General features: G+C 55.9%; 57 protein-coding genes, 1 tRNA gene and 3 pseudogenes (1 of these 61 only partly in view). 24 read left to right on the forward strand and 37 right to left on the reverse strand.

What is annotated here, in order from left to right; all coding sequences use genetic code 11:
• The first annotated feature begins 1,130 nt into the window (after positions 1-1,130).
• A complete protein-coding gene (locus ACVLVH_RS11530) occupies positions 1,131-2,720 on the forward strand; it encodes an autotransporter outer membrane beta-barrel domain-containing protein (RefSeq protein ID WP_498949434.1) in 1,590 nt (529 codons plus the stop codon).
• A 125-nt stretch (positions 2,721-2,845) separates the two neighbouring features.
• Here ACVLVH_RS11530 and ACVLVH_RS11535 read toward each other — a convergent pair whose 3' ends face one another.
• Complete coding sequence (locus ACVLVH_RS11535) at positions 2,846-4,591, reverse strand: putative phage tail protein (RefSeq protein ID WP_277974903.1); 1,746 nt, start codon at positions 4,589-4,591, stop codon at positions 2,846-2,848.
• A gap of 39 nt (positions 4,592-4,630) precedes the next feature.
• Here ACVLVH_RS11535 and ACVLVH_RS11540 point away from each other — a divergent pair, with 39 nt between their 5' ends.
• On the forward strand, positions 4,631-4,774 hold the full coding sequence (locus ACVLVH_RS11540; protein WP_158527638.1) for a hypothetical protein: 144 nt from the start codon (positions 4,631-4,633) through the stop codon (positions 4,772-4,774).
• A 19-nt stretch (positions 4,775-4,793) separates the two neighbouring features.
• Here ACVLVH_RS11540 and ACVLVH_RS11545 read toward each other — a convergent pair whose 3' ends face one another.
• From ACVLVH_RS11545 to proB, 7 genes are all read right to left on the reverse strand, one after another.
• Positions 4,794-5,087, reverse strand: coding sequence for a hypothetical protein (locus tag ACVLVH_RS11545; RefSeq protein WP_101762509.1), 294 nt, complete (start codon positions 5,085-5,087; stop codon positions 4,794-4,796).
• On the reverse strand, positions 5,084-5,434 hold the full coding sequence (locus tag ACVLVH_RS11550; protein ID WP_101762510.1) for a DUF7940 domain-containing protein: 351 nt from the start codon (positions 5,432-5,434) through the stop codon (positions 5,084-5,086). Before ACVLVH_RS11550 ends, ACVLVH_RS11545 begins: the two co-directional genes overlap by 4 nt.
• A complete protein-coding gene (locus ACVLVH_RS11555; protein ID WP_101762511.1) occupies positions 5,431-5,898 on the reverse strand; it encodes a lysozyme family protein in 468 nt (155 codons plus the stop codon). The genes ACVLVH_RS11550 and ACVLVH_RS11555 overlap by 4 nt, the downstream gene beginning before the upstream one ends.
• A 183-nt stretch (positions 5,899-6,081) precedes the next feature.
• Positions 6,082-6,357, reverse strand: coding sequence for a transcriptional antitermination N peptide (locus ACVLVH_RS11560; RefSeq protein ID WP_110867800.1), 276 nt, complete (start codon positions 6,355-6,357; stop codon positions 6,082-6,084).
• A gap of 415 nt (positions 6,358-6,772) precedes the next feature.
• Complete coding sequence (locus ACVLVH_RS11565; protein ID WP_101762513.1) at positions 6,773-7,504, reverse strand: S24 family peptidase; 732 nt, start codon at positions 7,502-7,504, stop codon at positions 6,773-6,775.
• Between the two features lie 353 nt (positions 7,505-7,857).
• The gene (gene proA / locus ACVLVH_RS11570) at positions 7,858-9,111 is read right to left on the reverse strand and encodes a glutamate-5-semialdehyde dehydrogenase (RefSeq protein ID WP_192415389.1); all 1,254 of its coding nucleotides are present in this window, start codon (positions 9,109-9,111) and stop codon (positions 7,858-7,860) included.
• 10 nt (positions 9,112-9,121) lie between these two features.
• The gene (proB, locus tag ACVLVH_RS11575) at positions 9,122-10,225 is read right to left on the reverse strand and encodes a glutamate 5-kinase (protein WP_101762515.1); all 1,104 of its coding nucleotides are present in this window, start codon (positions 10,223-10,225) and stop codon (positions 9,122-9,124) included.
• A 245-nt stretch (positions 10,226-10,470) separates the two neighbouring features.
• On the opposite strand from proB, the gene ompC reads away from it, so the two are divergent.
• On the forward strand, positions 10,471-11,562 hold the full coding sequence (ompC, locus tag ACVLVH_RS11580; protein ID WP_101762516.1) for a porin OmpC: 1,092 nt from the start codon (positions 10,471-10,473) through the stop codon (positions 11,560-11,562).
• A gap of 81 nt (positions 11,563-11,643) precedes the next feature.
• Here the strand turns inward: ompC and crl are convergent, their stop codons facing one another.
• The 3 genes from crl to gpt form a co-directional block, all read right to left on the reverse strand.
• Positions 11,644-12,045, reverse strand: coding sequence for a sigma factor-binding protein Crl (crl, locus tag ACVLVH_RS11585; RefSeq protein ID WP_008108946.1), 402 nt, complete (start codon positions 12,043-12,045; stop codon positions 11,644-11,646).
• A gap of 102 nt (positions 12,046-12,147) precedes the next feature.
• Positions 12,148-13,395, reverse strand: a complete 1,248-nt coding sequence (gene frsA, locus ACVLVH_RS11590) for an esterase FrsA (protein ID WP_498949421.1) — start codon at positions 13,393-13,395, stop codon at positions 12,148-12,150.
• 121 nt (positions 13,396-13,516) lie between these two features.
• Positions 13,517-13,975 carry a xanthine phosphoribosyltransferase gene (gene gpt, locus ACVLVH_RS11595; RefSeq protein WP_007887137.1) on the reverse strand — a complete coding sequence of 153 codons (459 nt, stop codon included), beginning with the start codon at positions 13,973-13,975 and terminating at the stop codon, positions 13,517-13,519.
• Positions 13,976-14,230: 255 nt separating this feature from the next.
• Here gpt and pepD point away from each other — a divergent pair, with 255 nt between their 5' ends.
• The 4 genes from pepD (at position 14,231) to ACVLVH_RS11615 (ending at position 19,643) form a co-directional block, all read left to right on the forward strand.
• Entirely contained in the window at positions 14,231-15,691 is a 1,461-nt protein-coding gene (gene pepD, locus ACVLVH_RS11600; protein ID WP_498949435.1) for a beta-Ala-His dipeptidase, read from the forward strand.
• A 359-nt stretch (positions 15,692-16,050) separates the two neighbouring features.
• Positions 16,051-17,556 carry a sugar ABC transporter ATP-binding protein gene (locus tag ACVLVH_RS11605; RefSeq protein ID WP_192415393.1) on the forward strand — a complete coding sequence of 502 codons (1,506 nt, stop codon included), beginning with the start codon at positions 16,051-16,053 and terminating at the stop codon, positions 17,554-17,556.
• Positions 17,553-18,551, forward strand: a complete 999-nt coding sequence (locus tag ACVLVH_RS11610; RefSeq protein WP_101762520.1) for an ABC transporter permease — start codon at positions 17,553-17,555, stop codon at positions 18,549-18,551. Before ACVLVH_RS11605 ends, ACVLVH_RS11610 begins: the two co-directional genes overlap by 4 nt.
• A gap of 27 nt (positions 18,552-18,578) precedes the next feature.
• A complete protein-coding gene (locus tag ACVLVH_RS11615; protein ID WP_192415395.1) occupies positions 18,579-19,643 on the forward strand; it encodes a sugar ABC transporter substrate-binding protein in 1,065 nt (354 codons plus the stop codon).
• A 161-nt stretch (positions 19,644-19,804) separates the two neighbouring features.
• Here the strand turns inward: ACVLVH_RS11615 and dinB are convergent, their stop codons facing one another.
• Positions 19,805-20,860, reverse strand: a complete 1,056-nt coding sequence (gene dinB, locus ACVLVH_RS11620) for a DNA polymerase IV (RefSeq protein WP_192415397.1) — start codon at positions 20,858-20,860, stop codon at positions 19,805-19,807.
• 244 nt (positions 20,861-21,104) lie between these two features.
• Between dinB and dpaA the strand changes: the two genes are divergently transcribed.
• Positions 21,105-21,848: a peptidoglycan meso-diaminopimelic acid protein amidase gene (gene dpaA / locus ACVLVH_RS11625; protein ID WP_101762523.1), complete on the forward strand. Its 744-nt coding sequence runs from the start codon at positions 21,105-21,107 to the stop codon at positions 21,846-21,848.
• On the opposite strand, the gene ACVLVH_RS11630 is transcribed toward dpaA, so the two are convergent.
• Positions 21,819-22,586 carry a class II glutamine amidotransferase gene (locus ACVLVH_RS11630; protein WP_008108933.1) on the reverse strand — a complete coding sequence of 256 codons (768 nt, stop codon included), beginning with the start codon at positions 22,584-22,586 and terminating at the stop codon, positions 21,819-21,821. The two genes, dpaA and ACVLVH_RS11630, sit on opposite strands and share 30 nt — an antisense overlap.
• Before the next feature lie 48 nt (positions 22,587-22,634).
• Positions 22,635-23,216, reverse strand: coding sequence for a D-sedoheptulose 7-phosphate isomerase (gene lpcA / locus ACVLVH_RS11635; protein WP_192415399.1), 582 nt, complete (start codon positions 23,214-23,216; stop codon positions 22,635-22,637).
• 243 nt (positions 23,217-23,459) lie between these two features.
• On the opposite strand from lpcA, the gene fadE reads away from it, so the two are divergent.
• Complete coding sequence (gene fadE, locus ACVLVH_RS11640; RefSeq protein WP_192415401.1) at positions 23,460-25,904, forward strand: acyl-CoA dehydrogenase FadE; 2,445 nt, start codon at positions 23,460-23,462, stop codon at positions 25,902-25,904.
• A 35-nt stretch (positions 25,905-25,939) separates the two neighbouring features.
• Here fadE and ACVLVH_RS11645 read toward each other — a convergent pair.
• Both ACVLVH_RS11645 and ACVLVH_RS11650 read right to left on the reverse strand, forming a co-directional pair.
• Positions 25,940-26,113: pseudogene (locus ACVLVH_RS11645) on the reverse strand (hypothetical protein); the annotation flags it as partial.
• Positions 26,065-26,205 carry a hypothetical protein gene (locus ACVLVH_RS11650; RefSeq protein ID WP_192415402.1) on the reverse strand — a complete coding sequence of 47 codons (141 nt, stop codon included), beginning with the start codon at positions 26,203-26,205 and terminating at the stop codon, positions 26,065-26,067. The pseudogene ACVLVH_RS11645 and the gene ACVLVH_RS11650, both read right to left, overlap by 49 nt.
• A gap of 213 nt (positions 26,206-26,418) precedes the next feature.
• Here ACVLVH_RS11650 and ACVLVH_RS11655 point away from each other — a divergent pair, with 213 nt between their 5' ends.
• From ACVLVH_RS11655 to ACVLVH_RS11665, 3 genes are read left to right on the forward strand one after another with little or no spacing between them, the layout of a single operon-like run.
• Positions 26,419-26,940, forward strand: coding sequence for a DUF2778 domain-containing protein (locus tag ACVLVH_RS11655; RefSeq protein WP_192415404.1), 522 nt, complete (start codon positions 26,419-26,421; stop codon positions 26,938-26,940).
• Positions 26,915-27,187: a hypothetical protein gene (locus ACVLVH_RS11660; RefSeq protein WP_277974563.1), complete on the forward strand. Its 273-nt coding sequence runs from the start codon at positions 26,915-26,917 to the stop codon at positions 27,185-27,187. Before ACVLVH_RS11655 ends, ACVLVH_RS11660 begins: the two co-directional genes overlap by 26 nt.
• Entirely contained in the window at positions 27,188-27,679 is a 492-nt protein-coding gene (locus ACVLVH_RS11665) for an Hcp family type VI secretion system effector (protein WP_101762526.1), read from the forward strand.
• Positions 27,680-27,994: 315 nt separating this feature from the next.
• On the opposite strand, the pseudogene ACVLVH_RS11670 reads toward ACVLVH_RS11665, so the two are convergent.
• Together ACVLVH_RS11670 and mtnK are read right to left on the reverse strand one after the other, a co-directional pair.
• Positions 27,995-28,081, reverse strand: a pseudogene (locus tag ACVLVH_RS11670) (hypothetical protein); the annotation flags it as partial.
• An 83-nt stretch (positions 28,082-28,164) separates the two neighbouring features.
• Entirely contained in the window at positions 28,165-29,364 is a 1,200-nt protein-coding gene (gene mtnK, locus ACVLVH_RS11675; protein WP_192415406.1) for an S-methyl-5-thioribose kinase, read from the reverse strand.
• 105 nt (positions 29,365-29,469) lie between these two features.
• Here mtnK and mtnA point away from each other — a divergent pair, with 105 nt between their 5' ends.
• Positions 29,470-30,489, forward strand: coding sequence for an S-methyl-5-thioribose-1-phosphate isomerase (gene mtnA, locus ACVLVH_RS11680; RefSeq protein WP_192415408.1), 1,020 nt, complete (start codon positions 29,470-29,472; stop codon positions 30,487-30,489).
• Between the two features lie 128 nt (positions 30,490-30,617).
• On the opposite strand, the gene ACVLVH_RS11685 is transcribed toward mtnA, so the two are convergent.
• From ACVLVH_RS11685 to ACVLVH_RS11695, 3 genes are read right to left on the reverse strand one after another with little or no spacing between them, the layout of a single operon-like run.
• Positions 30,618-31,160 carry a 1,2-dihydroxy-3-keto-5-methylthiopentene dioxygenase gene (locus ACVLVH_RS11685; protein ID WP_101762530.1) on the reverse strand — a complete coding sequence of 181 codons (543 nt, stop codon included), beginning with the start codon at positions 31,158-31,160 and terminating at the stop codon, positions 30,618-30,620.
• 1 nt (position 31,161) lies between these two features.
• Positions 31,162-31,845 (reverse strand): acireductone synthase, encoded by a 684-nt coding sequence (mtnC, locus tag ACVLVH_RS11690; protein WP_192415410.1) that lies wholly within the window; start codon positions 31,843-31,845, stop codon positions 31,162-31,164.
• Entirely contained in the window at positions 31,842-32,456 is a 615-nt protein-coding gene (locus tag ACVLVH_RS11695; protein ID WP_101762532.1) for a methylthioribulose 1-phosphate dehydratase, read from the reverse strand. The genes mtnC and ACVLVH_RS11695 overlap by 4 nt, the downstream gene beginning before the upstream one ends.
• 131 nt (positions 32,457-32,587) lie before the next feature.
• Here ACVLVH_RS11695 and ACVLVH_RS11700 point away from each other — a divergent pair, with 131 nt between their 5' ends.
• The 4 genes from ACVLVH_RS11700 to ACVLVH_RS11715 all read left to right on the forward strand — a co-directional run bounded on the left by ACVLVH_RS11700 (position 32,588) and on the right by ACVLVH_RS11715 (position 35,363).
• Entirely contained in the window at positions 32,588-33,748 is a 1,161-nt protein-coding gene (locus tag ACVLVH_RS11700) for a pyridoxal phosphate-dependent aminotransferase (RefSeq protein ID WP_498949424.1), read from the forward strand.
• A complete protein-coding gene (locus ACVLVH_RS11705) occupies positions 33,736-34,506 on the forward strand; it encodes an amidohydrolase (RefSeq protein WP_110867813.1) in 771 nt (256 codons plus the stop codon). Before ACVLVH_RS11700 ends, ACVLVH_RS11705 begins: the two co-directional genes overlap by 13 nt.
• A 132-nt stretch (positions 34,507-34,638) precedes the next feature.
• Complete coding sequence (locus tag ACVLVH_RS11710; protein WP_312464612.1) at positions 34,639-34,950, forward strand: type II toxin-antitoxin system HigB family toxin; 312 nt, start codon at positions 34,639-34,641, stop codon at positions 34,948-34,950.
• Positions 34,947-35,363: a helix-turn-helix domain-containing protein gene (locus tag ACVLVH_RS11715; protein WP_137386846.1), complete on the forward strand. Its 417-nt coding sequence runs from the start codon at positions 34,947-34,949 to the stop codon at positions 35,361-35,363. Before ACVLVH_RS11710 ends, ACVLVH_RS11715 begins: the two co-directional genes overlap by 4 nt.
• A 43-nt stretch (positions 35,364-35,406) precedes the next feature.
• Here ACVLVH_RS11715 and katG read toward each other — a convergent pair whose 3' ends face one another.
• The 10 genes from katG to hpxU all read right to left on the reverse strand — a co-directional run bounded on the left by katG (position 35,407) and on the right by hpxU (position 44,950).
• The gene (gene katG / locus ACVLVH_RS11720; RefSeq protein ID WP_110867814.1) at positions 35,407-37,605 is read right to left on the reverse strand and encodes a catalase/peroxidase HPI; all 2,199 of its coding nucleotides are present in this window, start codon (positions 37,603-37,605) and stop codon (positions 35,407-35,409) included.
• Positions 37,606-37,747: 142 nt separating this feature from the next.
• Positions 37,748-38,083, reverse strand: coding sequence for a hydroxyisourate hydrolase (gene uraH, locus ACVLVH_RS11725; RefSeq protein WP_101762537.1), 336 nt, complete (start codon positions 38,081-38,083; stop codon positions 37,748-37,750).
• Positions 38,080-38,574 (reverse strand): 2-oxo-4-hydroxy-4-carboxy-5-ureidoimidazoline decarboxylase, encoded by a 495-nt coding sequence (uraD, locus tag ACVLVH_RS11730; protein ID WP_192415414.1) that lies wholly within the window; start codon positions 38,572-38,574, stop codon positions 38,080-38,082. The genes uraH and uraD overlap by 4 nt, the downstream gene beginning before the upstream one ends.
• Before the next feature lie 2 nt (positions 38,575-38,576).
• A complete protein-coding gene (gene hpxK / locus ACVLVH_RS11735; RefSeq protein ID WP_101762539.1) occupies positions 38,577-39,842 on the reverse strand; it encodes an allantoate amidohydrolase in 1,266 nt (421 codons plus the stop codon).
• Positions 39,839-41,074, reverse strand: a complete 1,236-nt coding sequence (locus ACVLVH_RS11740; protein ID WP_210081283.1) for a pyridoxal-phosphate-dependent aminotransferase family protein — start codon at positions 41,072-41,074, stop codon at positions 39,839-39,841. Before ACVLVH_RS11740 ends, hpxK begins: the two co-directional genes overlap by 4 nt.
• Positions 41,075-41,095: 21 nt before the next feature.
• On the reverse strand, positions 41,096-41,827 hold the full coding sequence (locus ACVLVH_RS11745) for an amino acid ABC transporter ATP-binding protein (protein ID WP_101762541.1): 732 nt from the start codon (positions 41,825-41,827) through the stop codon (positions 41,096-41,098).
• On the reverse strand, positions 41,808-42,464 hold the full coding sequence (locus ACVLVH_RS11750; RefSeq protein ID WP_097097590.1) for an amino acid ABC transporter permease: 657 nt from the start codon (positions 42,462-42,464) through the stop codon (positions 41,808-41,810). Before ACVLVH_RS11750 ends, ACVLVH_RS11745 begins: the two co-directional genes overlap by 20 nt.
• Positions 42,464-43,129: an amino acid ABC transporter permease gene (locus ACVLVH_RS11755; protein WP_498949425.1), complete on the reverse strand. Its 666-nt coding sequence runs from the start codon at positions 43,127-43,129 to the stop codon at positions 42,464-42,466. Before ACVLVH_RS11755 ends, ACVLVH_RS11750 begins: the two co-directional genes overlap by 1 nt.
• Positions 43,130-43,132: 3 nt before the next feature.
• The gene (locus tag ACVLVH_RS11760) at positions 43,133-43,918 is read right to left on the reverse strand and encodes a transporter substrate-binding domain-containing protein (RefSeq protein WP_097094836.1); all 786 of its coding nucleotides are present in this window, start codon (positions 43,916-43,918) and stop codon (positions 43,133-43,135) included.
• A gap of 192 nt (positions 43,919-44,110) precedes the next feature.
• Positions 44,111-44,950 carry a MurR/RpiR family transcriptional regulator HpxU gene (hpxU, locus tag ACVLVH_RS11765; RefSeq protein ID WP_192415437.1) on the reverse strand — a complete coding sequence of 280 codons (840 nt, stop codon included), beginning with the start codon at positions 44,948-44,950 and terminating at the stop codon, positions 44,111-44,113.
• 121 nt (positions 44,951-45,071) lie between these two features.
• Between hpxU and ACVLVH_RS11770 the strand changes: the two genes are divergently transcribed.
• From ACVLVH_RS11770 to hpxZ, 4 genes are read left to right on the forward strand one after another with little or no spacing between them, the layout of a single operon-like run.
• Positions 45,072-46,658: a gamma-glutamyltransferase family protein gene (locus ACVLVH_RS11770; protein ID WP_192236765.1), complete on the forward strand. Its 1,587-nt coding sequence runs from the start codon at positions 45,072-45,074 to the stop codon at positions 46,656-46,658.
• A 12-nt stretch (positions 46,659-46,670) separates the two neighbouring features.
• Entirely contained in the window at positions 46,671-46,856 is a 186-nt protein-coding gene (gene hpxX, locus ACVLVH_RS11775; protein ID WP_061723592.1) for an oxalurate catabolism protein HpxX, read from the forward strand.
• Positions 46,853-48,247, forward strand: a complete 1,395-nt coding sequence (locus ACVLVH_RS11780) for an AtzE family amidohydrolase (RefSeq protein ID WP_498949428.1) — start codon at positions 46,853-46,855, stop codon at positions 48,245-48,247. The genes hpxX and ACVLVH_RS11780 overlap by 4 nt, the downstream gene beginning before the upstream one ends.
• A 2-nt stretch (positions 48,248-48,249) precedes the next feature.
• Positions 48,250-48,633 (forward strand): oxalurate catabolism protein HpxZ, encoded by a 384-nt coding sequence (gene hpxZ, locus ACVLVH_RS11785; protein ID WP_101762546.1) that lies wholly within the window; start codon positions 48,250-48,252, stop codon positions 48,631-48,633.
• Between the two features lie 157 nt (positions 48,634-48,790).
• On the opposite strand, the gene puuE is transcribed toward hpxZ, so the two are convergent.
• From puuE to ACVLVH_RS11800, 3 genes are read right to left on the reverse strand one after another with little or no spacing between them, the layout of a single operon-like run.
• Positions 48,791-49,750: an allantoinase PuuE gene (gene puuE / locus ACVLVH_RS11790; RefSeq protein ID WP_192415424.1), complete on the reverse strand. Its 960-nt coding sequence runs from the start codon at positions 49,748-49,750 to the stop codon at positions 48,791-48,793.
• A gap of 29 nt (positions 49,751-49,779) precedes the next feature.
• Entirely contained in the window at positions 49,780-50,511 is a 732-nt protein-coding gene (gene hpxA, locus ACVLVH_RS11795; protein WP_110867823.1) for an allantoin racemase, read from the reverse strand.
• Entirely contained in the window at positions 50,508-51,230 is a 723-nt protein-coding gene (locus ACVLVH_RS11800) for a GntR family transcriptional regulator (protein WP_101762549.1), read from the reverse strand. The genes hpxA and ACVLVH_RS11800 overlap by 4 nt, the downstream gene beginning before the upstream one ends.
• A 145-nt stretch (positions 51,231-51,375) precedes the next feature.
• Here ACVLVH_RS11800 and ACVLVH_RS11805 point away from each other — a divergent pair, with 145 nt between their 5' ends.
• Complete coding sequence (locus tag ACVLVH_RS11805) at positions 51,376-52,869, forward strand: NCS1 family nucleobase:cation symporter-1 (protein ID WP_192236769.1); 1,494 nt, start codon at positions 51,376-51,378, stop codon at positions 52,867-52,869.
• Positions 52,870-53,063: 194 nt separating this feature from the next.
• Here ACVLVH_RS11805 and ACVLVH_RS11810 read toward each other — a convergent pair.
• Together ACVLVH_RS11810 and dnaQ are read right to left on the reverse strand one after the other, a co-directional pair.
• Positions 53,064-53,140, reverse strand: a tRNA-Asp gene (locus tag ACVLVH_RS11810).
• 134 nt (positions 53,141-53,274) lie between these two features.
• Entirely contained in the window at positions 53,275-54,006 is a 732-nt protein-coding gene (dnaQ, locus tag ACVLVH_RS11815) for a DNA polymerase III subunit epsilon (RefSeq protein ID WP_498949431.1), read from the reverse strand.
• Between dnaQ and rnhA the strand changes: the two are divergent.
• A pseudogene (gene rnhA, locus ACVLVH_RS11820) lies at positions 53,960-54,527 on the forward strand (ribonuclease HI). The gene dnaQ and the pseudogene rnhA overlap by 47 nt on opposite strands.
• On the opposite strand, the gene ACVLVH_RS11825 reads toward rnhA, so the two are convergent.
• Entirely contained in the window at positions 54,512-55,246 is a 735-nt protein-coding gene (locus tag ACVLVH_RS11825) for a class I SAM-dependent methyltransferase (protein WP_192415425.1), read from the reverse strand. The pseudogene rnhA and the gene ACVLVH_RS11825 sit on opposite strands and share 16 nt — an antisense overlap.
• 40 nt (positions 55,247-55,286) lie before the next feature.
• Here ACVLVH_RS11825 and gloB point away from each other — a divergent pair, with 40 nt between their 5' ends.
• On the forward strand, positions 55,287-55,902 hold the 5' portion of the coding sequence (gene gloB / locus ACVLVH_RS11830; RefSeq protein ID WP_192415427.1) for a hydroxyacylglutathione hydrolase. It continues 140 nt past the right edge of the window; the window shows 616 of its 756 coding nt (coding positions 1-616); its start codon is at positions 55,287-55,289; its stop codon lies off the right edge, out of view.

Below are 55,902 nucleotides of genomic sequence, written 5' to 3' on the forward strand. Positions count from 1 at the left end.
GTGGCAGCATCACTACGACAGGAAAAAACAGTACCGGCATATTTGCCAAGCTTGGCGGAATAGTCAATGCCGATGGCGTCAGCGTAGCATCCACCACCAAGGGGGTTCACGCCTTTGGTTTAAATAGTGTGGCAAATATCGCAAATAGCCATGTCACCGTAACGGCTAATGGCGCATATGGATTACTGGCTGAAAATGGCGGAAAAACCACAAGTCATAATAGCCATTATGTCGCGACCGGTGATAATGCCTTCGGTGCGTGGGTAAATATCGGTTCGGAACTGAATATCTTTGGTGGGAGCATCACTACGACAGGGAAAAAAAGTACCGGCATGCTTGCTAAAAACGGCGGTATTATTTCGCTTAAAGATGTTCAGGTGAAATCGGTAGGACACGGCATTTATGCCAATGAATCTACGATTAATGCTGAAAATATTCAGATTGATGCGTCAGGGTACGGTGCATGGGCAAAAGGTAAAAACGCAATATTATCTATTAACGACAGCTTTATTAAATCCAATGCGAGTGATGGTGGAGCAGTAACTGCTACAAGTAAAAGATCTTTAGCCAAAGTCAGTAACAGTACTTTAATATCTGCTGGTAATAAAACAGCGGCATTATATGCAGATTACTCTGGTCATATTGATGCAGAGAATATAAATGTTGAGATAACGCATGGCGGTCAAGGCACTTATTCTTGGTATGATAGCTCGATAAATGTCAGACATTCAAAATTCAATAGTTTTAGTGGTGGCCATGCATTTGACATATCTGGTGGTTCTGTCTTAACAGCGGATAATGTATGGGTAGAAATGGATAATAGTCTAAACCCAGGCACTTTAACTGCTGCGATATATACTTCAAATCCAAATGTGTTGTATACAGCTCCAATTGCAAACATCAGCAACTCATATTTATACGTTAAAGGAAATAATGCTGTAGGGATCAGATCTAATTTCACCGATAGCACTATCAATCTAAACAATACTGTTCTTGAAGTTGAAAACGGGGCTGCAATACTTGCTTATAATTCTGCACTACTTACTGTCAATCTTGATAATAGCAAATTGATCGGTAGCACGCTGCTGGAATCAGGTAAAGCTCCTGAGGGGCAGGAAGCCGGAGCGGACGTGCGCGGCATTACGGTTAACGCCAGCAATCATTCTCAACTGCAGGGCGATGCCAATATTGATCGCAGCAAAACGCAGGCCAGCAGCGTCAGCCTGGATTCCGGTTCGCGCTGGCAGGGTGCCGCGCATGATTTACAGGATCTGAGCTTAGCGGGCAGCAGCCAGTGGAATATGACCGGCAGCTCCACCGTCGACAACCTGACGGCCAAAGACAGCACTATCACCTTCGATCACGGTGCTGGCGATTTCCACACCTTAACCGTTAAGGGCGACTATCACGCTGACAACGCCAAACTGGTGATGAACCTTGCGCTGGCGGGTGACGATACGGCTAGCGATAAACTGCATATCGCCGGCAACGCCAGCGGCACCACCAAAGTTCAGGTGCACAATGCGGGCGGTAAAGGTGCTGCCACGCTGGAAGGCATTGAGTTGATTCGCGTTGAGGGCACGCAAAACGGTGAGTTCCTGCAGGATGGTCGCATTGTCGGCGGCGCGTGGGATTATGCGCTGGTGCAGGATAAAAACGGTAAGTGGCGCCTGGTTAGCGACCCGATTCCCGTTGATCCAACGCCTGTCGATCCCATTAAAGACGAGGGCGGCGATACGGGCACCGTCATTGCACCGGAGGTGCCGCAACCGAAACGTACCCCGCGTGCCCGTCCGGAAGTCGGCAGCTATATTGCTAACCTTGCGGCGGCCAGCAACCTGTTTACCCTGAGCGCAGCCGATCGTCCGGGCGTGACAGAATACCGTGATGCGCTGACCGGCAAAGTGGAAAAAACCACGCTGTGGCTGCGCAACGAAGGCGCGCACGGGCGCTTCAGTGACAGCACCGCGCAGCTGAAAAGCACCACCAACAGCTACATGACGCAGCTGGGTGGCGACATCGCACAATGGAGTTTGAATGGCAGAGACCGTTTCAGCCTCGGCGTGATGGCGGGTTACGGCAATGCCAAAAGCAATACGCTGTCGAAAACCACCGGCTACAGCGCCAAAGGCCAGGTTAACGGCTACAGCGGCGGTATCTATGCCGGCTGGCAGCAGAATAGCCAGACGCGCAGCGGCGCCTTTGTCGACAGCTGGCTGGCCTACAACACCTTCAGTAACAGCGTGAAAGGCGAAGGTCTCGGTCAGGAAAGCTACAAGTCGAAGGGGATGACCGCGTCACTGGAAGGCGGCTACAGCTTCGCCTTCGGCGAGCAGCAGCAGTATCGCCTGCAGCCGAAAGCGCAGGCGGTGTGGATGGGCGTAAAAACCGGCGATTACACCGAGCAGAACGGCACCCGCGTCAGCGCCACCGGCAACCATAACGTGCAAACCCGCACCGGCGTTCGGGCAACCATGTACACCGCCACCGCGCAGCCTTACGCTGAAGTGAACTGGCTGCATAATACGCAGCGCTTCGGCAGTAAACTGGATGGCGTGAAGATTGAGCAGGCGGGTGCGCGTAACATCGGCGAAGTGAAACTGGGTCTGGAAGTGAATCCGAGTCAGCACGTCGGCATCTGGGGCGGTATCGCGCAACAGGTTGGCGGCAAAGGCTTCAGCGATTCCAGCGCCTCTCTGGGCGTCAAAGTCAGTTTTTGATAGCGCAATCGGCCTCTTTTGATCAGAGCATCGCTGGAAACAGCGGTGCTTTTTTTATGGCCAGTGCGCTTTCCCCACAAACAAAAAAAGGCGAGGCCGAAGCCTCGCCAAACAGGTGCTGGACCTCAATCGTAATAAGGAAGTTTACGATCGACACCGTTAATGTTGACCAGCACAAAGCCCGTAGGCGCGGTTTTGTTGGTCGGCGTACCGGCCGCCGTCGCGACGGTCAGCACCCCTTTCTCGTTCGCGCCAATACCGGCCAAACCGTTATGCAGCCCGAAACGCGCCGCCGGTTTGAAACCGCCCAGTTTGGTGGTATCGGTCACGACCGAGAAGTCCTGCTGGAACAGCGAGCAGGAACCGGTATCGAAACGCGTAGGGCCGGTGCATTTCAGGTTCATCATGGTGTCACCGCTGTTGGCGCGCAGTTTTATCCACACCGCCGCATAGGTGGTGCCGACGCGGCTGTAGCGGATATCCAGCACCGCAGGTTGTCCCATGTGATAGGCATCAGCCCACACCGTTTCCAGACGCTGCAGATTGACCCAGGTTTTGCCGGTCGCCGCCACGTTGACCGGTGAACCGGCAGTGCCCGTTGGCTGAGTGGCATCCGCTTTACCAATAAACTCCATTACCCACTGCTGGTTAGCGTTCGGGAAGAACAGCTGCCCAACGCGATACCAGTTATCGGTATCGGTGTTATTAGTAATTTTGTAGCCGCTGAAGTAGCCCGCGCGCAGCGATCCGGTCATAAAGGTGCCGTAGTTCTCGTCACGACGATAGCCATACTCAAAGGTGGATAACCAACGTCCGGCCACCGCATCCAGGCTGAGTTTTGCGCCGGATTGCAGATTGAGCTGACGAATCACCACGCGCGCATTGTTGAGATTCAACGGCGTACCGCAATCCTCAATGTTCAGCGTATCCACCGTCCAGCCGCCGTCGGAAAGATCGCCCGGATTACGCGTGTGCTCAATCCACACGTTGCGAATAATCCCCTGCGTTACGCGCGGCATGTAAAGCGTGGCGTCGCCATAACCGGTCTGAAAGTTACAGTTACACAGCTCAATCGCCGTGGAGTGATCCCACGCGCCTTTGGGCGAGTTTGACCAGCCGACATCAAACACGCGTCCGTAGGTATACAGGGTGTAAATCTGGTCGAATTTACTGTCGAGGGTATCCAGCACTTTGATCACCGTACCGCCGTTATTCTGCGCGCGGAAACAGTAGATATTGACGGTGGTGCCTTCGATACAGGTGTTTTCGAAGAACGGCTGCACGTTGCTGCACATATCGGCAGTGATGGTGCTTTTGTTGGTGGTGATATCGGCGGATGCCTGGCCGTTCCACGCAATACCGCGGATTGAGGTACGACGCGCCTTCACCTTAAACACCGTGTTGGCGCTTTTGTCGGAAATGATGGTGGTGCGCGGCAGCGAACCCAGCTCGACATCATCCCCCTGCAAGCCGAAGAAGGCGCGCTCGGTACCGCTGATGTCGATGGGGCTAATCAGGAATCGACCGCCAGGAAAACGCACCGGTAATGCGGTGATGTTGCCTGAGTAGCTTTGCGTCCACGCCAGCATACGGTTAAACGCCTCGGTATCGTTGGCGTAACCGTCGCCTTTGGCACCGAAGTGATAAACGTTGATTTCGGTGGGATCGTTAATCACGCGTTTCCAGTAAAAACCGTTACCGATCACCAGCGTACCGCCATCTTCTACCGCCGTGGTGGTGCCGATAAAACCGGTAAAATCACCGCCACCGTGGAAGGTGGAGTCCGCGTTGTAACGACGTAAGAATGCCAAATCGCCGTTTTTGGCCGGTACAGTGGTGCGCAGTTCTGCATAAGAGTTAACTTCGATCATCATAGCCTCCTCGGCTTTTCGGGTAGGGAATGCAAATGCATGAGAGCAACGTTACTGAGCCGGTTGGCCGCAGTGCTGATCCCAAAGATCGTTGTGGTTGTTGATGGCGCGCACGGTGCGAACGTCCATGCGCTCGGCGTCATTGCCGTGGGTGTAAATCGGGGAAAACAGGGTGCAGGCTGAGTCGATGACGACGGGAGATTCAGGGCTGGTGGTACTTCGATTGCTGCAACTTGTCACGAGCAGCAGCGTCATCAAGATTAAGGTTGCTGGCTTCCACACGTTTGGCCTCCTCGCGCAGCAGTTGCTGCTGTTGGTTAACCGCTACCGCTTGCGCCGCGGCTTTATCGGCGCGCTCGACGGCGGCCTGGGATGCTTGCTGCACCTTGCCGATTTTCTTGCCACCGAAGTAGCTGGCAACCAGCGCAGCGATGACGCCCGCCAGCGCGGCAACCCAGTGCCAGCTGGCGCCGAATAATGTCATGAGCAATGTCATACTTTTTCCTCCATCGCATTTTTCTGCTGGTTGAGGCCTTTCTGGCGGATGAATTGGGCAATCACGCCCATCGCCACCATAAAGGCGCCAATCAGCCCCAAATAGTTGTGCGGCAGAATCGCTTTCACGTCGGGCGGCATGCTGTTCCAGGCATCAAGCGCAGCGGTGGGAAATGATTGCACCCACGCGCTGAGCATCGAACCGAGCGACGCCAGCCATACCGACCAGGTTTTGAATAACAGCCGCGCATGTTTCACGAACTCCAGCGTGGTGAAGCGCTGCATCACCAACACCACCACAATCACTGCCAGCACCGCGGTGACAAAAATCAGCAGTTTCAAATTCATAGCAGCCCCCGATAGATGTCGTAGGTGCCGCTGCGCATCACTTCGGCATGGCGCCGTGCGCGACCCGACGTTTGTCTTGCCCACAGGCTGTCGAGCATGGCGTTGGCCGCGCTGTTGAAATCGCCCTGCGTAATGGCGGTGAGCATGCCGCGAAACATCGCCAGCCCATCCACCCCCAGCTGATATCCCATGCTGATCAGCACATCGCTGCGCGCCTCATTGCATTTGGCCAGCGCCTGCTGCACCAGCGCACGCTGATGCATCTGCTGCACCTTGCCCTCGACAATGCACTGCTTCCACACATCGCCGACGGGACGCGGCACCTGGAAGATGTAGTTGCTAAGCGATGCCCCTTTGGGGCCGATGCGAATGCCGCCAGCGACCGTGGGGAAACCCAGCGAGTCGAGGTAAGGCGCTTCGCGATAACCCTCTTCGAAATTCAGGATGGCAATAATCTGGCTCATAGAAATTCCTCTTTGACGGGGCGCAACAGCCTGTAAATGGCTGCGCAAAACGGCAAAAAACATAAATCCTGCTGATCGTTTACGACATTGAGCGCGTTTTCATATAAGCGAAACGCTCAAGAATGGTTAAACAGTGAGCAACAATGGAACGTTCCGTTTAAAACTGGGGAAAGTGATGCAGGGTTAACGCACGGCATACAAATAGACGTGGGGCAGACAGCAGTTATCAAAGCTGGGTTGTGCCTGCTGAACACGAACGGGCGCTAGCACGGCGCTGTCAACGCGCGACAGCGTCTGGCGCTGGCAGATGCGTTCAGCGGTGCGCAAGGTGACGTTTTCGTATTCGATGCCGAGTGCGCTATCGATGCTGCGCTTAAGGCTGAGGGACTGGCGTCGCCGATGGCGGCGCGTGCGTGCATTACCTGAAAATACTGACTTCCCGTACTGGATAATCGCCATAACTCCTCCTGTTAATGAGTCTTTGGCGATGGGGTGGCAGGCACGGCAATTCGGCTGAGGCCGACGCGTTCGTTATTCCTCTGGAAAATACCCGACGTCAACTCGCCCGGCTGCTTTCGCGGCCAGGGTGAAGTAGAGGAGAGTGAAAATCAGAGGGCAACTGACAACGCTGCAAAGTGCGTATCCACCCCATCCCAAAGTTCACTAACTTTGGATGGTATGTATCGCGCTTGTGCAGCGCCTCAATTGTTTAAGAGCGGGCTCATCCGTGAGCAGGTATGTTGTCCATCCATGCTCAAATTATTAACAGGTTCTAATGCATTGGCAAACACCAATGGTTAATTTTTTATTTACCGTCAGTTAAATTAATGATTTCAGCCAAAATATTTTTTTGCCGCAATCTGGCGTTTTGTGATCAGCCCAGGATTTGGTAATCCCGCGCCTGGCTCATGATCACCCGCGCCACCACTTGCAGCGTCCTGGCTTCTTCCAGCGTGAGGTACCAGGTTTCATAGCGCTTGTTATCGGAGATCACCGCGACCTTTTTGTGCTGAAGTTGCAGGCGTTTGAGATAGAGCTGATCGTCAAGCGTGAACAGGTAAATACCATCGCCATCGAAGCGATGCACGCTGATATCGACAAACAGCTGATCGCGCGGCGCAAAAGTGCCGGCCATCGAATCGCTGTTCAGCGCGATGAGGCGAATATTTTCTGCCGGGCGGCCGTTAAACAGCACCCGCGCCTCTTCCAGCCCATATTCAATGGCTTGAATGGTTTCCACCAATTCATCGCGCGAAGAGCCGCTGCGCACACCGTGCTGGCCAATATCCAGACTCTCCACGCGAAACAGATGTTTTGGGTTCACCAGACTGCGCTGCGTCAGCAAGGCGGCCGGTTTTTCCATGCCAAATTGCAGCCACTCCACGCGCACGTCGAGTAACTGGCTGAGCGCCAGTAAATTATTATCATCGGGGATCGATTGCCCGTTAAACCATTTCCACACCCCCGGCGTTGAGATCTTGCATCCCCTCTCTTGCAGAGCAAGCGCAACCTGTTTATTCCGTCCATGTCCGACAATTCCCGCACTTTCGCATGCGGCAATCAGCCTGGCAGTGAATGCTTGTCTCGTACTTTCTTTTTTAACCATCAGTTAATAATCTGCCTTCAGTAAAAGACTGAATGTTATTTTCATTTTTGCTACCAGTTCATTTTATATTACCGGCAGTTTACTACCCAACCGCTTTTATCAATGAAGCTGGACAATCATTATCCCCTTCGGTTAGGGCGAAACCAGTGTTCAGTGCCATATCGCTTGTTCTGACAGGGGTTTTCAGGATTGTTCTGTAGCAATAAGACCAGCATCTAAAGGAAAAAATGGGTGAAAAGCCGCGAGCCCGCCATAGATGACAGAAATAAATCAAAAAGCTCTTGGAATAACTGGATCGAAAACGAAAAAAATGGGCACCGTTTTCGGTGCCCATTGTCATGCAGGAGCGAACATTAGCGACGTAGCGTATCGTCGCCCCACCCTATCCATTTGTAGGTGGTCAGCGCTTCAAGTCCCATTGGACCACGCGCATGCAGCTTCTGCGTACTGACCGCCACTTCGGCACCGAGGCCAAACTGGCCGCCGTCAGTGAAGCGTGTGCTGGCATTAACGTATACCGCCGATGAGTCAACCTGGTTGACGAAGCGATTGGCATTGCCAATGCTGCGCGTCAGAATGCCATCAGAGTGCTGCGTGCCGTGCTCACGGATATGCGCGATGGCTTCATCAATATCCGACACCAGCTTGACGTTCAGATCGTTGGACAACCATTCGTCATCATAATTTTCCGCTTGCACCGCCACCACCTCGGCAGCACCGTTTTGCAGCAGCGCCAGCACATTTTCGTCGGCGTGCAGCGCAATCTTCTCTTGCGCCATACGTTGCAGGAATGCCGGAATGAATGTGTCCGCCTGATCGCGATGGATCAGCAGCGTTTCCAGCGAGTTGCAGGCGCTTGGCCGCTGCTTCTTGGCATTGACGATCACCTCCAGCGCGGCCTCGGTCTCCATGGTTTCATCGAGATAGAGATGGCACACGCCGATGCCGCCGGTAATCACCGGAATGGTGGAGTTTTCACGGCACAGCTTGTGCAAACCTGCTCCGCCGCGTGGGATCAGCATATCGACGTAGCGATCGAGCTTCAGCAGCTGATTCACTAGTTCACGATCCGGGTTTTCAATCGCCTGCACCGCGCCCGCCGGTAAACCGTGCTGGGTCAGCGCATTTTGGATCACGCGCACGGTGGCGGCGTTGGTGCGATAAGTCTCTTTGCCGCCACGCAGAATCGCCGCGTTGCCAGTTTTCAGGCACAGCGATGCCACATCAACAGTGACATTAGGACGCGCTTCATAAATCACGCCAACCACACCCAGCGGCACGCGACGGCGTTCAATGCGCAGGCCGCTATCAAGCTGGCCGCCATCCATCAATTGCCCCACCGGATCGGCCAGGCGACACACCTGACGCACATCATCGGCAATGCCTTTCAGACGCTGCGGGTTGAGCGTCAGTCGATCGAGCAACGCTTCGCTCATGCCATTTTGGCGTGCATCCGCCAAATCCTGCTCGTTTGCCGCCAGGATGTCCGCGCTTTCCGCTTCCAGACGCTCGGCGATGGTGAGCAGCACCTGATTTTTTTGTTTGGTGGAGAGTTCTGCCAGTTTGTACGACGCAGCGCGCGCCGCTTTACCCATCTCTTCTAACATTATCTGCTCCTTAACTGACGATCATATCGTCGCGGTGCACCGCTACCGGGCCATATTCGTAACCGAGAATCTCGCCGATTTCCTGGCTGTGATGACCGGCAATCATGCGCATGGCATCGCTGTTATAGCGCGTGACGCCGTGGGCGATATCGCGCCCTTGCAGGTTGCGAATGCGGATCACTTCACCGCGCGAGAAGTTGCCCTGCACGTCACGAATGCCTTTTGGCAGCAGCGAACTGCCGCGCTCCAGCATCGCGGCCAGCGCACCATCATCGATGGTGATTTCGCCCGCCGGCGGTGCGCCGAAGATCCAGCGCTTGCGGTTTTCCAGTGGCGACTGCTGCGCGTGGAAACGCGTACCGACCGGTTTGCCATACAGCACATCGCTGATCACATCCGGACGACTGCCGGCGGCGATGATCACATCGATCCCCGCGCGACAAGCGACGTCCGCCGCCTGCAGCTTGGTCGCCATGCCGCCGGTTCCCAGGCCCGATACGCTGCCGCCCGCGAGGGTGCGTAACGCATCATCGATCTGGTGCACGTCGCTGATCAACTCCGCTTCCGGATTGGTACGCGGATCGGCGGTGAACAACCCTTGCTGATCGGTCAGCAGCAGCAGTTTATCCGCGCCGCCCAGCATCGCCGCCAGCGCCGACAGATTGTCGTTGTCGCCCACTTTAATTTCAGCGGTGGCCACCGCATCGTTCTCGTTGATCACCGGCACGATGTGGTTGTCGAGCAGCGCGCGCAGCATGTCACGCGCATAAAGGAAACGTTCACGGTCTTCCATATCAGCGCGCGTCAGCAGCATCTGCCCGATGTGAATGCCGTAGATTGAAAACAGTTGTTCCCACAGCTGGATCAAACGGCTCTGCCCCACCGCAGCCAACAGCTGCTTTGAGGCGATGGTAGGCGGCAGTTCGGGGTAACCAAGGTGTTCGCGTCCGGCGGCAATGGCGCCAGAGGTAACGATAACAATGCGATGGCCCGCGGCGTGCAACTGCGCACACTGACGAACCAACTCCACCATGTGCGCCCGATTCAACCGGCGTGAACCGCCGGTGAGGACGCTAGTACCCAACTTGACCACAAGGGTCTGACTGCCACTCATGTTTTTCCTGCCATGTAAGAAAAAAATCTGCGAAGGGACGTTTTATCAGGAGTGAGCAAGGAAGCCAACAACAGCAAGGGGAAAAGCACAAAAATCCCCTGACAATGCGGTAGACCAAAAGTTCGCGATTAACAAGAAAGCCGAAAAACTGTCATAAAACGTTCATCACCAACCGGTAAAAAGTCGGTGTTTTACAAAACCTTTCACGGGTACAACAAATTTTACTCATTGGGATTGATAGCAAAATGAAGAAGAGCACACTGGCATTAGTTGTATCAGCGCTGGCACTGGCTTCCACCGCAAACGCCGCAGAAGTGTATAACAAAGACGGTAATAAACTGGACTTCTACGGCCGTGTTAAAGCTGAACACTACTTCAGCGATAACGCGTCAAGCGACGGTGACAAATCTTACGTGCGTATCGGTTTCAAAGGCCAGACGCAGATTAATGACCTGATGACCGGTTATGGTCAGTGGGAATATCAGTACAACGCGAATAACTCTGAAGGTTCTGATGCCAACGCAGGCAACAAAACCCGTCTGGGCTTTGCTGGTCTGAAATTCGGCCAATACGGTTCATTCGACTACGGTCGTAACTATGGCGTGTTGTATGACGTCGAGGCCTGGACTGACGTATTCCCAGAGTTCGGCGGTGACGGTACCGCGCGTACCGATAACTTCATGACTGCGCGTGCAACTGGCGTAGCCACTTACCGCAACAGCAACTTCTTTGGCCTGGTTGATGGCCTGCGCTTCGCGCTGCAATATCAGGGCAAAAACGACGCCACCAGCGCCAACGCCCGTGGCAGCATCACCGATACTTCTCGTCAGAACGGCGACGGTTACGGTGCGTCACTGGGTTACACCATTGCTGACACCGGTATCAGCCTGATGTCGGCCATCACCTCTTCAGACCGTACTAACCAGCAGCAGCTGCAGGCGCTGGGTAGCGGTGATAAAGCGGAATCATGGGGCGCCGGTATCAAGTATGATGCGAACAGCATCTACCTGGCTTCTATCTACACCGAAACCCGCAACATGACGCCAATCGGCACCCGCGGTTTTGCTAACAAAGCGCAGAACTTTGAAGTGGTAGCGCAGTATCAGTTCGACTTCGGCCTGCGTCCGTCCCTCGGCTATATCCAGACCAAAGGCAAAGACATCGAAGGGATCGGTGACGAGGATCTGGTTAAATACATCGACGTGGGCATGACTTACTACTTCAATAAAAACATGTCGACCTTTGTGGATTACAAAATCAACCAGCTGGATGACAACAACAAGCTGAACCTGAACAACGATGATGTTGTGGCCGTTGGCTTAACTTACCAATTCTGATTGAGCTGTACCCTCGTTGTGTCTATAAAAAAAGAGCCGGCTCATCACCGGCTCTTTCCTTTTTAAACCCTTAAAAGTCTATCAGGCGCTCAGTTTCACTGGCTCTTCTTTAAAGCCTTCCGCCGGGCGCAGATCGAGTTTCTGTTCCAGCAGCATCGCTTTCAGACGCTCATGGAAATTACGCAGCGTGCTTTCCACTTTGGCATTGTTCTCTTTGCCTTTGATGGTCGCAGCGCCCCAATCACCCGCTTTATCAAACAGGCCAAAATGATATTCGTATGTGAAGTGATCTTCATAGGCTTCCAGCGTCATCCACCACCCCCAAAACTCACGCAGCTCAGGTGCAGGCTTGACGTTGACACACGCTGCCAGGCAATCGAAGAAGAAGCGTGTCTCTTCACATTTGCCTTCACGGATATACGGCCCCAATTCGGTGAAGCGCTTAAGCAGGCGACTACGGGGGTGACCACTCGGTAATGTCATCTCTTTTCCCTTAACCCTTTAAATTGCACTTCCAGCTTTCCATTAACATAAAAATGGAAAATCCCGGATATAAGTAGTAGCAGAGTTCAGAGATTTCGCCAGTTAGCCTTTCAACTGTTTTTCCAGCCAGTCACAAATTTGATTGAGCGCTTTGTCAAAACTGGCAAAAACCGGTTTGGCGGGGATCGCCAGCGTCTTGCCCTGCGACGAGGAGTTGGCGATCAACTGCGCGTCTGTTTCCGGACCGAAAATATCATCCGGCCAATAAGCCGCCAGCATCGGCGTTGGCGTGCGGCGGCCGAGTAAGCCTTGCACCTTCAACGAGTAGCGGTTGAGTTCAATACGCAGATTGCTGTCGGAAGTTGAGGACATACCGAGACGGCTCGCCAGCATATCCATGTACATATCCGGCAGCTGTTGCTGCTGTTGCGCATCTACAAACACGCTGTGCACCATGGCTCCCAGCGTCGCTACCGCGCGTACTCGCGGCACTTCCAGATAGGCCAGACGTGTCGCCACGTTGGCTCCGAAGCGGTAGCCCAGCAGCGCCACGCGGGTGTGATCGATCCATGGCACATTGCTCAGTTCACGCAGCACCTGCTGATGCACCTGGCTGGTGTCCTGATTCAGCAGCCATTTGCTGCTGAAGCCTACCGATGGCATATCCAGCGTCAGCATGGCGATGCCGCGCGGCGCGAGATAGTCGTGGAACAGGCGATAGTGATCGCTCTGCAGCGAATCAAGGCCGCCGCACAGCAGCACGGTGGGATACGGCGCTTCAGCCTGCGCCGGCATATGCAGGAACCCCGTCACCGGACTGCCGCCGCTCATCGGGAAGGTCAGGGATTTTAGTTCGCCCGGCAGACGCTGCGTGGCCTCTTCGTAGGCGCGATTGGCCAGCACCTGCGCCTGATCGGCCAGCTCGTCGCCTTTGATGTAAGGGTAAGCCGCGAGGCTGAACAGATTGGCGGCATGCAGCCAATGCTGACCGGCATCGTCATGGTTTTCGCTCTCTAACGCGCGCTGCTGCCAGATCGCCGCCTGCTTCGACCACTCGTAATTCCAGTTGCCGCCGCGATAGCCAATCACGGTATCGAGCAAGGCTTCATTGGTGCGTTCGAACTCGCTCACCGCGATACGCGCCAGCACTTCGCTGATCTCCTGCGGCGACAGACCGCGCCACGTCCACAGCAGCTTGTTCAGCATGCGATACCAGCCGCGCTGCGTATCCCCTTCAAGGGCGTTATGCACCTGCACAGCGGCATGATGCTGGCGATGCACTAATGAGGAGGTTTCCGGGTGTTTAAAACGCGGTTTGAACAGTTCTTCGCTCAGGTTTTTATCAGACATCTCAGCTATTCTCCTGCCAACAACGTGGCGATGGCTAAGAGTGTACTGCACCCGCCATACGCGCGCGAGGCGCAGAAAGCACAACGCCCGGCATAACCGGGCGTTGTTTGCGATGCATCAATTAGCTTTTGACGATTGGCGGGATGTAGACCACGCCCATGTCCCAGGGCTGCTCGATCCAGGTGTTCTGCGGGATATCGACAATGTAGTCGTCCACCAGCGCACGGCCAGCTGGCTTAGCGAAGATGGTGCAGAAACGCGCTTTAGGATACATGTCGCGGATCGCCTGCGCGGTGCCGCCGGTATCCACCAGGTCATCAATCACGATGAAGCCTTCACCGTCGCCTTCGGCACGCTTCAGCACTTTCATTTCGCGCTGATGATCGTGATCGTAGCTGGAGATGCACACGGTATCGACGTAGCGAATACCGAGTTCACGCGCCAGCAGCGATGCCGGAACCAGACCACCACGGCTCACCGCGATGATACCTTTCCACTGTTCCACAGGAAGCAGGCGCTGGGCCAGTTTACGGGCATGGATTTGCAACATGTCCCAGGTTACGACGTATTTTTCGCTCATATAAAGGAATCCCGGCCAAGAAACTTGGCTTAAAAAATATGCAAGGGGGAAAAGGTTGCGCGAGATTATAAGGATCTGACGCCTTAAAAACCAGCATCTGTCTTACTGGTTGCAGGTTTTTAGCGCGGCTGATTACGCACCCGGCGAGAAACAGTGATATTCTCAGGCCCATCACGTCAGATCTTCTGACGACGATTTTTACTGGAAACCCGCGTGCGTGCGGTATGTCCGCCACGCTGACACAGGAGATGCATGGTGTCTGAATTGTCGCAACTTTCACCCCAACCGCTGTGGGATATTTTTGCCAAAATCTGTTCCATTCCGCACCCTTCTTACCACGAAGAAGCACTGGCCGAACACGTTGTCGGCTGGGCAAAAGAGCAAGGTTTGTGGGTTGAGCGCGATCAGGTTGGCAACATCCTGATTCGTAAACCCGCTACCGCCGGTATGGAAAAACGCACGCCGGTGGCGCTGCAGGCGCACCTCGATATGGTGCCGCAGAAGAACAATGACACGGTGCACGACTTCACTAAAGATCCGATTCAGCCGTATGTTGATGGCGAATGGGTGAAAGCGCGCGGCACCACGCTGGGCGCGGATAACGGCATTGGTATGGCGTCTGCGCTGGCGGTGCTGGCTGACAACAGCCTGATTCACGGCCCGATTGAAGTGCTGCTGACCATGACCGAAGAGTCCGGTATGGACGGCGCCTTTGGTTTACAGCCGAACTGGCTGCAGGCCGACATACTGATCAACACCGACTCGGAAGAGGAAGGTGAGATCTACATGGGTTGCGCTGGTGGTATCGACTTCATCACCACCCTGCCGCTGACGCGTGAAGCGATTCCTGCAGGCTATGAAACCCTGAAGCTCACGCTGAAAGGCCTGAAAGGCGGTCACTCCGGTGCCGACATTCATCATGGTCTCGGCAACGCCAATAAACTGCTGGCACGCTTTCTGGCGCTGCACGCGCGTGAACTCGATGTTCGTCTGATCGAATTCACCGGCGGTACGCTGCGTAACGCCATCCCGCGTGAAGCTTTTGCTACGCTGGCGATCGACAGTCATAAGGTTGATGCACTGAAATCTGCTGCGGCACATTTCCAGGCGACGCTGTTGAACGAGTTAGGCATTAAAGAGAAGAACATCGCCGTGGTCACCGAAGCGCTGGCGCATCAAGGCCAGGCGCTGAACGCTGACAGCCGCGATCGTTTCCTTAATTTGCTGAACGCTACGCCAAACGGCGTGATTCGTAACTCTGACGTGGCGAAAGGCGTGGTGGAAACCTCGCTGAACGTCGGCGTGGTGACCATGGATCAGGACAATGCCGAAATCATCTGCCTGATTCGTTCACTGATCGATACCGGTAAAGATTGGGTGGTTGAAGTGCTGACCTCGCTGGCCGATCTGGCCGGGGCGAAAAGCGCACCTAAAGGCGGCTATCCGGGCTGGCAGCCTGATGCCGATTCACCGGTGATGGCGCTAACGCGCAAAACTTATGAAGCGCTGTTTGGTAAAACGCCGAACATTCAGGTGATTCACGCCGGTCTGGAGTGTGGTCTGTTCAAGAAGCCGTATCCAAATATGGATATGGTGTCGATTGGCCCAACCATAACCGGCCCGCATTCGCCGGATGAGCAGGTTCACATCGAAAGCGTGGGTCTGTACTGGAAACTGCTGACCGCGCTGCTCAGCGTGGTGCCAGAAAAAGCGTAAGATTGCGCTTTCGCGATGAACCCGACTTCGGTCGGGTTTTTTTATGCCTGCGAAGGATTGCGCAATAAATTGCGCCGCTACAAAAGTGACGTGTGAAAGGTGTGGAAATAAAACGCTGTAAATACCGTAGCGGCGCAATTTATTGCACAAATCTACAAACAGCACATCCCGCTGAATAAATACGATTACACCTCTCGGTTAACCCAAATCTTTCCATCAAACCAGATTTAGCCGCCATAACGTCCAGATGTCTGGATGGCTAATAAGATTTCGTGCTAGCTTATGCCCTTTCGTTCGTTGCCGAGAGTGATGGTTCAGGAAAAAATGCCCCCAACTCAACTAATTAAAGGCCCGGTTCAATGAGTGCGATCAACCGCCTGGAGATGCGTAATATCTCCATTGCCTTTGGCGGTTTCGCCGCGCTCGCGCAGGTGGATTTTCTGACTGAAGGCGGCTCGGTGCATGCGTTGACGGGCGCTAACGGCGCCGGAAAATCTACGCTGATGGCGGTGCTGGCTGGCGCACACGATCATTACAGCGGTGAGATTCTGCTGGATGATGTGCCGGTCACTATTCGCTCACCGCGCGATGCCAAAAAGCTCGGCATTCATCTGGTGCAGCAGGAAGTGGATGTGGCGCTGGTGCCACAGCTCAGCGTGGCCGAAAACATTCTGCTCGATCGTTTAGCCGAACCGGGTCACGTCTACAGCTGGCGTGAGATTCGCCGCCAGGCGCGTACGTTACTGGCGCAGCTGGAAGTGAACATCGACGTCAACCGTTTGGTGGAGCGCTGCTCGCTGGCAGAGAAGCAGCAAATCCTGCTGGCGCGCGCCCTGTCCCATCACTGCCGCTTTCTGATCCTGGATGAACCCACCGCCCCGCTCGATCAGCATGAGAGCGAGCGCCTGTTTACCGTGGTGCGCCGCTTGCAGTCCAGCGGCATTGGCGTGGTGTTTATCTCGCACCGCATTCACGAACTGAAAGCGATTTGCGACCGCTTAACGGTGCTGCGCGATGGTCGTCTGATTGAAAGCAGCCCGATGGCGGCGCTGAGTGGCGAGCAGATCGTGGAAAAAATGCTCGGACATCGGCTGGATGATGTTTTTCCGCCGCGTCGCGCCCGTGCGACTCAGCCGCTGCTGCTGTCGGTGGAAGGCTTACACGACGATCGGCTACTGCAGGATATTTCGCTGCGTCTGCACAAAGGGGAGATTCTGGGCATTGCTGGTCTGGCGGGTGCCGGTAAAACCGAGCTGTGTAAAGCGCTGTTTGGTGCCAGCAAAAGCCGCGTGACAAAGGGCGAACTGCACGGCAAACCGTGGCGACCGCGTTCACCACATGATTCAGTAGAAAACCGCATGGCGCTGGTGCCGGAAGAGCGCCGCAAAGAGGGCATTTTCATCGATGAACCGGTGAGCATGAATCTGAGCATCAGCGCCGATAACAGCTTCTCGCGCTGGAGCCTGTTTGGTCATCGCCAGGCGTGGCGTTGGGCGGAAGCGGTGATTCAGCGCCTGAATGTGCGCACCACCGGACCGGGGCAAATCCTGCGTCGTTTGTCGGGCGGCAACCAGCAGAAAGTGGCGATTGGCAAGTGGCTGCGCAACAACGCCGATGTGCTGATTTTTGATGAGCCGACGAAAGGCGTCGATATCAAAGCCAAAACCGATCTGTTCACGCTGATCGATGGCTTAGCGCGTGAGGGCAAAGGCATCATTTATGCCTCGGGCGAGTTTTCTGAATTGGTCGGTCTGTGCGACCGCATTTGTGTGCTCTGGGATGGGCGCATTGTGGCAGAGATGGAGGGCAACACCGCCACAGAAGAGGCACTTTTGCTTTATTCCACCGGAGGAACACCTGCGTGAGCAGCAAAGAACTATCCCTAAACTCGCAGCCTTCTCTGCGCCATCAGCTGTTTGATTTCCTTTATAAGTGGGGCATGTTGCTGACCGTGGTGATTTTGATTGCCGCATTTGGTCTCGCTTCGGACAGCTTCCTCGAACCGACCAACATCATTAACATCCTGCGCTCGATTGCCATCGTCACGGTGATTGCGATTGGCGTGTCGATTTCGCTGACCATTGGCGGCTTTGACCTGTCGGTGGGATCCACCGCCTCGCTGGCCAATGCGCTGGTGATTTCGCTATTCGTCTGGCACGGCTTTGGCACCACCGAAGCCATCATTATTACGCTGCTGCTGTGTACGCTGGTTGGCTTGTTCAACAGCTTCCTGATTGTGGTGCTACGTATTCCCGACATGCTCGCCACCCTCGCCACGCTGTTTGTGATTCAGGGCGTGGCGATGACCTACAGCTTTGGCGGTTCCATCACCGAGAATATGGTGCTGCCGAGCGGCGACATGGCCGAAGGCACCATTCCTGCCGCCTTTGGTCTGCTCGGCCAGGTGCCGACTATCGTGATTATCATGCTGGTGGTCACCATTGTGGCGCAGCTGGCGCTGTCGCTGACCAAGCATGGCCGTCGTATGTATGCGCTGGGCGGCAATCCTGAAGCGGCGCGTCTCTCCGGTATTCGTACCACGCGCTATCGCGTGCTGGCGTATGTGCTGGCCTCGCTGCTGGCTGGCTTGGGCGGCATTTTGCTGGCATCACGCATCGGCTCTTCGCAGGTGAATGCCGGCGGCGGTTATCTGATGGATGCCGTTGCCGCAGCGTGGATCGGCTTCTCGCTGGCCGGTTCGGGCAAACCGAATGCGCTGGGTACCTTGGTGGGCGCCATCATTCTTGGTGTGTTGCAGAACGGGCTGGTGATGTTATCGGTGCCCTATTACGCGATGGACATTATTAAAGGTCTGGTACTGGCGCTGGCGCTGGCGATGACTTACATCCAGCGCCGTTAAGGCGCGTTTAATCAGAAAGAGATCATAATGAAAAAAATTACCCTTTCGCTGCTGGCGGTTAGCCTGCTCAACGCCAGCGCCGCCTTCGCCGATGCCGCAGTGCCTGAGGTTATCGCTAACCATGAAGGCCCGCTACGCATCGCCATCATCCGCAACCTGGGTTCGGACGATAACACCACGCAGTTTGTCGCCGGTGCGATTCAGCAAGGCCGCCAGCTTGGCTTTAAGGTCAGCACTTTCCTCAGCAATGGCGACGATGCGCGCTTCCAGGATTTCGTTAACCAGGCGATTAGCCAGAAATATGACGGCATTATCCTGTCGCACGGTAAAGATCCCTACTCCACGGCGCTGGTGCAGCGTATTGCCGCAGCGGGCATCAAGCTGTCGGTGTTTGATACGCCGGTTAATACGCCGGTAGAGGGCGTCACCGTGACGGCGCAGAATGATGCTTCGCTGGCGCAGGAATCACTCGGCAGCTTAATCAAAGACTTCAACGGCAAGGCGAATATCGTCAAGCTGTGGGTGGCCGGTTTCCCGGCGATGGATCGTCGTCAGGTGGTGTATGAGAAGCTGCTGAAAGAGAATCCGGGCATTCATCAGCTGGAGTCGATTGGCGCGGTTTCATCTGATGTACAGGGCGATACCGCCAACAAGATTGGCGCGATTCTGGCGAAATACCCGAAAGGCAAGATCGATGCGATCTGGGGTTCGTGGGATGCTTTCAGCCAGGGCGCGTATAAAGCCCTGCAGGAGAATGGTCGTACCGAGATCAAACTGTATAGCATCGACGTATCCAATCAGGATCTGCAGTTGATGCATGAAAAGAACAGTCCTTGGGTACAAACCGTAGCGGTGGATCCAAAAACCATTGGCGCAGTGAATATGCGTTTGGTGGCGAACAAGATTGCAGGCGAAACCACACCGGCGACTTACGAGTTTAAAGCGTCATCGATTTCTCAGCAGCAGTTGAACAGCCAGCAAGGCGCGGTCAACGTGGCGTCGCTGAATAAGATCATTCCAGGCTGGGGCGAGAATAACGATTTCATCACGCCGTGGTTTGCAACGCTGGAAGCGAAGTACGGTAAGAAGTAGTTTCCCTCACCCTAACCCTCTCCCACGAGTGGGAGAGGGAACCGATCGGCGTTGTCTTCTCGCTTTCATGCTGGCGGGAGAGGGAACCGATCGGCGCGGTTTGTTTTACTCCTTCTCCCGCTGGCGGGAGAAGGCCGGGATGAGGGGCAGCGCGCACAATCTCACAACCCCAACACCAACTGCCGCTCCAGCTGCGGATCCACCATCGTGACATGCAATCCCACCAGCCGCACGCCGCGCCCTGCTCTGCGTTCATCCCACGCCTGACGCGCCACCGCGATCATGTCGTCTTTATTCAGCACCGGCCAAACGTGCTCCTGCGTGGTTTGCTGGAAATCATTGAACTTCAGTTTCACGCCTTGTCGGGCGATCTGCCTATCCGGCTTGATGGCGGTTAAGCGGCGATCCAACTCCGCATAGAGAAAATCAATAATCTCCAGACACTGCTCCCAGCTGTGAATATCTTCCATCAGGGTACGTTCAACGCCGAGCGATTTGCGTTCGCGCTCAACCACCACATTGCGCTCATCCACGCCGTTGCTGCGTTCCCACAAAATACGGCCAAACTTGCCAAAGCGTTTAAGCAGCAGCGCCAAATCGGCGCGCTGCACATCCGCGCAGGTGCGCAAGCCCATCTCTTCCAGCTTTTTAGTCGCCACTTTACCCACGCCAGGAATTTTACTGAGCGGCAGCGTCAGTAGAAAATCGGACATCGCGTCCGGCGTAATCACATATTGCCCGTTGGGTTTGTTGAGATCGGAGGCAATCTTGGCGAGAAACTTGACCGGCGCGATGCCGGCGGAAGCGGTCAACCCGGTTTCACGCAGGATATCGGCGCGAATCGCCTGCGCCATTAATGTCGCCGAGCCCTGACAGTGCAGGCTGTCGGTCACATCCAGATAGGCTTCATCCAGCGACAGCGGTTCAATCAGCGAGGTGTAACGTGAGAAGATGTCGCGGATCTGGCGGGAGGCTTCTTTATAGGCATCAAAGCGGCCGGGCAGCAGCCGCAGATGCGGGCAGAGTTTCAGCGCCATGCCGGTCGGCATCGCGCTGCGCACGCCATATTTACGTGCCGGATAGTTCGCGGTGCTGATCACGCCACGTTGCACGCGGCTGCCGCCAATGGCGATAGGAATATCACGTAAAGAGGGATCGTCGCGCATCTCAACCGCTGCATAAAAGCAGTCCATATCGACATGAATAATTTTGCGCATACGCCCTCCCAGATACTGGATAAGTATACAGCAGCGAAAAATATCGGCAATATTTGTTGAGAGCGAGATTAAAGTTTACAAATTAGTGGTCGTATTCCTTTTAGGAACGCGCCATTTTCTCGGACACTGGCTTGATTAAAAGCCAGACAATGTTAATGTTGCGCTGCGATAGCGGATATTTCCGATAATGCAATACCCGGACGCACAGCGTCATCGTCTCTCTCCACATCAAGGTATCTACAGAATGGGCAGAATCGCATTAACGCTTGCGATGATTCTTATGCCGCTCCTTAGCTGGGCAATGAACCCCGAGCCTACGCAACCGCTGGCTCCGGTGAGCAAAGAGTTAAAGAAACAACTAATTGGCACCCCCGTTTTTATTCAGATTTTCAAGGAAGAGCGTACGCTGGAACTGTACGGCAAAATCGGGAATGAATATCGTCTGCTGGACAGCTATCGCATCTGTAATTTCTCTGGCGGTTTAGGACCTAAACGTCGTCAGGGCGATTTCAAAAGTCCGGAAGGCTTTTATAACGTTAAGCTGAACCAGTTAAAACCGGATAGCCGTTTTTATCGCGCTATTAATACCGGTTTTCCCAATCAGTACGATCGCGCTAAAGGCTATAACGGTAACTATTTAATGATTCACGGCGATTGCGTGTCAGTGGGCTGCTACGCAATGACGGATGCATCGATGGATGAGATCTTTGCCTATACCAACGCCGCGCTGCGTAATGGTCAGCAGGAGATTCAGGTCAATATCTATCCGTTCCGCATGACAGACAGCAATATGCAGCGTCATAAATACTCGACGTACATTAACTTCTGGCGTGAACTGCAGCCGGGCTATGCGTACTTCGCTAAGTACCGTGTGCCGCCTACCGTGAACGTGACGGCCACCGGCCAATATGCGGTGAACAGCACGCCGGTGATCGCTACACCGGATGCTGCCTCGAAATCATTCCTGGCGCTCACCCAGGCAAAATAGTGCCCACTCGCCTGGCACTATCCGGTGCCAGGTTTCATTGCCCGTCAGCGGTTGCGTAGCAATCACCGTTACCACATCTTGCGGCGTCGTCTGCTGCTGAAAATCAATTTCCACATCCTGATCGAGCAACGTCGCTTTGCCAAACGGCGCCCGGCGCGTAATCCAGTAGAGATTGGTCGAACAGAACGCCATCAGATAGCGCCCATCCGATAACAGCATGTTGAACACGCCCTTCTCACGCATTTCTGCTGCCAGCTCGGCAATGTAGCGGAACACCGCTGGCCAGTTGCCCGGCGTGCGTGGATAGCGCTCGGTCAGTTTGTGCAGCATCCAGCAAAATGCTTTCTCGCTGTCGGTTTCACCAATCGGACGAAATGGCCCGGTATCCAGCTGACGATAACCTTTGAGCTGACCATTGTGTGCGTAGGTCCAGTTGCGGCCCCACAGCTCACGCGTGAACGGATGGGTATTTTCCAGCGACACCTCACCGCGATTCGCCTGGCGGATATGCGCCACCACCGAATGCGATTTGATCGGGTATTCCTGCACCAAACGGGCTATCGGCGAGTTAAAGCTCGGCTGCGGATCTTTGAAGGTGCGGCACCCTTTTCCTTCGTAGAACGTGATGCCCCAACCATCTTTGTGCGGCCCGGTTCCACCGCCACGCTGCACCAGACCGGTAAAACTGAAACAGATGTCCGTGGGGACATTGGCGCTCATCCCGAGCAATTCGCACATAGCAACCGCCTTAAGTTAGATCCTCTCGCGCGCGGCGAGAGGAACGCATCATGACTTAACCATCTCTTTTTCAATCAACAGCATCAGAATATGGATCACTTTGATGTGGATCTCCTGAATGCGGTCGGCATAGCCAAAGTGCGGCACACGAATTTCGATATCCGCTGAACCTGCCATCTTGCCGCCATCTTTGCCGGTCAGAGTAATCACTTTCATGCCTTTCGCGCGCGCAGCTTCCACGGCTTTGATGATGTTGGCAGAGTTACCGGACGTAGAAAGACCCAGCAGCACATCGCCTGCACGGCCTACCGCTTCGATATAGCGCGAGAACACATAGTCATAACCAAAATCGTTACTGACGCACGACAGATGGCTGACATCAGAAATGGCAATCGCCGGGTAGCCAGGACGGTTTTCACGGTAGCGTCCAGTCAGCTCTTCAGCAAAATGCATCGCATCGCAGTGCGAGCCGCCGTTACCGCAGGAGAGCACCTTGCCGCCCGCTTTAAAGCTATCGGCCAGCAGAACTGCGGCGCGCTGAATGGCGTGAATGTTGGCTTCGTCACTCAGGAACGTGTTGAGCGTATCGGCTGCTTCATTGAGTTCTGAGCGAATAATGTCCTGATACATAGAGATGTCCTTTAGAGGAAAGATTGACCCGGCAAGTTTAACGGAATGGGGCTAAGCCGCAAAGCGCCTGCCATAAGGAAAAGCGCGGCGTCTCGAGGAAGTTTGGCAGTTGTTGCGCATCGTGCAACGAATTTGTGAGATGTGTTGTAATTGCGATGTAAACAGATTGATAAATTTTGCCCCATATTCTAAACCTACACCCATAACAGGTCAGACCTCTTACTACTTATGGAGTGGTTCATTATGTTGGTTGCCTCAATAGTTGCGACGCTAATCCTGCTTAGCGTGTTGTTGTACCACCAAATTTCGCTTCAGCTGAGCAGCATAATTCTGCTGCTGTGGACCGGCGCACTGGCGGCCGCTGACTTATGGACGCCATGGATGCTGCTGCCGCTGGCGATTATTCTGCTGCCATTTAACCTGCCGGTGATGCGTCGCAGCCTGTTCTCGAAACCGGCGCTGCACAGCTTCCAGAAAGTGATGCCGCCGATGTCGCGCACCGAAAAAGAGGCGATCGACGCCGGCACCACATGGTGGGAAGGCGACCTGTTCCGCGGCAAACCGGACTGGCAGAAGCTGCACAACTATCCGCAGCCGCGCCTGACCGAAGAGGAGCAGGCCTTTATCGATGGTCCGGTCGAAGAAGCGTGCCGCATGGCGAACGACTTCGAAATCACCCATGAAATGGCCGATCTGCCGCCGGAGTTGTGGGCGTATCTGAAACAGCATCGCTTCTTCGCCATGATCATTAAGAAAGAGTATGGCGGCCTGGAATTCTCCGCCTATGCGCAGGCGCGCGTGCTGCAGAAACTGGCGGGCGTCTCCGGCATTCTGGCGATCACCGTTGGCGTACCGAACTCACTCGGCCCCGGCGAACTGCTGCAACATTACGGTACTGATGAGCAGAAAGATCATTACCTGCCGCGTCTGGCGCGCGGTGATGAGATCCCGTGCTTTGCACTGACCAGCCCGGAAGCGGGTTCGGATGCCGGCGCAATTCCCGATACCGGCGTGGTGTGCATGGGCGAGTGGCAAGGTCAGCAAGTGCTGGGCATGCGTCTTACCTGGAACAAGCGCTATATCACGCTGGCACCGATTGCCACCGTGTTAGGCCTGGCGTTCAAACTCTCCGATCCGGATCATCTGCTGGGCGAGACTACAGAGCTTGGCATCACTTGCGCACTGATCCCAACGCACACGCCTGGCGTAGAGATCGGCCAACGTCACTTCCCGCTCAACGTGCCGTTCCAGAACGGTCCGACGCGCGGTAAAGACATTTTCGTACCCATCGACTACATCATCGGCGGCCCATCCATGGCCGGCCAGGGCTGGCGCATGCTGGTGGAGTGTCTTTCAGTCGGTCGCGGCATCACGCTGCCTTCGAACTCTACCGGCAGCCTGAAAAGCATTGCGCTGGCGACCGGTGCCTATGCGCACATCCGCCGTCAGTTCAAAGTCTCTATCGGCAAGATGGAAGGGATCGAAGAGCCGCTAGCGCGCATTGCTGGTAACGCCTACGTGATGGATGCTGCCGCGACACTGATCACCAGCGGCATTATGCTCGGTGAAAAACCGGCGGTGCTATCGGCGATTGTGAAGTATCACTGCACCCATCGCGGTCAGCGCGCGATTATCGACGCGATGGATATCGCTGGCGGTAAAGGCATTATGCTGGGCGAAAACAACTTCCTGGCGCGGGCTTATCAGGGCGCACCGATCGCCATCACCGTGGAAGGCGCTAACATCCTGACGCGCAGCATGATTATCTTCGGCCAGGGCGCGATCCGCTGCCATCCGTGGGTGCTGGAAGAGATGAACGCCGCAGCGAAAAACGATTTGGTGACCTTTGACCGCGCGCTGTTCAGCCACATTGGCCACGTAGGCAGTAATAAAGTACGCAGCCTGTGGCTGGGCTTAACCGGCGGCCGCACTAGCGCCACACCAACCCGCGACGCCACGCGCCGCTACTATCAACACCTCAACCGTTTGAGCGCCAACCTCGCGCTGCTGTCAGATGTATCGATGGCGGTGCTGGGCGGCAGCCTGAAACGTCGTGAACGTATCTCGGCGCGTCTCGGCGATGTGCTGAGCCAGATGTATCTGGCCTCCGCCACCCTGAAGCGCTATGACGATGAAGGCCGCAACGAAGCCGATTTGCCGCTGGTACATTGGGGCGTGCAGGATGCGCTGCATCAGGCCGAAGTGGCGATGGATGATTTGCTGCGTAACTTCCCGAACCGCATGGTGGCCGGTGCGCTGCGACTGGTGATTTTCGCCGGTGGTCATCACTGCCCGGCACCGTCAGATAAACTGGACCACAAGCTGGCGAAACTGCTGCAGCTGCCTTCTGCGACCCGTACCCGTTTGGGCCGTGGGCAATATCTGGCACCAAGCGCACATAATCCTGCAGGTCAGCTGGAGCAGGCGCTGCAGGATGTGATGGCCGCCGAAGTGATTCACGATCGTTTATGCAAGCAGCAGAAAAAGCATCTGTCATTTACCCGACTGGATGCGCTGGCACAAGAGGGCCTGAAAGCGGGCTGGATTGATGAGAGCGAAGCGCAGGTCTTGATCCGTGCGGAAGCCAGCCGTTTGAAAGCGATTAACGTCGATGATTTCGCGCCGGAAGCGCTGGCGGTGCCAAAGCCGCAGACGAAATCCAACCCGCGGGCCAGTGAAGCCGCTTAAAACACAAAAGCTCCGCATGGAGTAATGCCAGTCAGTTAAGCCTGACTGGCATTTTTTCTTTTGGCTGTCGGGTACTTCCAGGGCCTCTCTTTCTCCACTCTCGGCAATGACCTCTCCCGTCGCCCCGCAGTTTGACTATCTGGTTTTTTGCTGCGCAGCGTCAGCCGGTCATTCTGCAGCCCCTGCTTGATTTCCCGATACCGGAGCTCTCTACTTCGGCGACGGCGCGCACGGCGGCTTCACTGCAGCTGAGTTTGGTGGCGGCGTTCTTAAAATCCTGATCGGTCAGCGTCTGCGACATAACGAATATCCTGTTTGTGTCGCACGTCTTGCGCGAAAGGGGGATTGTTCGTTGAGATTCTCTATCTCTCGTTGTTGTTTTAACAACGCCAATAGCAAAGCGTGATCGTAAAAGCTTTATTGATCACCAACTCTAATTATTTCTGGTCCTGACAATCTGAGGGATGTAACGTAAACATCAGTTACTACATGGATTAAAGGTTAGGGATTAACGATGCCAATTATTGGTAAGATGATTTTGAACGGCGCAGATTTCGTGCCGTTGAATCTGTATGGCGTGGGCGTCTTCATGGCGTTTTCCGGAAAAGGTGCCTACAGAAATATTCCTGCATGTATGGCCGTCCCAAACGTTGGGCCTATCCCACCGGGTAAATACTGGATTGTTGAGCGTGGGAGGGGTGGCCTGCTTTCATGGGCTAAGGCAAAGTCACAGGATTTATATAACCGCGTTTTTAACGGTGCTGAATTTGATCGCGACGAATGGTTTGCTTTATATCGTGACGATCTGAGCATTGATGATGAAACGTGGATTAATGACGTCAAACGCGGATTATTTCGCCTTCATCCCGGCCGCGTATCTGAAGGATGTATAACTCTCCACCTTAATTCAGACTATGCACTAATTCGTAATGCCCTTCTGATAACAGCGCCGATCCCGGTTCCTTGCATGAAAAATTTAATGGCGCGCGGATACATTGAGGTGGTTGCCGGTGGTTATTCAAACACTTGCCCGTAGAGCGGCCAAAGTCGCTTTTTTTCTCGCGCTGATGCTCGTTGTCGCCCGTACTCTGGGCCCGCCAGAGTTATGGTTTAACGAACAATTAGCCTTGAAAATCGGCCAAATGATCTACGGGAATGAAGAGATTGGAGCGGATCGTTTTTACGACATCTATTTCTACATGTCCGTATGCACAGTGATTCCCATCACGGTTGTTATTTACATTTTAACAATGAAGTTAATCAAAAAAATAAGGAGCAAATAAATGCCAATTCCTCCGTATATGTGGCTTAAAGACGATGGTGGCGCGGATATTAGAGGTTCTGTCGATGTTCACGAACGTGAAGGCAGCATTGAAATTATCGGCCTGAGCCACGGTATTAACCTGCCGGTAGACACCGCTAACGGCAAAATAACCGGCACGCGCCAGCATTCATCAATGATGATCGAGAAAGAGGTGGATAGCTCAACGCCTTATCTCTATAAAGCAGCGGCCACCGGCCAGACGCTGAAAAGCGCCGAAATTCGTTTCTACAACATCAGCGATGCGGGCCAAGAGGTGTGCTATTACACCGTGCTGATGGAAAACGTGAAAGTCACCGGCGTTAACTGCGGCGTGGCCAACACAAAACTGTCGGGCAATGACAAGCTGAACCACACGGAAAGCGTCAGCCTGCAGTATGAAAAAATCACCTGGCGTATTGTGGATGGTAATATCCAGTACACGGACGCATGGAACGAACGTCCTTCTGCGTAATCCGTTAGTAATTAACTTTCACTCAGCAAATAAAGCTTTTCCAAAGAACTTCGAAGAATTTTAAGCCTTGCCACAGTCTGAACGTGACAAAATGATCGCAAGCGCTGATGTTTTTAGCATCGACTTAAACGTTCACACCGATAAGATTGTGCGTGGCCGCCTGGATGACATCAACGCAGGAAAATTACTGTCATTGAATCGTCCCTTCAGCTGTTACCGAATGAGCCGGGTGTTGAACACATCGTTATGAAGCTAAAAAATCCAGCTTAAACGTGAAATAAAAAAAGCCCCGGAAACGGGGCTAATGCCAGTCAGTTAAGCCTGACTGGCATTTTTTCTTTTGGCTGTCGGGTACTTCCAGGGCCTCTCTTTCTCCACTCTCGGGAACGACCTCTCCCGTCGCCCCGCAGTTTAACTATCTGTTTTTTTGCTGCGCAGCGTCAGCCGGTTATTCTGCAGCCCTGCTTGATTTCCCGACGCCAGCATTAACCCGCCTGACGAATCCGCGCAATCAGCGCATCCACATCAGCAACATGATCGGCAGCCAGAATCAGCGTGCGTCCCAGCGTGATACAGCTGCGAATACACTCGGTGCGCATGGTCTGATCTTCAATCTGTTTGAAATCCGCAACGTGAGACATTCCCACCGTGCGGCGGATCAACTCGGTACCGCAATAACCCAAGGTATCGCGCCACACTTTGCGCAGGAAAGATTCGGCGTAACCGGGATAGGCCAGCGCCACATCGCGGGTTTTCTCTTTCGCCAATTCCAGGAAGCGGCTGGCAAACTGATTACAGATATCCTGCACGTCATTCAGACGACGTTCACGCCCTTCTGCCGCCTCACGCGGTGCCAGCAAGCCCGGCAGGCAGCAGTAGTTGATCAGCAAGTTGCCTATCGCGCTGCCGACATCAAAACCTATCGGCCCAAAGTAACCAAACTCCGCATCAATCACTTTCAGGCTGCCATCGGCGACAAAGATGGAACCGCTGTGTACATCGCCATGCAGCAAGGCTTCCGCATCGGCGAAGAAACGGTGTTTGAGACCGGCCACGGCGATTTTTAGCGCATCGTCGCTGCGCAGGCTGACCACCAGCGATTCCAGCGCCGCAGGATATTTGTTGCGCTCATGGTCAATAAACGGATCGTTGAAGAATAAGTCTTCGGTGATTTCGCACATTTCCGGATTAATGAAACGCGCCACTTCGGCTTTTTTCTTATGCGGATGCAGGAAGAAATCGGAGGTATGGAACAGCGTCTGCGCCAGATATTCGCCAACCTGACGACCGGCCTGCGGATAATACGCACCCTTCACCAATTCGCTCCGCCAGATACGATGACTGGAGAGATCCTCCATCACCATCACCGCCAATTCGGCATCGTAATGAGTGACGTTGACGGTGTGCTGCGGGCAATGTTTGTAGTGCTCAATCAACGTCTGCGCTTCGAGACGCGCACGATCCAGCGTGAGTGGCCAGGATTCACCGACACAACGTACATAGGGCAGCGCCTGTTTTACCACCACGCGGCTGCGGCCTTGATTATCGAAAATTTTAAACACCAGGTTGAGATTGCCATCCCCGATCTCCTCGGCGCTCACCAGCGCTGACGGATCGTCCACGCCGCCAAATTGTTGAGCATATTCCACAGCATCGGCAGCATTGAACGTACGGTATTGCGACATTGCCTGTTCCTCGATTATCGATAGTAATAAGCCGTTCAGACGTCTATACATCCACTACGCATGTTGGCACAATAGCCAGCATTAACGCAACAGGGATTTCACACCATGCAAACACTTCGTACCACCAGCCTTGAGGTTCGCGATAATCAACTGTGGATCCTTGACCAGCAGGCGCTGCCACAACAACAAAACTGGCTACCCGCGCACAGCGTTACAGAGTTGGTCGAGCACATTCATGCCTTGCGCGTGCGCGGTGCGCCGCTGATTGGCCTCTCAGCCAGTTTGCTGCTGGCGCTGCTGGGTGAGCAAGGCGCAGCGCGCGCAGAATTAGTGACGGCGCTTGAGGTGCTGCGCGCGGCGCGCCCAACGGCGGTGAACCTGATGAATAACCTTGATCGCATGAAAACTGCGTTGGCCGAAAGTGATTTCGTCACGGCGCTGAGCCGCGAAGCACTGCGTCTGGTGGCCGAAGATAAGCAACTGTGTGACAACATCGCCCGCGCCGGCAGCACGCTGGTAAAACCGGGCAGCCAGCTGCTGACGCACTGCAATACCGGCGGGCTGGCGACTGCGGGCGTCGGCACGGCGCTCGGCGTTATCGCTTATGCCCACCAGCAAGGTTTGGTAAAAAATGTCTGGGTGGATGAGACGCGGCCGCTGCTACAAGGTGGCCGTTTAACCGCGTGGGAGCTGGGTGAGCTAAACATTCCTTATCAGCTGATTACCGACTCGATGGCCGCCAGTCTAATGGCGCGCGGCGTGGTCGATGCTATTTGGGTCGGCGCGGATCGTATCGCAGCGAATGGTGATGTCGCGAACAAGATTGGCACCTATAGCCTGGCCGTGCTGGCGCACTATCACGGTATTCCGTTCTACGTCGCCGCACCGCACACCACGCTAGATAGTCAATGTCCAAACGGCGACGCCATCCCTATCGAGCAGCGCGCCGCCAGCGAAGTGACCGGAGTTGCAGGCAGTTTTGGTAGCGTGCAGTGGGCACCGGAAAGTGCGGCAGTCTATAACCCGGCCTTTGATGTGACGCCAGCGGCGTTGATTAGCGGTTGGGTGCTGGATACCGGTGTGGTAACGCCTGCGCAGGTAGAGGAAGGGATATTTTTGCCGTAAATAGGCGCAATTTTCCCCTCACCCCGGCCCTCTCCCGCAAGCGGGCGAGGGGGAAAACCATACTTGCCTGTTTGCACGATCGGTTCCCTCTCCCACTTGTGGGAGAGGGTTAGGATGAGGGCAAAAAATCACGCCAAACGCGGATACGCATCAGCAATCTTATCGCCGGTGAAATTCGCGACCCAGCCTTCCTGATTATCGAAAATGCGGATCGCGGTAAAGTGCGGCTCAGAACCCATATCAAACCAGTGCGCCGTGCCAGCGGGCACCGAGATCAGATCATTCTTCTCACACAAAATCTGATACACCTCGCCCTCCAGATGCAGACAGAACAGCCCTGAACCTTCAACAAAGAAGCGTACTTCATCTTCGCTATGCGTATGTTCGTTAAGGAACTTGGTGCGCAGCACCTCTTTCTGCGGATTATCCGCACGCATGCTCAGCACATCCCAGCTCTGATAGCCCTTCTCGGCCACCAGACGATCAATCGCATGTTGATAGGCGTTAATCACCGTCTCTGCATCAGGATCCGCCCCCAAATCGCGATCGGCTTCCCAGCGTTCAAAGCGCACGTTTTTCGCGTTAAGACGCTCGCGAATCGCCTCGGCATCGGTGCTGTGCCACACCGGTTGCTGGGCTTCGGTATCGGTAAAAATGGTCAATGCACTCATGTTAAATCGACTCCGGTTTAATCTGGGAAAAATCGTTGACCTGGTGATGACGACTGGCGTTATCCGCCGCGCCACGAATTAACTGCACGGTATGCCAGCCCGCATCCGCTGCCGCATCCAGCTCCTGATGAATATCCGACAGGAACAGCAATGACGCAGGCGCAAGGCCGATTTTTTCGGCGATATTGCGATACGATTGCGCTTCACGTTTCGCGCCGACGCCGGTATCAAAATAGCCGCTGAACAGCGAGGTTAAATCACCTTCATCGCTGTAGCCAAATAACAGTTTTTGCGCGGCGACCGATCCCGAGGAATAAACATACAGGCCAATCCCCTGCTGCTGCCAGCGCGCAAAAGCCGGCAGCACGTCGGGATAGAGGTGGCCGGTGAACTGGCCTTCAACGTAGCCGGCGCGCCAAATCATGCCCTGCAGGGCTTTGAGGCCCGGTGACTTGCGATCCTCATCGATATAATTCGTGAGTGTGGTAATCAGCTCCTCCAGCGTGGCCTGAGGCGCAGCGGACTCTGCACGCACCGCGTTGAGTGCGGCGGCGACGTTTTCATCGGTATGATTTTCCCGCACGTACGCCGCTAAATGCTGACGCGCATAAGGGAACAATACCTGATGCACAAACTGGATATCGCTGGTGGTGCCTTCAATATCGGTAACAATGGCGCGGATCATTTGGCCTCCAGCAGGCGACGTTGCAGTTCACATTCAAACAGAAATTCCAGACCTTCCAGATGGCGACGCGCTTCGTTCACGTCCTTGCCCCAGCAGGTCAAACCGTGGCCGCGCAGCAGAAAACCATATTGCAGCGGCGTAGCGGCGGCAAAAGCTTCAATGCGCTGCGCCAGCGCCGTCATGTCCTGATCGTTATCGAACAAGGGAATGGCGATGGTGTTCAGATGCGTCTGCTGCCCGGCCAGCGTTTTCTGCATCTCATAACCACTGAGCAGCAGCGCATCGCCCTTCTCCACCCGCGACAGCACCGTCGAGTTGACCGTGTGCGTATGCAGCACCGCACCCGCCTGCGGAAACAGGCGATAAATCAAGGTATGCAGGCCGGTTTCCGCCGAAGGCGTGCGGCCCGATGGCACGGCGTTGGTAGCGATTTCAACCTGGATAAAATCATCGCGCGTCAGGCTGCCTTTATCTTTGCCGGACGCACTCAGCAGACAATACTCCGCGTCCTGCCGCACCGACATATTACCGCCGGTCGCAGGTGCCCAGCCTTTGCCACCAATCCAGTGGCAGGCGGCCACTAAATGTTCCAGTGGAAGAAAATCCGTCATAGCGATATACCGACTCCGCAGGTTAGTTTAGACGTCTAAGCGTCTCGATTGCCAAATGTTAACATCCTGTTTATAGTGGCAGCAACACAGGGTTTCTCCGCAACGACATTCGCGCTTAAGGCCACAAAACAATGACGCAGCACAACCTGATCCCCGAGAGCAAATTACCGGCGCTCGGCACCACCATCTTTACGCAAATGAGTGCGTTAGCGCAGCAGCACAACGCCATCAACCTGACGCAAGGCTTCCCCGATTTTGACGGTCCGCGCTATTTGCAGGAGCGCCTGGCGCATCACGTGAGTCAGGGCGCCAACCAATATGCACCGATGATCGGCGTACTGCCACTGCGTGAGGCGATTGTTGAGAAAACCGCTGCGCTTTACGGCCACACGCCTGACGTCAACAGCGATATCACCGTGACGACGGGCGCGACAGAAGCGTTGTACGCGGCGATCACCGCGCTGGTGCGTCAAGGTGATGAAGTGATCTGCTTTGACCCAAGCTACGACAGCTACGCGCCTGCGGTGCAACTGGCGGGCGGCGTGTTAAAACGCATCGCCCTGCAGCCGCCGGGTTTCCGCGTTGACTGGCGCGAATTCCGCGGCCTGCTGAGCAGCAAAACCCGCTTAGTGATCCTGAACACGCCGCATAATCCGTCCGCCACCGTGTGGCGCAAAAGCGATTATGCCGAGCTGTGGCAGGCGATTGCGGAGCAGGAAATCTATGTGCTGAGCGACGAAGTGTATGAGCACATCTGTTTCACTGAAGAGGGCCACGCCAGCGTGTTAGCGCATGCTGAACTACGTCAGCGAGCCATCGCGGTGTCATCTTTTGGTAAAACCTTCCACATGACCGGCTGGAAAGTGGGTTACTGCATTGCCCCGGCGGCGATCAGCGCTGAAATCCGCAAGGTGCATCAATATCTGACCTTCTCGGTGAATACGCCGGCACAACTGGCGATTGCCGACATGCTGCGTCAGGCGCCTGAGCACTATCGCGAACTGCCAGAGTTCTACCGCGCGCGCCGCGATCGCTTTATCCAGGCGCTCTCCGCCAGCCGTTTCAAGCTGCTGCCGTGCGAAGGCACTTACTTCCTGCTGGTCGATTACAGCGCCATTTCCGATCTGGATGACGTGAGCTTCTGCCAGCTGCTGACCAAAGAAGTCGGCGTGGCGGCGATTCCGCTGTCGGTGTTCTGCGCCGAACCTTTCCCGCACAAGCTGATTCGCCTGTGCTTTGCCAAACAGGAAGCGACGCTCGACGCCGCTGCGGAGCGCTTATGTCAGCTTTGAAAATTACCGTTCTGCAGGAAACCCTGAGCTGGATGGATGGCGCGGCTAACCTGCGTCATTTCGACGGTGTGCTGAAAGGCATTACAGGCCGCGACATCATTCTGCTGCCGGAAATGTTCACTACCGGTTTTGCTATGGAAGCTGCCGAAAGTTCGCTGCCGCAGGATGACGTCGTGGCGTGGCTGCACGCGCACGCGCAAACCAGCAATGCGTTAGTCGGCGGCAGCGCCGCAATCCAGACGGAAAAAGGCGCGGTGAACCGCTTCTTGCTGGTCGAGCCAGACGGCACGTTGCATCAGTACGACAAACGTCACTTGTTCCGCATGGCCAATGAACATCAGCACTATGTGGCGGGTGAAACACGTGAAGTATTTGAGTGGCGCGGCTGGCGGATTCTGCCGCAAATTTGCTACGACCTGCGCTTCCCGGTTTTTTCGCGTAACCACAACGATTACGATTTGGCGCTGTATGTCGCCAACTGGCCGGCACCGCGTGCGCTGCACTGGCAATCGCTGCTGTTAGCCCGTGCAATTGAAAACCAGGCTTATATCGCCGGTTGTAACCGCGTCGGCAGCGATGGCAATCAGCATCAATACAGTGGTGACAGCAGGATTATTTCGCCGCTGGGTGAGATTCTGGCGAGTGGAGAGCCCTTTGCGCGTGCGCGTCTTGATGCGGAACTTTCGCTGGAGGAGTTACAAGCCTACCGCGAACGCTTCCCGGCTTGGCGCGATGCGGATGGGTATACGCTGAAGTAGCCTCTTTGCCGCGTGGACGCTGCGCAGCACATTTTCCCCTCTCTTAAAAACCCGCTAAAATTTTGTTTCCTGCTTGGAAACATGGCATTGTTGCGCTACCATGTTTCCATGTTGGAACATGTCGAGGGAATGATGCACGTTATCTCAAGGAAAGTGTTTACAGAAGCGACACGGAGTTTTCCAAATGATGCAGCAGCATTGGATGCCACTTATCGAACTTTAAATGGCAACGATTTTGCCGATCCAGATGCGCTCAGAGCCTTTTTTCCAAGTCTTGACCGAATGAAATACCGGGCGAAATGGTGGGTGATTAACATAGGCGGAAATAATCTCAGAGTGATGTTTTTTGCTGATTTTATAGCCCAACGAATCTTCATTAAACACGTTGTAACGCATGCCGAGTATGACAAATGGGTAAAGCATTATCGGGAGAACAAAGAATGATTGCCGAAGCCATCCAGGCCAGCAACAATCTGATTAAAGCCGTCCCGCTGCTGGGCGGAAGTAACGCGAAAGCTGATTATGAGCAGGCGTTAGAACTGGTGGAGTATCTGATTGAACATCAACCTGATCATCCGCTGATTGAAATGCTCACCGATAAAGTGGCGAAATATGAAGATAGTGCGCCGGAATTTGCTGCGTTCAACGCGCGTGTCACTGCATTACCTGGCGGTGTCGCGTTACTGCGGGTGTTGATGGATCAACATAATCTCAATCAGTCATCCTTCGTGAATGAAATTGGTCAGCGTTCTTATGTAAACCGAATTTTGAAAGGAGAACGTTCGTTGACAGACAAACACAAAGCCGCGCTGGCTAAACGTTTTAACCTGCCTTTCGAAGCGTTTCGCGAAGATTAAAAGAGGAAGCCGCAGCAGAGAAATCCGCTGCGGCTTTTTAAGCTTACAGCTCGAAGCGATCCAGATTCATCACTTTTGTCCATGCGGCAACGAAGTCGGTCACGAACTTCTGCTTCGCATCGCTGCTGGCGTAAACCTCGGCCAGCGCGCGCAAGATAGCGTTCGATCCAAACACTAAGTCGGCACGTGTCGCAGTGAACTTCACTTCGCCGCTCAGACGATCGCGACCTTCAAACAGCTCTTCGCTCTCATCGGTGGCTTTCCACGCGGTGCGCATGTCGAGCAGATTAACAAAGAAATCATTGCTCAGTACGCCAACGCGATCGGTAAATACGCCGTGCTGGCCGCCGTCGAAGTTGGTGCCCAATACGCGCAGGCCACCGAGCAATACCGTCAATTCTGGCGCGCTCAGCGTCAGCTGTTGGGCTTTATCCAGCAGCAGCGTTTCGGTTGAAGAACCTTTGGCGCTGCGGCGATAGTTACGGAAACCATCGGCCAGCGGCTGCAGGAAGTTGAACGACTCAACGTCGGTTTGATCCTGACGCGCATCCACACGGCCCGGCGTAAACGGCACTTGCGTTGCCACGCCAGCGGCTGAAGCGGCCAGTTCGATACCCACGCTACCTGCCAGTACAATGACATCGGCCAACGATGCTTTGCCTGATTCCTGCTGAATCTTTTGCAGGATTGGCAGCACATCATTGATTACGCTGGCATTCACCGCCCAATCTTTCTGGGGCGCTAACGCCAGACGCGCACCGTTGGCACCGCCACGTTTGTCACCGCCACGGAAGGTGGAGGCTGAAGCCCAGGCCACTGAAACCAGCTGGCTGACGCTCAGACCTGAAGCCGCAATGCGCGCTTTAATCTCGCTGATATCAGCCGGCGTTGGCTGATGAATCGCCTGCGGTAACGGATCCTGCCACAGCAGATCTTCCTTCGGCACTTCCGGACCGATGTAACGCGCTTTTGGTCCCATATCGCGGTGCGTCAGTTTGAACCAGGCGCGGGCAAAGGCTTCGTTAAACGCCTGCGGATCGTTGAGGAAGCGGCGCGAAATCTTGCCGAACTCTTCATCGAAACGCAGCGTCAGATCGGTCACCAGCATAGTTGGTTTACGTTTTTTCTCTGGATCAAACGGATCCGGGATAATCGCTTCGGCATCAACCGCTTCGAACTGGATGGCGCCTGCTGGGCTGCGTGTCTGTACCCATTCGTATTTGAACAGGTTCTCGAAGAAGTAGTTGCTCCACTGCGTGGGAGTTTGCGTCCACACCACTTCCAGACCTGAAGTGATGGCATCTTTACCCACGCCGCTGCCATAGCTGCTGGTCCAGCCAAGGCCCTGCGCTTCAATCGGTGACTCTTCAGGATCAACGCCAACATGGCTGGCTTCTGCCGCGCCGTGGGTTTTACCCAAAGTATGACCGCCAGCAATCAGCGCCACGATCTCTTCATCGTTCATGCCCATGTTGCCGAAGGTGGCACGAATCGCCGGCGCCGCTGATTTTGGATCGCCGCTGGCTTCCGGGCCTTCCGGGTTGACGTAGATCAGGCCCATTTCGGTAGCGCCCAGCGGTGCATTGGCCAGCGCTTCTGGATGGCGATGCGCCAGCCATTCGGTTTCGTGGCCCCAATCCACATCCATATCCGGTTCCCACACGTCTTCACGACCGGCACCAAAGCCGAAGGTGCGGAAGCCGGCGTTTTCCAGCGAGACGTTACCCGCCAGGATATAGAGATCGGCCCAGGAAATTTTTTGACCATATTTCTGTTTTACCGGCCATAACAGGCGACGCGCTTTATCGAGGCTGACGTTATCCGGCCATGAGTTCAGCGGCGCAAAACGCTGCTGACCGCGACCTGAACCGCCACGACCATCAATGGTGCGATAAGTACCCGCGCTGTGCCACGCCATGCGAATGAACAGCCCAATATAGCTGCCCCAGTCGGCTGGCCACCAGGATTGCGAATCGGTGAGAAGTGCGCGGATATCGGCTTTTAACGCGGAGTAATCCAGTTTGCTGAATTCGTCGCGGTAGTTGAAGGTGTCACTAAGCGGGTTGGAACGGTTGGAATGTTGGTTTAACAGATCGACGCGTAACATATTGGGCCACCAGTCGCGGTTGGATGTCCCGCCACCGGCGCCGCGCGCCAGAACACTCTTCTCTTCAGACGCCCCGTGATGAAAGGGGCACTTGCCTGCGGCTGCTGCATTATCGTTATTGTCGTGCGTGCTCATGTTTATCGGCTCCATTGGCTTCATATTGCTTTCTAATATGCGACTAAGATTAGCCGCACTTTCGCCAGGAATATATTTGGATGAACCGAAGGTTTTGATAGTTACTGGCTTTCAAGCGCAGCGCGTGAAGTGGCGCACATTATCAGCTGCCGCGATAAGTCGACCACGACCACGGCGAGATGAGAAACGGCAGATGATAATGGCTGCCTGTGGCGCCAATCACGAAATCAATCTGCGCACTCACGTAGAGCGCATCGCGCCCTTCGGCAGCAAAGTAGTCGCCAATCTCCGCCGTCAAACGGTAATGACCTGGCGCCAGCGGTTCGGGCGTCAGATCTTTAATGCGTCCGTCGCTGTCGGTGTTGCCTTCCACCAGCGGCAGCCAGCCTTCCGGGCTATTTTGCTCGAGCGAAACCGCCACGCCAATCGCCGGTTTGCCCAGCGCGGTATCGAGAATATGCGTCGTAATGGTGCTCATGTGATGCTCTCCTTTAGCCGCAACAGGGTAATTTCACGCAGCTGCGCCAGCGCTTCACGCTGTTCACTCGCTGCATCATTGTTAAGCCGACGCTGCAATTCCGCCAACATCTCTTCGCCGCTGCGCCCTTTGGCACGAATCAGAAACACCCGGCCAAAGCGCTGCTCATAGGTTTGATTGCCCGCCAGCATCGCCAATTGCAGCGCGCCGTCCGCCTGCTGCATCGCCGACTGCTCACTGCGCGACAGCGTGGCCTCTTTGTCCGCGCCCGCCACGTTGTCGCCAATACGTGGATGGGCACTCAGCGCCTGCTCAAGATCAGCGGCTTGCCACCGCTGCGCCAAACGATCGGCTTCGGCCTGTAAAGCCGCAACGTCGGCAAAAGGTCGCGCCGCCACCAGCGCCTGCTGCCAGGCGGGAATCGCCACGCAGTGCGCAATCGCCGCCTGCGCAGCTTGAGGTGAAAGCTGATTAAAGTTGACCAAATCCATCTTTATTCCTTAGCGCGCGCAATATCGCAAACCGCTTGCAGATAAGCCTGCACGCCCAGCGCCACATCAGCGGTTTGTACCGATTCCGCCGGATGATGGCTGATGCCGCGATGGTTGCGCACAAACAGCATGCCCACCGGCCAGCGCTCGGCGATAGCAATTGCATCATGCCCCGCGCCGCTCGGCAGCGACAGGCTGCGCCCTTGCACGGTTTCTACCGCGTGGCTCAGCGCCTGCTGCAACCGCGCATCACAGGCGGTAGCGGCAATGTGGTAATACTCGTTGGCGCTGAAGGTTAAGCCGCGACGCAGCGCAATCGCCTGCGCCTGGGTGAGCAGCGTAGAGAGTAAACGCTCCAGCGGCTCATCCTGCGGACCGCGCACGTCAAGCGACAGCTGCACTTCACCCGGAATCACGTTGACCGCGCCCGGCAAGCAGCTCAGCGTGCCGACGGTCGCCACCAGCTGCGGATCGTGCTCTTGCGTGGTGTGCTCAATAAACACCATCCATTCAGCGGCAGCGGCCAGCGCATCTTTGCGATGCGTCATCGGCACAGTGCCCGCGTGACCCGCTTCACCGATAAAGCTGCAGTTCAGACGACGCGCGCCGTTGATCGCCGTTACCACGCCAAGCGCCAAATCTTCCTGCTCAAGACACGGACCTTGCTCGATATGCAGTTCCAGATAGGCGGCGATGTCATTGACCTGACGCGCCGCGTCGTGAATCTTCGCCGCATCGAAACCGACATCCTGCATCGCTTCCGCCACGGTGATGCCGTTGCCATCCGGGTGCGTCACCCAGCTTTCCGGCCAGCTGCCGGTAATACCACGGCTGCCGAGCAGCGTAATGCCGAAGCGCGTGCCCTCTTCGTCGCCGAAGCCGACAATCTCAATCGCCAGCGGCAAACGCTGCTGCCGATCGTGCAGCCACTGCACGGTTTCAATGGCGCTTAACACGCCGAGCATACCGTCGTAGCGACCGGCATTGCGCACCGTATCCAGGTGCGAACCGAGCAGCAGCGCCTGCGCGCCCGCCTGCGCCGCTTCGTAGCGACCGCAAATGTTGCCTACTGCATCCTGCCACGTCGTCATGCCCGCGGCCTGCATCCATTCGCCGACGCGCGCGTTAGCACGCAGCTGTTCCGGCGACAGATAAACGCGCGTCAGGCCATCTTCGCTTTCGCTGATCTCAGCCAGCGCATCACAGCGCGCCATGACGCGAGCGGCGGCGATCTGCGCCTCGCTGGCGGTCATCAGGCTTTTATTCATGCGCGGCTCCCGTAAAGATCCCACGCCGCCTGCATCCCCGCGCCTTGCGTGGTGCGGAAGCCAACATGATTCAGCACCGCTTCCAGCGCGCTCAGGGTTTGCATCACGCAATCTTTACGCGCGTTGTAGCCCATGGTGCCGATGCGCCACACTTTGCCGTGCAGCGGACCAAACGAAGTGCCGATTTCGATACCGAAATCTTCCAGCACCAGCTTGCGCACCTGATCGCCATTCACGCCCTGCGGGATCACCACGCCGAGCACGTTATTCATTTTGTTTTTTAAATCGCCAAAGGTTTCGAGGCCCATGCCCTGAATGCCTTTCAGCAGCGCATCGCCGTGCAGCTTGTGGCGCGCGATGCCGTTATCTAATCCCTCTTCCAATATCAGACGCGCACATTCACGCGCGCCAAACAGCGCGGTGGTGGCTTCGGTGTGGTGATTGAGACGTTCCGGGCCCCAGTAATCCATGATCATGCCGAGATCGAAATAGTTGGAGTAGATCATCTCGTCGTCGCCATCCTGATGATCGGCGGTGCGGATGCCCTCTTCCACGCACTTGCGCTTGCGGATCACCGCTTCCATCTGCGGGCTCAGCGTGATTGGCGACGTACCGGATGGACCGCCAAGGCACTTCTGCATCCCGGCTGAGACCGCATCCAGGCCCCACGCATCGGTTTCCAGCGCGTTACCGCCGAGCGACGCGGTGGCATCGGTGTAGAACAGCACGCCATACTTCTGGCAAATCGCGCCCAACGCTTCCAGCGGCTGCAGCATGGTGGTGGACGTATCGCCCTGCACCGTCAGCAGCAGGCGCGGCTGCACTTTTTTGATCGCGTCTTCGATCTGATCCGGCGTAAACACTTCGCCCCACGGCACTTCAATGGTGTGCACTTCCGCGCGGCAGCGGCGGGCAATTTCACACAGCAGATGACCGAAACGGCCAAACACCGGCACCAGCACTTTGTCGCCCGGACGGATCGCCGACAGCAGAATCGCTTCGATACCGGCGCGTGACGTGCCGTCGATCAGCATCGTCCAGCGGTTTTCAGTGCGGAATACGCCACGGTACAGCGCCATCACTTCGTTCATGTAGTGCGTCATCGCCGGATCGTACTGGCCGATCAGCTGGCTCGACATGGCGCGCAGCACGCGCGGATCGGCATTGATCGGGCCCGGTCCCATCAACAGACGCTGTGGCGGATTGATTTGCGAAAATTGGCTGATATCCATGTTGTATTCCTTAAAGAAAGCTTAGAGGCGCACGGTAGAGATAAACTGCTTCAGCTCCGCGGTTTGCGGATTGGCGAACAGCGTTTTGCTGTCGCCCTGCTCCCAGACGCGCCCCTGATGCATAAAGACCACGCGATCGCCCACGTCGCGGGCGAAGTTCATTTCATGGGTGACAAGAATCAACGTCATGCCTTCGGCGGCCAGCTGCTCCAGCACTTTCAGCACTTCGCCCACCAGCTCGGGATCGAGCGCGGAGGTGATCTCATCACAGAGTAAAACTTTGGGCTGCATCGCCAGCGCACGGGCAATCGCCACGCGCTGCTGCTGACCGCCCGACAAATTGGCCGGATAGTAATTGATGCGCTCACCGAGGCCGACTTTCTCCAGCATCTGCGTTGCCAGCGCACGGCATTCGGCTTCACTTTTCTTCAGCACGCGGCGCGGCGCCAGCATCACGTTTTCCAGCGCCGTCATGTGCGGGAACAGGTTGAAGTTCTGGAACACCATGCCGACCGAACGGCTGATTTCACGCGCCTGCGATTCGCGGTCGGTAATTGTCATACCGCCGAGTTTGATGCTGCCTTCCTGATAACCTTCCAGCCCGTTCATGCAGCGCAGCAGGGTACTTTTACCCGATCCGCTGCGGCCGATAATCGAGATCACTTCGCCGTGATCGACATCGAGATCGACACCTTTCAAGACGTGGTTGTCGCCGTAGTACTTCTGTACCTGATTAATGGTGATGAGCGGCATTGAATTTTTTCTCCAGGTACTGGCTGTAACGCGACAGCGGATAACACATCAGGAAGTAACCGAGCGCTACCAGGCCAAACACCTTGAACGGCTCATACGTCACGTTATTCAAAATGGTGCCGGCTTTGGTCAGCTCGACGAAACCGATAATCGAGGCCAGCGCGGTGCCTTTAATCACCTGCACGGCAAACCCAACCGTAGGCGCGATGGCGATACGAATCGCCTGCGGCGCGACCACGCGAAACAGCGTTTGACCAAAGGTCAGGCCGAGACAGCGCGACGCTTCCCACTGCCCTTTTGGCAGGGCACGAATGCTGCCGTACCAGATATCCACCAGAAACGCGCTGGTGTAGAGCGTTAAGGCCAGCGAGGCGGCGGTCCATGGCGCCACGTCGATGCCGAACAAGCCGACGCCGAAGAAGGCGAGGAACAGCTGCATCAGCAGCGGCGTGCCCTGAAACAGCTCGGTGTAGGCGCGCACCAGGCGCATCGGCCATTTACGTTTCAGCAGGCGCATAAACAGCAGCGGCAAGGTCACCAGCGTGCCGCCAAAAAACGCCACCAGCGAAAGTAAAATTGTCCAGCGCGCTGCCAGCAGCAGGTTGCGCAGGATGTCCCAGTCGGTAAATTGCGTCATCATGCCGGCTGCGCTCCCAACCATTTACGTCCCAGCGCCAGCAGCAGTTGGCGCATGGCAATCGACAACGCCAGATAGATCAGCGTGGTCACGAAATAGACTTCAAAACTCAAAAAGGTGCGCGACTGAATCAGGTTGGCGGCGAAGGTCAACTCTTCGTACGACACCTGCGACACCACCGACGAGCCGAGCATCACAATGATGCATTGGCTGACCAGCGCCGGATAAATACGCTGCAGCGACGGCGGCAACACCACGCGAATAAAGGTTTGCGTGCGGGTCAATCCCAGCACGCGCCCCGCTTCCCACTGCCCGCGCGGCGTCACCTGAATGCCGGCGCGAATAATTTCGGTGCTGTACGCGCCAAGGTTAATCAACATCGCCAGCAGCGCGGCTTCGCCCGCCGTCAGTTTCAGACCCAGATTGGGCAAACCAAAGACGATGAAAAACAGCTGCACCACAAACGGCGTATTACGAATCAATTCGACGTACAGGCCCCAGATGCGGCTCGCCCAGCTCGGTTTGCCGCTGCGCAGCGCCGCGCCGAGAATACCGAGGCTGACACCGCCCACGGTGGCGAGCACGGTGATCTGAATCGTGACCCACAGTCCGGCCAGCAACTCTGGCCAGTGCGGCCAGAGATCGGCGAAGTTAAGTTGCGTCATACTTTATGCGCCGAGGTTCGCTGGCAGCGGCGCTTTCAGCCACTCTTCCGACAACTTGTTCAGCGTGCCGTCTTTGATGCCCTGCTCAATCAGCGCATTCACTTTCTCTTTCAGCGCCGGCTCATCTTTTTTCAGGCCGATGTAGCACGGTGAATCTTTCAGCATAAACTGGGCAACCGGCGCTTTTTCGGCGTTCTGGCGTGCAATCGCCGCCACCACCAGGTTGCCCGTCGCAACGTACTGCACTTGTCCGGAAAGGTAGGCCGACAGCGTGGTGTTGTTATCTTCATAACGCTTCACCTGCGCCTCTTTCGGGGCGATATCGCTTAACACCATATCTTCCACTGCACCGCGCGTGACGCCGATGGATTTGCCGCTCAGCGCTGCCGCATCTTTCAGCGTTTCGCCTTTCGGACCAAATACGCCGAGGAAGAACGGCGCGTAAGCGCGGGTGAAATCGATCACTTTTTCACGCTCGGCGTTTTTACCCATGCTGGAGATCACCAGATCGACTTTATCGGTCTGCAGATACGGCACGCGGTTGGCACTGGAAACGGGCACCAGCTGCAATTTCAGTTTCATCTGTTTGGCGAGATACTTCGCCATGTCGATATCGTAGCCCTGCGGTTGCAGGTCTGTACCCACGGAACCGAACGGCGGGAAGTCTTGCGGAACCGCTACGCGGATCACGCCGCGCTTCTGGATATCCTGCAGCTGATCGGCCATCGCACTCCCGACCTGCGCCATCAGCAATGCCGCGCCCGCTACCGCTAATAATACTTTTTTCATTATGCACCCCGGTGAGTTTACGTGAAACAAAAGATTCTTGATGAATCATTCTGCAACTAATGTGCCAACCGCAGTGCTGGGAGAAGAAAGGCGAAAAAACGGGGGTTTACCGCGTTGAAGGCAACAAAAACGGGCTTCGCGCCCGTTGGAATTAACGATCAAAAACAGTGCAATGCACCACAATGGCGCCCGTTAACGGTGTTCCAGCTCGTCGAGATGCTGATAAAGATCGGCAATTTGATGGATGCGCTGACGGCCCTGCGACAACATTTCATGCAGCAACGCATTCGCCAGCAGGTTAATCAGGCTCATGGCGGAGGCGTAGCTATCAAAAGCGGAAACGCTGTCGAGCGGCGCACAAAGCTGCCAGCGCGCCAGTGTGATAATGCCCTGCGCCTGCGGCTCACACAGCGCCAGCACGGGAATGTTGCTCTGCTGCAGCTGCTGCATCAGCGGGCGAATGATGCGTGGACGGCGGCGAAACGCCATCACCACCACGACATCGTCGGGCGTGATATCCACCAGCTCTTCACCCAGCGTCTGGCCCGGCTGCGGCAGCACATGCACCTGCGGACGCGCCTGCATCAGCTGCTGACGCAGGTGCAGCGCCACCGGATAGGCGTTACGCATGCCGATGATAAATACCCGTTTTGCCGCGCCCAGCGCGCTAATCACCTCGCCAAACTGCTGTGGATCGATGCTGTTGACCCACTGCGTCAGGTTGGCCATCTCCTGCTTATAGTGGCGTGACAGCAAGGTGTTGCCCTGCACCGCATCGCGGTTATCGGTGAGCGGCATGCCGCTCTGGCGCAGGATGCGCAGCTCGTCGCGCATGTCCTTATATTTCTCGTAACCGAGACGCTTGAATAAACGGCTGACCGTGGCCTTCGACACACCGCTCAGCCGCGCCAGCTCGGCGCTGTTGTAGCTGATCAGGTCATCAAAGTGGTCAAACACGAAGTCGGCAATGCGCTGCTCCTGCGGCGACAGTTGCGGATAGTGACTACGAAGGCGTTCATCAAGTTGTTTCATCATCGGTCCTGTAACTTTCGTTTCATCACAAGCTAGCATAAATCGATCCAGATTGATGTCCGTTCAAAACTGGAACAGCTCTTGCTTCCCATTAACCACGTACCCAGAAAAAGAGTTCTTTATGATACAGAGCAACATGGCGCCGTTAGGCATGGCCGTTACGCCGCACCATCTCGCCAGCGAAAGCGCGTTAGCGGTGCTGCGCGAAGGCGGCAATGCGCTGGAAGCGATGGTGGCCGCCGCTGCCACCATCGCCGTGGTTTACCCGCACATGAACGGTTTGGGCGGCGACGGCTTCTGGCTGGTGGTGCCGCCAAACGGCGATCCCATCGCCATTGACGCCAGCGGCGCAGCCGGTTCGCTGGCACATCTTGATTTCTACCATGGCGAAACGCAGATTCCGCATCGCGGCCCCAAAGCCGCCTTAACCGTGGCGGGTACCGTCAGCGGCTGGCAGGAAGCGTTAACGCTGGCGCAGGAACTTGGCGCGACGCCGCTGCCGTTAACCCGCCTGCTGCGCGATGCGATTCGCTATGCCGCCGACGGCATTCCGGTCACCGCCTCGCAAGCCGCCGCCACCGCCGCCAAACAGCACGAGTTGCAGCATCAACCTGGTTTTGCCGCCACCTTTTTACCGGACGGCAGTGTGCCAGTTGCCGGCAGTCGCTTCACCCAGCCGGCGCTGGCGAATACGCTGAGCATGCTGTGCGATCACGGGCTGGAAAGTTTCTATCGCGGTGAACTGGCGCACCATCTGGCGCGCGAAATGACTGCGCTGGGAATGCCAATCACGCTCGAAGATTTGCAAACGCACCAAGCCCGCCGCTGCACGCCGCTGCATCTGGCACACAGTGAAGGCGATATCTGGAACATGACGCCGCCGACGCAGGGTTTGGTGTCGCTGGCGATCCTCGGCATTACCGATCGGCTGAATATGGCTGACGCAGATGAAGCGCAAACCGTGCACCGCATCGTTGAAGCCACTAAAAAAGCCTTTGCGCTGCGCGACAAGCACATCACCGATCCGCGCCACATCGACATTGATGTGCAGCGTCTGCTGGATGAGGAACACCTCAGCACGCTGGCGGCGCAGGTGGACGATCAACAAGCCGCTGCGTGGGGCACCGGGCGCGGGCCGGGCGATACCGTGTGGATGGGCGTGATGGACAGCAGCGGATTAGCGGTTTCGTTTATCCAGAGCGTTTATCACGAATTCGGCAGCGGCGTGGTGCTGCCCGGCACCGGCATCACCTGGCAAAACCGGGGTGCCGCCTTCAGCCTGCAACCCGATCATCTGCTGGCGCTGCAGCCGGGCAAACAGCCGTTCCACACCCTCAATCCCGCTGCCGCGCGTCTCAAAGATGGCCGCACCATGGTGTACGGTTCGATGGGCGGCGACGGCCAACCGCAAACCCAGGCGGCGATTTTCACCCGTCACGTGATTCAGGGACATCCGCTACAGCAGGCGGTGAGCGCGCCGCGCTGGCTGCTGGGTCGTACGTGGGGACAATCATCCGATTCGCTCAAGCTCGAAGCGCGCATCGCGCCGGAAACGGTGCAGCAGCTGCGTGCGCTCGGCCATGAGGTTGAACTGCTACCCGATTTCAGTGAAGTAGTCGGCCATGCGGGCGCGATCGTCAGACACAACAACGGCATGCTGGAAGGCGCGTTCGATCCGCGCAGCAACGGCAGCGCCGCCGGTTTCTAACGGAGATTATTGATGAGTTCACAACCGGACTGGGCCACCTATATCGCCCAAATGGAGCAGATTCTGGCGCTGGAGCTGGATGATGCGCGCCGCGCCGAGCTGCTGACGCAGTTCAACCGCATCGCCGCCATGGCCGAGCCGCTGATGGCGCTGCCGCTCGACGATCGCCTGGAAGTGGCGGGAGTGTTTCATCCATGAAACTTTCGTCATTATCGATTAATGCCCTGCAGCAGGCGCTGAGTCAGGGCGAGATCAGCGCCCGCGATATCGCGCAAAACACGCTGGCGGCGATTGAACAGCATAAGGCGATCAACGCCTGGACCGAAGTCACCGGTCAGCGCATGCTGCGCGAAGCCGATCAGATCGATCAGCTGCGCCAGCGCGGTGAAACCTTGCCGCCGCTAGCCGGTATTCCTTACGCGGTGAAAAACCTGTTTGATGTCGCCGGACACAGCACCTTAGCCGGTGCCAGCCTGTTCAGCGCACGCGCGGCGGCGCGCGAGGATGCGTGGGCGGTGAGCAAACTGCGCCAGTCTGGCGCGCTGCTCTCCGGCATGCTGAATATGGATGCCTATGCTTATGGTTTTACCACGGAAAACACCCATTACGGCGCAACGCGCAACCCGCGCGATTTAACCCGCGTGGCGGGCGGATCGTCCGGCGGTTCAGCGGCGGCGGTGGCTGCGGGTTTGGTGCACTTCTCGCTCGGTACCGACACTAACGGCTCGATCCGCGTGCCCGCTTCACTGTGCGGCATCTTTGGCCTGAAGCCGACCTTCGGCCGCCTGTCGCGCAGCGGCAGCCATCCGTTTGTCGCCAGCCTCGATCACATCGGCCCGTTTGCCCGTTCGGTTGAAGATTTGAGCCTGGTGTACGACACCTTGCAAGGTGCCGATGCCAGCGATGCCTTCCAGGCCGCGCAGCCCGTCTCGCAAGCTAGCGCAGGGCTCAGCAAGGGCGCAGAAGGCGTGCGCAGCGTGGTACTCGGCGGGTTCTTCTCAACCTGGTGCAGCGATGAAGCGCGTGCCGCCGTGGCGGTGGCAGCTAAAGCGCTGCAGGCAATCGACGAAGTGACCTTGCCGAATGCGGAGATCGCACGCTCGGCGGCCTTTATCATGACCGCCGCAGAAGGCGGCAATCACTACTTGCCGATGCTGCGTACGCAGCCGGAGCAGTTCGAGCCCAACTCGCGTGAGCGCCTGCTGGCCGGTGCAATGCTGCCTTCGGCGTGGTACGTGCAGGCCCAGCGTTTCCGCCGCCACTTCCAGCAGCAGGTGCTGCCGCTGTTTGAGCAGTTTGACGTGCTGATTGCGCCCGCCACGCCCTGCACCGCCACCACCATCGGCCAGGAAACCATTCATATCAACGGCCAGCATTTGCCGACGCGCGCCAGCATGGGCATGCTAACCCAGCCGATTTCGTTCCTCGGCTTACCGGTCTGTACCGTGCCGCTGCAAACCGCCAGCGGCTTGCCGATAGGCTTGCAGCTGATCGCTGCGCCGTTTAAAGAACATCTGGCACTGCGCGCCGCCTGGGCGCTGCAACAGCAAGGGCTGACGCTGCCACAAACCACCTTAATGGACGCCTGAAAATGACACCTGAACATATCGATCGCCCGGCAATTCTCGCCGAAGTCACCGCCGCCTTTTACCGCTATGAGCAAGCGCTGATCGGCAATGATGTTGAGGTGCTGGATGAGCTGTTCTGGCACGACAAACGCACCGTGCGTTTGGGCGCGGGTGAGAATTTGTATGGCATTGATGAGATCCGCGCTTTTCGCGCGGCGCGTCCGTCGAAAGGGTTGGATCGCGAGTTACGTAATACGGTGATCACCACTTTTGGCGATGACTATGCGGTGTGCAGTACGGAATTTACGCGTGAAGGTGTAGAGAAAATCGGACGCCAGCAGCAGACGTGGGTGCGATTACCGTGCGGCTGGCGGATTGTCGCGGCGCAGGTGAGTTTGATGAGTTGAGTTGTTTTTTCCCTCACCCTAACCCTCTCCCGCACGCGGGAGAGGGAATGATTGGGCTACCGCACGCGAGAGAGGGAATGATTGGGTGGAGTGATTTGCTAAACCGGGGCCGGATCGGCGCCTTCTCCCGCTGGCGGGAGAAGGTTGGGATGAGGGGCTAAGCGCTCGGTGCCGGATGCGTCACGATCCAGTGATCGGCGATTTGCTGCCGCGTACACACCCACACATCTTCATGCTGCTGAATGTGATCAAGGAAGCGCTGCAAACCACGGAATTTCCCCGGACGTCCCAGTAAACGACAGTGCATGCCAATCGACATCATCTTCGGTGCCGTTTCGCCCTCTTCGTACAGCACATCAAAGGTGTCGCGCAAATAGGTAAAGAACTGCTCCGCCGTGTTGAAGCCCTGCGGCGAGGCGAAGCGCATATCGTTGCACTCCAGCGTGTAAGGGATGACCAGATGCGGTTTAACCGTGCCGTCCTGACAGGTGACCTGCGTCCAGAACGGTAAATCGTCGCCGTAATAGTCGCTGTCATAGCTAAAGCCGCCCTGCTCGACCACCAGGCGTCGGGTGTTTGGGCTGTCGCGGCCGGTGTACCAGCCGGTTGGCGCTTTGCCGAACAGGTCGGTTAACACGTCCACCGCCTGCTGCATATGCTGGCGCTCGGTTTTGGCATCCATTGCCTGATAGTGAATCCAGCGCCAGCCGTGGCTCACCACGTCGTAATCCGCCGCTTTGACCGCCTCGACGATGTCCGGATGACGCGCCAGCGCCATCGCCACGCCAAACACCGTCAGCGGCAAACCGCGCTTTTGAAACTCATTGTGGATGCGCCAGAAACCGGCGCGCGATCCGTATTCATACAGCGAATCCATCGACATATGGCGATCGGCGTAGCTGGCCGCGCCGATGATATCGGAAAGAAACTGCTCGGAACCGGCGTCGCCATGCAACACGTTGTTCTCGGCGCCCTCTTCGTAATTAAGGACAAACTGCACCGCGACGCGCGCTTTGCCCGGCCACTGCGCATGCGGCGGGTTGCCAGCGTAGCCGATCAGATCGCGGGGATAGTTTTTGTTGAAGCTGTACTCTTTCTTGCCAGATACATCATTCATTCTGTAAGTTCCTGTCGCTCAACCAGTGGTTAGTTTAGGTGCTGAAAGGCTCCGCTGAGCGGTTTTTCGAGTGGATAATCGAGATCGCCGTGCTTGCTGGTACCAAAGCCTAGCGCCACCAGCGACTCCACCATTTTTACCGCAGCGCTGACCCCGTCGATTACCGGCATGCCCAGTTCTTTGGTGAGATCCTGCGCCAGCGTAGCCATACCGCCACAGCCCAGCACAATCGCGCCGCTGCCATCTTCGCGTTTGGCCTGCATGCAGCGCTGACGCACTTTCTCCTGCGCCACGCCGCTGCCGTCTTCCAGCGCCAGCACCGGCAGATCGATGGCGTGCAGCGCGGCACAATGGTGTGTGAAGCCATATTGCTGCAGCAGATGGCGCGCAATCACCAGCGTGCGCGGCAAGGTGGTGACAATCGAAAAGCGCGTCGCCACCAGCGTGGCGGTGTGCATGGCCGCTTCCGCAATGCCAATTACCGGGCCGCTTGCCAGTTCACGCGCCGCCAGCAATCCCGGATCGCCGAAGCAGGCAATGATATGGCCGCTCACGCCCTGCTCTTTGCCGCGTTTCACCTGCTCCAGCACACCAATCGCCGCGATGGCCTCATCAAAATGACCTTCAATCGACTCGACGCCGTGAGTCGGGCACACCGCCAGAATCTCGGTGCCCGGCGCGGCGACGGCGCGCGCGGCAGTACCCATGGTTTCCGTCATCGCTAAGCTGGTGTTGGGATTGATGACCTGAATCAGGCTCATGATGCCGCTCCTTTGTTACCGGCAAATAACCGGGTGAAATCAGGCAAGGTTTCGCCGCTGCGCTCAAAGTGCAGGCTGGCAACAATGTGTTCGAAGTGATGCTGCAGCGCCGCCGTCAACCCCGGCAGATCTTTTTGCCGCAGCAGATCCACCAGCCGATCGTGATGATCGCATCGGCAGCCGCGCTGCCACGGTGCACCGTAAGCGGCAATCACCAGCGACGAACGCTGCGTCAGGCGCGTCACCATATCGGTGAGCACTGCGTTACCGGAGATCGCCTGCAGCTGAATATGGAACGCGGCGGAGAGACGAATCGCCGCGGCACCATCATGCTGATCATGTGCCTGCTGCTCTTCTTCAATCAGCACGCCGAGTGCCGCTAAGTGCGGTGCCTGCACGTGGCTCAGCACCGCCGGCAGATTGGCGCACTCTAATAAACTGCGGGTGGCGAAGATGTCGCGGGCTTCATCCACGCCCGGCGTCGCCACCTGTGCACCACGCCTGGGCGACAAAGTGATCATTTGCACCGCGGCGAGGCGTTGCAGCACCTTACGAATGCCGGTGCGACTCACGCCGAAGACATCCGATAAGGCTTCTTCCGGCAATTTACTGCCCGGCGGCAGTTGATGCTCAACGATGGCGGTAAGCAGCGCCTGATAGATAGGTTCATCGCGATCGTTCAGATCGGCAGCCGTTTTCTGGCCTGTTTCACTTTTCATTACCTGCTCCGGTAAGTGACTGTGTGCTGCACATCGTATACGTGAAATTAATTTTTTGTATACAAGAAATCATTTCTGGCCTGGATCCTGCAATACCGTTTCACGCTGTGATTATTTTTCCATGATGTTGAGAGGAGCAGGTTTCATGCCAAATCATTCTGAAGTGACCTCGCGGGTGGCCTCTGAAGCCAACGCACAATACAGTCCACGTCTGTGTAATGACGATCTGGCGCCGACGCGCGACCAGAACTGGTCGTGGTACAACATCTTTTCGTTCTGGATGTCGGACGTGCACAGCATGGGCGGCTACGTGGTGGCCGCCAGCTTCTTTACCCTCGGGCTGGCGAGCTGGCAGGTGCTGCTGTGCTTGTTAGTGGGCATCTGCATTGTGCAGCTGTGCGCCAATCTGGTGGCCAAACCGAGCCAGATGGCAGGCGTACCGTACGCGGTGATTTCGCGTCAGGCGTTTGGCGTGTTCGGCGCTAACATCCCGGCGATTATTCGCGGGCTGATCGCTTTTGCGTGGTACGGCATCCAGACTTATCTGGCGGCTAACGCGCTAATGCTGGTGCTGCTGAAGTTCTTCCCCACCCTGAGCAGCATGACGCAAAGTAGCTGGCTCGGCTTATCTCAGCTGGGCTGGTGTTGTTTCGGTGTGATGTGGTTACTGCAGGCGATGGTGTTCTGGCACGGCATGAACGCGATTAAACGCTTTATTGATGTCGCCGGTCCGGCGGTGTACGTGGTGATGGTGGCGCTGGCGGGCTGGATTGTATACAAAACCGGTTTCGATGGTATCTCCTTTACGCTGGCCAGCAAGCAGTTGAGCACCGGCGAGCAAACCTGGCAGATGATTACCGCCACCGCGCTGGTGGTCTCCTACTTCTCCGGTCCGCTGCTGAATTTTGGTGACTTCTCGCGTTACGGCAAAAGCATGGGCGAAATTCGTCGCGGCAACCGCTGGGGCTTACCGTTCAACTTCCTGCTGTTCTCGATTGTCACCGTGGTGATTGTCTCCGGTACGCAATCGCTGTTCGGCAGAATGATCACCGATCCGATTGAAACTGTCAGCATGGTGGGTAACGACGTGGCGGTGGCGATTGGCCTGCTGACCATGATTATCGCTACCATCGGCATTAATATCGTGGCGAACTTTGTTTCGCCGGCATTCGACTTCTCGAACTGCTCACCGCAGAAAATCAGCTTCCGCACCGGTGGCATGATTGCCGCAGTCGGTTCGGTGTTACTGACGCCGTGGAACCTGTTCCAGTCGCCAGAACTGATTCACTACACGCTGGATGTGCTGGGCTCGTTTATTGGGCCGCTGTTTGGCATCCTGGTGGCCGATTTCTATCTGATCAAACGCAGCAAAGTCTACGTGGATGACCTGTTTGATGACACGCCGAAAGGACGTTACTGGTATCGCGGCGGCTTCAACCCGAAAGCGATTGCCGCGCTGCTGCCGTCGGTGGGCATTTGTCTGGTGATCAGCTTTATTCCTTCACTGCATGCGGTGGCGAACTTTAGCTGGTTTATCGGCGTGGCGTTGGGTGCGGGCTGCTATCGCTGGCTGGCGCGCGCTGACCGCGAAGAGTCGGTGGCGGCGTATCGCGCGACGGTGGCGGTACAGAAGGATTAAGTTGCGTGCGCGCTGGCCCTCATCCCAACCTTCTCCCGCTAGCGGGAGAAGGGGCAGCTCGCTGCGAGGGTTAACATCGAGCGCGATCAGCGCCTTCGCCCAGTTGCGTGAGAAGGCGGGGGATGAGGGAAAATGACACCATTTAGAAAAAGCAAAAAGCCGATGCATTTCTGCATCGGCTTCTTTAAATAGATTGGCGGAACGGACGGGGCTCGAACCCGCGACCCCCTGCGTGACAGGCAGGTATTCTAACCAACTGAACTACCGCTCCGCGCTTTGTTCCCCGTCGAGAACGAGGCGCATATTAATAGCAGCTTTCACACCCGTCAACGCTTTTTCTGTGGGAATGTTTCGTTTGACGTTTTTTTCAGCTTAACGTCGATTTTGCACGCAAAATCAGCCGTTTTACACGCGCCACAAGCAGCTACCACCCTTCTTCTGCACCAAATCCAGACGACCTTCGTGCGCAGCAATCTCTTCATCGCTGGCGCTGACCACGCGCAGACCTGAACTCGGACGCACAATGCGCTGGATGTTCTCCGCGCCGCCCTGATTGTTCTGCTCACCGTCCAGAGAAAATGCCAGCGAGGTTTGACCGCCGGTCATCATCAGGAATACTTCGGCCAGAATCTCGGCATCGAGCAGTGCGCCGTGCAGCGTACGTTTGCTGTTGTCGATTTCATAACGGTTGCACAATGCATCGAGGCTGTTGCGCTTGCCGGGATACATCTTACGCGCCATCGCCAGGCTATCGGTGATCTGGCAGAAAGTTTCGGTTTTGCCGATATCCCGCTTCAGCATGCCGAATTCATAATCCATAAAGCCGATATCGAACGATGCGTTATGGATCACCAGCTCTGCGCCACGGATGTAATCAAGGAATTCGTCGGCGATATCCGCAAACATCGGCCTATCAGCAAGGAATTCATCGGCGATACCGTGAACGCCGAACGCTTCTGGATCCACCAGCCGATCGGGCTTCAGATACATATGAAAGTTGTTGCCGGTCAGGCGACGGTTGATCACCTCAACCGCACCAATTTCAATGATGCGATGTCCTTCATAATGCACACCGATCATGTTCATGCCGGTGGTTTCAGTATCGAGGACGATCTGGCGGTTATTTGCAGTGCTCATAGGACTCGTTTTATGTCAGACTTGGCGTTTTGTCAGAAGGAAGTCTACCAGAGATGCGTAAACAGGTAGAAATATTCACCGATGGATCTTGCCTGGGCAATCCCGGTCCCGGCGGTTATGGCGCCATTTTACGTTATGGCGCGCATGAAAAAGAGTTCAGTACAGGTTATCGCCTCACCACCAACAATCGTATGGAAATGATGGCGGCTATCGTGGCGCTCGAAGCGTTAAAACAGCCGTGTGAGGTGGTGATCAGCACCGACAGCCAATATGTTCGTCAGGGTATCACCAGTTGGATCCACAACTGGAAGAAGCGCGGCTGGAAAACCGCCGATAAAAAACCGGTGAAAAATGTCGACCTGTGGAAACGCCTCGATGTGGCGCTCAGCAACCATGAAATTAAGTGGGAATGGGTAAAAGGCCACGCGGGGCATCCGGAGAACGAACGCTGCGATGAACTGGCACGCAGCGCGGCGGGAAAGCCCACTCAGGATGATATCGGTTATCAGGTTGAATCCTGATCCTTCACTTCACGAAACTGGCGCGTGACATTAACCGTTTGCCGTAGCTGGCTTTGACTCAGATTCTTCTTCATTTTGGTGGGCGTTAGCGGGAACGTACGTTTACGTGCCACCACAATGTTCAAACAACCGAGCGCCGGTAAATGCGCGCTGATCACCCTGCCGCCCTGCCGATGCCACGGCACCACCTGAAAACGGGTGCGGTAAACCACCTCATAATTCAGCAGGCCCAGCCAGTCGAGCAATCGTACCTGGCTGAACATCCGTCCACTCCACGGCGCGCGCGAGTGCAAACCCGGAATGCCTTTGCTAATCCCTAATAAACTGAAAGGGTTGAAGCCGCTGATGATCATCCAGCCATCATCGATCAATACCCGATCCACCTCACGCAGTACGCGGTGCGGATCCTGACTCCACGCCAACGTGTGCGCAAGTAAACAGGCATCAACGGATTTAGATTCAAAGGGTAATTGCGTGTTATTGGCGATAACCTGTAATTCATCGCCATCAATGCCCACATTCACCTGATGCGATATGGCACACTGGCTGGTGTTGATTTCTGCGCTGAGGCTGCCAATTTTAAGCATATGAAAGCCATACAGCTTGCCGAGATAAGGCTGCAGTTGCTGAGTGAGCGCGTCGCGAAAATAGTCTCCCATTGGCATATCGCGCCAGGAGCGCGGTGCAGTCAGGATTTGGCGTGTTTTAGCCGGCTTCATGCTCTACCATTTTCCTTTTTCTACGACCTGAGAGGTGTTTATGAATCTTACCAGCATTCCCGCATTGCAGGATAACTACATCTGGACACTGACGGACGATGACAACAGGTGTTTGATAGTCGATCCTGGCGAAGCACAGCCGGTGCTGGATAAAATCAGCGCCAATCATTGGCAACCCGTGGCGATTTTGCTGACACATCATCATCACGATCACGTCGGCGGTGTGGATGAGCTGTTGCAGCACTATCCCGATGTGGCGGTTTTCGGTCCACAGGAAACGGCAGATAAAGGGGCGAAGCGTATTGTGGCCGAAGGTGATGAATTTACCCTGCTTGGGCTGAATTTCCGTGTCATCGCAACACCCGGTCACACTTTAGGACATATCTCATATTTCAGCTCCCCTTATCTTTTCTGTGGTGACACGATGTTTTCTGGCGGCTGCGGGCGATTATTTGAAGGCACTGCAGAGCAAATGTTCGAATCATTTCAAAAACTTAATCAGCTCCCTGAAGATACTCTCGTTTGCTGCGCGCATGAGTACACTTTATCCAATATGAAGTTTGCTGCGGCTATTCTGCCCCACGACCCTAAAATTTTGGCAAGGTATCAGCAAATTAAGGACTTACGCGCAGAAAACCGCATCACTTTACCAACAA

Source organism: Kluyvera sp. 1366 (genome assembly GCF_054823405.1).

Bases quoted from the DNA above. Each gene is read 5' to 3' on its own strand.
- ACVLVH_RS11535 (WP_277974903.1), bottom strand. From the start codon at position 4,591: ATGATCGAAGTTAACTCTTATGCAGAACTGCGCACCACTGTACCGGCC.
- ACVLVH_RS11540 (WP_158527638.1), top strand. From the start codon at position 4,631: ATGAGAGCAACGTTACTGAGCCGGTTGGCCGCAGTGCTGATCCCAAAG.
- ACVLVH_RS11545 (WP_101762509.1), bottom strand. From the start codon at position 5,087: ATGACATTGCTCATGACATTATTCGGCGCCAGCTGGCACTGGGTTGCC.
- ACVLVH_RS11550 (WP_101762510.1), bottom strand. From the start codon at position 5,434: ATGAATTTGAAACTGCTGATTTTTGTCACCGCGGTGCTGGCAGTGATT.
- ACVLVH_RS11555 (WP_101762511.1), bottom strand. From the start codon at position 5,898: ATGAGCCAGATTATTGCCATCCTGAATTTCGAAGAGGGTTATCGCGAA.
- ACVLVH_RS11560 (WP_110867800.1), bottom strand. From the start codon at position 6,357: ATGGCGATTATCCAGTACGGGAAGTCAGTATTTTCAGGTAATGCACGC.
- ACVLVH_RS11565 (WP_101762513.1), bottom strand. From the start codon at position 7,504: ATGGTTAAAAAAGAAAGTACGAGACAAGCATTCACTGCCAGGCTGATT.
- proA (WP_192415389.1), bottom strand. From the start codon at position 9,111: ATGTTAGAAGAGATGGGTAAAGCGGCGCGCGCTGCGTCGTACAAACTG.
- proB (WP_101762515.1), bottom strand. From the start codon at position 10,225: ATGAGTGGCAGTCAGACCCTTGTGGTCAAGTTGGGTACTAGCGTCCTC.
- ompC (WP_101762516.1), top strand. From the start codon at position 10,471: ATGAAGAAGAGCACACTGGCATTAGTTGTATCAGCGCTGGCACTGGCT.
- crl (WP_008108946.1), bottom strand. From the start codon at position 12,045: ATGACATTACCGAGTGGTCACCCCCGTAGTCGCCTGCTTAAGCGCTTC.
- frsA (WP_498949421.1), bottom strand. From the start codon at position 13,395: ATGTCTGATAAAAACCTGAGCGAAGAACTGTTCAAACCGCGTTTTAAA.
- gpt (WP_007887137.1), bottom strand. From the start codon at position 13,975: ATGAGCGAAAAATACGTCGTAACCTGGGACATGTTGCAAATCCATGCC.
- ACVLVH_RS11605 (WP_192415393.1), top strand. From the start codon at position 16,051: ATGAGTGCGATCAACCGCCTGGAGATGCGTAATATCTCCATTGCCTTT.
- ACVLVH_RS11615 (WP_192415395.1), top strand. From the start codon at position 18,579: ATGAAAAAAATTACCCTTTCGCTGCTGGCGGTTAGCCTGCTCAACGCC.
- dinB (WP_192415397.1), bottom strand. From the start codon at position 20,860: ATGCGCAAAATTATTCATGTCGATATGGACTGCTTTTATGCAGCGGTT.
- dpaA (WP_101762523.1), top strand. From the start codon at position 21,105: ATGGGCAGAATCGCATTAACGCTTGCGATGATTCTTATGCCGCTCCTT.
- ACVLVH_RS11630 (WP_008108933.1), bottom strand. From the start codon at position 22,586: ATGTGCGAATTGCTCGGGATGAGCGCCAATGTCCCCACGGACATCTGT.
- lpcA (WP_192415399.1), bottom strand. From the start codon at position 23,216: ATGTATCAGGACATTATTCGCTCAGAACTCAATGAAGCAGCCGATACG.
- fadE (WP_192415401.1), top strand. From the start codon at position 23,460: ATGTTGGTTGCCTCAATAGTTGCGACGCTAATCCTGCTTAGCGTGTTG.
- ACVLVH_RS11650 (WP_192415402.1), bottom strand. From the start codon at position 26,205: ATGTCGCAGACGCTGACCGATCAGGATTTTAAGAACGCCGCCACCAAA.
- ACVLVH_RS11655 (WP_192415404.1), top strand. From the start codon at position 26,419: ATGCCAATTATTGGTAAGATGATTTTGAACGGCGCAGATTTCGTGCCG.
- ACVLVH_RS11665 (WP_101762526.1), top strand. From the start codon at position 27,188: ATGCCAATTCCTCCGTATATGTGGCTTAAAGACGATGGTGGCGCGGAT.
- mtnK (WP_192415406.1), bottom strand. From the start codon at position 29,364: ATGTCGCAATACCGTACGTTCAATGCTGCCGATGCTGTGGAATATGCT.
- mtnA (WP_192415408.1), top strand. From the start codon at position 29,470: ATGCAAACACTTCGTACCACCAGCCTTGAGGTTCGCGATAATCAACTG.
- ACVLVH_RS11685 (WP_101762530.1), bottom strand. From the start codon at position 31,160: ATGAGTGCATTGACCATTTTTACCGATACCGAAGCCCAGCAACCGGTG.
- mtnC (WP_192415410.1), bottom strand. From the start codon at position 31,845: ATGATCCGCGCCATTGTTACCGATATTGAAGGCACCACCAGCGATATC.
- ACVLVH_RS11695 (WP_101762532.1), bottom strand. From the start codon at position 32,456: ATGACGGATTTTCTTCCACTGGAACATTTAGTGGCCGCCTGCCACTGG.
- ACVLVH_RS11700 (WP_498949424.1), top strand. From the start codon at position 32,588: ATGACGCAGCACAACCTGATCCCCGAGAGCAAATTACCGGCGCTCGGC.
- ACVLVH_RS11705 (WP_110867813.1), top strand. From the start codon at position 33,736: ATGTCAGCTTTGAAAATTACCGTTCTGCAGGAAACCCTGAGCTGGATG.
- ACVLVH_RS11710 (WP_312464612.1), top strand. From the start codon at position 34,639: ATGCACGTTATCTCAAGGAAAGTGTTTACAGAAGCGACACGGAGTTTT.
- ACVLVH_RS11715 (WP_137386846.1), top strand. From the start codon at position 34,947: ATGATTGCCGAAGCCATCCAGGCCAGCAACAATCTGATTAAAGCCGTC.
- katG (WP_110867814.1), bottom strand. From the start codon at position 37,605: ATGAGCACGCACGACAATAACGATAATGCAGCAGCCGCAGGCAAGTGC.
- uraH (WP_101762537.1), bottom strand. From the start codon at position 38,083: ATGAGCACCATTACGACGCATATTCTCGATACCGCGCTGGGCAAACCG.
- uraD (WP_192415414.1), bottom strand. From the start codon at position 38,574: ATGGATTTGGTCAACTTTAATCAGCTTTCACCTCAAGCTGCGCAGGCG.
- hpxK (WP_101762539.1), bottom strand. From the start codon at position 39,842: ATGAATAAAAGCCTGATGACCGCCAGCGAGGCGCAGATCGCCGCCGCT.
- ACVLVH_RS11740 (WP_210081283.1), bottom strand. From the start codon at position 41,074: ATGGATATCAGCCAATTTTCGCAAATCAATCCGCCACAGCGTCTGTTG.
- ACVLVH_RS11745 (WP_101762541.1), bottom strand. From the start codon at position 41,827: ATGCCGCTCATCACCATTAATCAGGTACAGAAGTACTACGGCGACAAC.
- ACVLVH_RS11750 (WP_097097590.1), bottom strand. From the start codon at position 42,464: ATGACGCAATTTACCGACTGGGACATCCTGCGCAACCTGCTGCTGGCA.
- ACVLVH_RS11755 (WP_498949425.1), bottom strand. From the start codon at position 43,129: ATGACGCAACTTAACTTCGCCGATCTCTGGCCGCACTGGCCAGAGTTG.
- ACVLVH_RS11760 (WP_097094836.1), bottom strand. From the start codon at position 43,918: ATGAAAAAAGTATTATTAGCGGTAGCGGGCGCGGCATTGCTGATGGCG.
- hpxU (WP_192415437.1), bottom strand. From the start codon at position 44,950: ATGAAACAACTTGATGAACGCCTTCGTAGTCACTATCCGCAACTGTCG.
- ACVLVH_RS11770 (WP_192236765.1), top strand. From the start codon at position 45,072: ATGATACAGAGCAACATGGCGCCGTTAGGCATGGCCGTTACGCCGCAC.
- hpxX (WP_061723592.1), top strand. From the start codon at position 46,671: ATGAGTTCACAACCGGACTGGGCCACCTATATCGCCCAAATGGAGCAG.
- ACVLVH_RS11780 (WP_498949428.1), top strand. From the start codon at position 46,853: ATGAAACTTTCGTCATTATCGATTAATGCCCTGCAGCAGGCGCTGAGT.
- hpxZ (WP_101762546.1), top strand. From the start codon at position 48,250: ATGACACCTGAACATATCGATCGCCCGGCAATTCTCGCCGAAGTCACC.
- puuE (WP_192415424.1), bottom strand. From the start codon at position 49,750: ATGAATGATGTATCTGGCAAGAAAGAGTACAGCTTCAACAAAAACTAT.
- hpxA (WP_110867823.1), bottom strand. From the start codon at position 50,511: ATGAGCCTGATTCAGGTCATCAATCCCAACACCAGCTTAGCGATGACG.
- ACVLVH_RS11800 (WP_101762549.1), bottom strand. From the start codon at position 51,230: ATGAAAAGTGAAACAGGCCAGAAAACGGCTGCCGATCTGAACGATCGC.
- ACVLVH_RS11805 (WP_192236769.1), top strand. From the start codon at position 51,376: ATGCCAAATCATTCTGAAGTGACCTCGCGGGTGGCCTCTGAAGCCAAC.
- dnaQ (WP_498949431.1), bottom strand. From the start codon at position 54,006: ATGAGCACTGCAAATAACCGCCAGATCGTCCTCGATACTGAAACCACC.
- ACVLVH_RS11825 (WP_192415425.1), bottom strand. From the start codon at position 55,246: ATGAAGCCGGCTAAAACACGCCAAATCCTGACTGCACCGCGCTCCTGG.